The following is a 54,869-nucleotide window of genomic DNA, read 5'->3' as shown; positions in this document are numbered from 1 at the left end:
GGCATTGCGGGCCGCCTGGCGGCGGAGCGACGTCACCCGGCGGCGCCAGATCTCGTTGCGCATCGCGGCGATGTGCAGCGTGAAGAACAGAAGCGTGAAGCCCGCCGCCATCACTATCAGCGGCCAGAGGAATTCCGGATCGATGGTCGGCCCGTCGAGGCGCATCACGCTGGCCGGCTGGTGCAGCGTGTTCCACCATTCGACCGAGAATTTGATGATCGGGATATTGACGAAACCGACGAGCACCAGCACGGCCGAGACCCGGGCCGAACGGGCCGGATCGTCCATGGCCCGGTTCAGCGCCATCAGTCCGAGATACATGAGGAAGAGCACGAAGACCGAGGTCAGCCGCGCATCCCACACCCACCAGGTGCCCCACATCGGCTTGCCCCAGAGCGAGCCGGTGACGAGCGCCAGGAAGGTGAAGCAGGCGCCGATCGGTGCAGCCGCCTTGGCCGAGACATCCGCCAGCGGATGCCGCCAGACGAGCGTGCCGAGTGCGGATATCGCCATCACCGTGTAGCACATCATCGACAGCCAGGCGGACGGCACGTGCACATACATGATGCGCACCGTCTCGCCCTGCTGGTAATCGCCCTCGGTGGTGAAGGAGAGCCAGAGCCCGGCGGCGAAGGTGAGCACCGTGAGTGCGGCAAACCACGGCAGCACGCGATCGGCGAGCGCCAGGAACCGGGTCGGGTTGGCGAGATCGCTGAATTTGCGGATGGCCAGGCTGTTATCGCTCATGACGGCTCTTTAACGCGGAAGGCCTGCTTCCGCAATTGACCCTGGTCAATCACGATTGCGTCAGTCGGCCGAATGCCGCAGCGCCGCGGCCGCCGCAACCGGTCCGATGACCGCGAAGAACAGGGTTATCGCCATCAATATCATGAAAGACGGCAGGAAGGGGGCGGGATCTTCGACCGCGGCATAGACGGCGCTCACCCCGAAAATCAGCACGGGAATGGCGAGCGGCAGCACGAGGATCGAGACGAGCAGCCCGCCGCGCGGCAGCGCGACAGCGACGGCCGCGCCGACCGCCCCGATGAAGGTGATCGCCGGCGTCCCGGCAAGGAGGGTGAGCACCGTCGCGCCGATGGCGAGCTCGTCCATGTTCATGAACAGGCCGAGAAAGGGTGAGGCGACGACCAGCGGCAGGCCGGTGGCGGCCCAGTGGGCGGCGCATTTGACGAAAACGGTGAGGATCAGCGGCGTCTCGTGCATCAGCATGAGATCGAGCGAGCCGTCTTCGCGCTCCGCCTGGAAAAGCCGGTCCAGACCGAGGAGCGAGGCGAGCAGCGCGCCGATCCAGAGGATTGCCGGGCCGATACGGGAGAGCAGATTGAGATCCGGCCCGACGCCGAAGGGAATCACCGAGACGACCGTCATGAAGAAGAGCACGCCGATCATCGCACCGCCGCCGGCGCGAACCGAAAGCTTCAGGTCCCGGAAGAAGAGAGACATCAATGCGAAAACCCCGTCATCTGCAACGTCTTCGACTGCCCGATCCCCAGCGCCTGGTGGGTGGCGGCGATGACGATGCCGCCGCGCTCCAGATGGCTCGTGACCAAGCCGGCAAACAGCCTGTCCGCCCCGGCATCGAGTGCAGCGGTCGGTTCGTCGAGAATCCAGATCGGCCGATAGGCGACGAGAAGCTTCGCCATGGCCATGCGCCGCTGCTGCCCGGCGGAAAGATAGCCGAAGGGCAGGTGGGTGATGCCGGCGAGGCCGATGGCGGCTGCCGCCGCGGCAGGATCGAGGCCGGAGCCGCCCGGCGAATTGCCGAGAAAACGCTGCCAGAAGGAAAGATTTTCCTCGACCGTCAATTCCCGCTTCATCGCATTGCGGTGGCCGAGATAGTGGCTGAGCTCGTGCGGATGTTCGAAACCGGCAGGTCCGTCCTTGAGTGATATCCTCCCAGTTTCAGCATGGAGAAGACCCGCAAGAACGCGCAGCAAGGTCGACTTTCCAGAGCCGTTCGGCCCCGTCACCACGAGCGCCTCAGCGGCTGCTAGCGAAAAGGAAATACCGTTGAAAATCAAGTCCTCGCCTCGCCTCGCACTCAAACCCTCAACCAGCAGGCGCATCGATCTTAAGCTTTCCTTGACGCTCTTTTTCGCAGAGCAAAAAAAGTTCCGATTGGACCTTGGTTGGTCTGGCACGAATTGGAGAAATTATCTATAAGGCGGCCAACACGCCAGCGGTCGGCGTGAATTTCATCCAAGCGCCGAACATGGAATGACATTCCACGTACGGACAGCGGAAATGGCCGCACCCGCATCCCATTTCGCGCTTCACAGGCGCTCGGGCGTTCGTACGTCAGCTTTTGGCGATCAGACGGAACGGGGTATTTCCAGTGTCCAAATCCCTAGACAGCTTCAATTGTCGCTCCACGCTCACGGTCAACGGCGTGGATTATGTCTATTACAGCCTGCCGAAAGCGGAAGCGAACGGCCTCGCCGGCGTGTCCAAGCTTCCCTATTCGATGAAGGTGCTGCTGGAAAACCTGCTGCGCAATGAGGACGACCGCTCGGTCACCAAGAAGGACATTGAGAACGTCGCCGCATGGCTCAGCGACAAGGGCACGGCGGAAAACGAAATCGCCTACCGTCCGGCCCGTGTGCTGATGCAGGACTTCACCGGCGTTCCGGCCGTCGTCGACCTCGCGGCGATGCGCGATGCCATGGTGTCGCTCGGCGGCGACCCGGAGAAGATCAACCCGCTCGTGCCGGTCGACCTCGTCATCGACCACTCGGTCATCGTCGACGAATTCGGCACCCCGAATGCGTTTGCCCGCAACGTCGAACTCGAATACCAGCGCAACGGCGAGCGCTACCGCTTCCTGAAATGGGGCCAGCAGGCGTTCAAGAACTTCCGCGTCGTGCCGCCCGGCACCGGCATCTGTCACCAGGTCAATCTGGAATATCTCGGCCAGACGGTCTGGACCCGCGAAGAGAACGGCGAAATCACCGCCTATCCGGATACCTGCGTCGGCACCGACAGCCACACGACGATGATCAATGGCCTCGGCGTGCTCGGCTGGGGCGTCGGCGGCATCGAAGCCGAAGCCGCGATGCTCGGTCAGCCGGTCTCGATGCTGCTGCCGGAAGTCATCGGCTTCAAGCTGACCGGCAAGCTCAAGGAAGGCGTTACGGCGACCGACCTGGTGCTGACCGTCGTGCAGATGCTGCGCAAGAAGGGCGTCGTCTCGAAATTCGTCGAGTTCTTCGGCCCCGGCCTCGACAACATGACGCTGGCCGACCGCGCCACGATCGGCAATATGGGTCCGGAATACGGCGCCACCTGCGGCTTCTTCCCGGTCGACGCCGAAACGATCAACTATCTCACCATGTCGGGCCGTGAAGAACAGCGCATCGCGCTCGTCGAGGCCTATTCCAAGGCTCAAGGCATGTGGCGCGGGGGCGACGGTTCGGACCTCGTCTTCACCGACACGCTGGAACTCGACCTCGGCGACGTCGTGCCGTCGATGGCAGGCCCGAAGCGTCCGGAGGGCCGCATCGCGCTCGAAAACATCGCCTCCGGCTTTGCCGTAGCGCTCGAAAACGACTACAAGAAGCCGGGCCAGCTTTCGAACCGCTATGCCGTCGAAGGCACGGATTTCGACATCGGCCATGGCGATGTCGCGATCGCGGCAATCACCTCCTGCACCAACACCTCGAACCCGTCGGTGCTGATCGCGGCCGGCCTGCTGGCCCGCAACGCCGTTGCCAAGGGCCTGAAGACCAAGCCTTGGGTGAAGACATCGTTGGCGCCCGGATCGCAGGTCGTCGGCGAATATCTGGCGAAGTCCGGCCTGCAGAAGGACCTCGATGCACTGGGCTTCAATCTCGTCGGTTTCGGCTGCACCACCTGCATCGGCAACTCCGGCCCGCTGCCGGCGCCGATCTCGAAGACGATCAACGACAAGGGCCTGATTGCCGCCGGCGTTCTTTCCGGCAACCGCAACTTCGAAGGCCGCATTTCGCCGGACGTCCAGGCAAACTATCTCGCCTCGCCGCCGCTGGTGGTCGCCTACGCGCTCGCCGGCTCGGTCCAGAAGGACCTGACCAAGGAGCCGATCGGCGAAGACAAGGACGGCAAGCCGGTTTACCTGAAGGACATCTGGCCGACCTCCCTGGAAATCCAGGAGTTCATCTTCAAATACGTGACCCGCGAGCTCTACGCGACCAAGTATGCGGACGTCTTCAAGGGCGACGAAAACTGGCAGGCGGTGCAGGTTCCGGCTGGGCAGACCTATGCCTGGGACGAGGGCTCGACCTACGTGCAGAACCCGCCCTATTTCGTCGGCATGGGCAAGTCCGGTTCGGGCATTTCCGACATCAAGGGCGCGCGCGTCCTCGGCCTCTTCGGCGACAAGATCACCACCGACCACATTTCTCCGGCCGGTTCGATCAAGGCCGCGTCGCCGGCGGGCTCCTACCTGCTCGGCCATGGCGTGACCGTTGCCGACTTCAACCAGTACGGCACGCGCCGCGGAAACCATGAGGTGATGATGCGCGGCACCTTCGCCAACATCCGCATTCGCAACCACATGCTCGGCCCGAACGGCAAGGAAGGTGGCTACACGATCCACTATCCGTCCAAGGAAGAGATGTCGATCTACGATGCGGCCATGCAGTACAAGGAAGAGGGCATTCCGCTGGTCATCTTCGCCGGCGTCGAATACGGCAACGGTTCGTCGCGCGACTGGGCGGCCAAAGGCACCAATCTGCTCGGCGTCAAGGCGGTGATCGCCCAGTCCTTCGAGCGCATCCACCGCTCGAACCTCGTCGGCATGGGCGTCATTCCCTTCGTCTTCGAAGAGGGCACGAGCTGGGATTCGCTCGGCCTGAAGGGCGATGAGGTCGTGACGATCGACAACCTCGCCAAGGTCCAGCCGCGCGAAAAGCGCGTCGCCAGAATCACCTATGGCGACGGTTCGGTGAAGGAAGTGCCACTCATCTGCCGCATCGACACGCTAGACGAGGTTACCTACGTCAACAATGGCGGCATCCTGCAGACGGTTCTGCGCGATCTCGCGGCCTGAACCGGTCGTCCGGATTCTGCTTCAACGATCTGGCCGGGGCATCAGCCGATGCCCCGGCTCTTCTTTGTGAATCTCCGGCAGGACGCCTCCGTTTGGGTCGTCCGTCGACGTTTTCCCCAGCCTGCCGGCAGGTCACTCCAACGTGACTTTCTGTTGAAACCGGGCCGTCGTATGTAATGTACTCCCCTGATGGAAGCGCCCGCCCGACAAACACAAGTGACGCTATGACTTTTGCCTCGATGCCAATGCTCCGCCGCCTGGCCCTGACCATGGGGCTGCTCGGTGCCATCGGCGGTACGGCAGCGGCCGACGACGGCAAGGCGTTCAAGGGTGTGGTCGAGCTCTTTACCAGCCAGGGCTGTTCGTCCTGCCCGCCCGCCGACGCCGCCTTGAAGGCGCTTATCGACGAGGGCGAGGTCGTGGCACTCGCCTATCACGTCGATTACTGGAACTATCTCGGCTGGGCCGACACGCTTGCCACCAAGGAAAACACCGAGCGGCAATATGCCTATGCCCGGATGCTCGGTCGCAGCGGCGTCTACACGCCCCAGGTGGTTCTCAACGGCCGCGACCACGTGAACGGTTCCGACCTCCAGGCGATCAAGTCCCGGCTGGCGACGATGAGCGCCAGCGGCGGCGGGCTCCCCGTGCCGGTCGATGCCTCGATCGGCGGCGAGGAAATCTCCATCAAGGTCGGCGCCGGCGAGGGCAAGGCGAATGTCGTCGTCGTCTATTTCGACCGGGCCCGGCAGGTCAAAGTCGAACGGGGCGAAAACAAAGGCAAAGAGATCGCCTATTGGCACGCGGTCAAGGATATCCAGACCATCGGCATGTGGGACGGCAAGCCCGCCCAATTCACGCTGCCCGCCTCGGTGCTGATCGAGGGCCGCGGCAACAGCGGCTGCGCCGTTCTGCTGCAGTCGATGAAAGATGCGGAAACGCCAGGCCCGATCATCGGCGCGGCAACCCTTCTCGCCGGTGCGCAGGGCAAGCTTTAGCGAAGTGGCTGCGGAGTTTGCTCGAGTGGCCGGCAGGCCGGATGCGGGACAGATGCGAAGAGACCGCGACGCGGGGAATTCGAAGCGGAGGAATGGTTCGGCCCGGCAGCATCGAGGGGCTGGGGCTGAGGGTTCGAAGTTACCGGACCGAACCGGTCATGTCTGCGTTTGGAAACCTCCCGCAGCATGACAACCTGTCCGGACATACGGTGGCAACGACTCGTCCGGCAGCGGTCGGAGTTTTGCGGTGAATTGGGGCGGTGATTTGACTGAATTGCGGCAAGGGCAAGAATTGCCCGCCCTACCAACAGCTTCCGGCTTGCTTTTCGTCTCTCGTCAGGCACACTGTCATGGTCCTGTCACATCAGAGGGCCGAATTGCCGATGACCGATCAATCGGATTTGCCGGAGGGCGAAGCGCGTCACCAGGGCCAGACCACATCAAATGTGGTCGTCGATTTTCACGAATACAAGCAAGCCAAAAATCCCCCGCCCGTCACCTTCCACCGCCGTGAGTTGGACCTCGTTCTGAGACTCTACGGCCGCATGGTCGGCGAGGGCGAATGGCGCGACTACGCGATCGACCATTTGAAGGACCGTGCCGTGTTCTCGGTGTTCAAGCGTGCCGGGGAAGTGCCGCTCTACCGCATCGAGAAGAACCCCAAGCTCGCCGCCAAGCAGGGTGCCTACAGCGTGCTGAACGCCCACGGCACGATCCTGAAGCGCGGCCACGAGCTGGCGCAGGTCCTCAAAGTCTTCGACAAGGTGCTGAAGCTCGTCGAGACGTGAGCGACGATTTTGCCGCGAGAGTTGCACCTCACCCTAGCCCTCCCCCCGCAAGCAGGGAGAGGGGACTTAGGAGGGCGCCGCGAGTCTCCTTCGCCCCGCTTGCGGGGAGAAGGTGCCGGCAGGCGGATGAGGGGCAGCGGACCGGACCACCCGCTCAACTGCGATAGAGCGTATCCGGATAGGCGCCCTCGGCGGGCAGGGTGTCCGTTCCCTCGCCGAGCGGAAGCTGCATGATCGCGGTATCCAGCCAGCGCCCATGCTTGAGGCCGGTTGCCTTCATCGTCCCCTGATGCTCGAAGCCGACGGCGCGATGAACGGCTATCGAGGAGGGGTGGGCACCGCCGATCACCGCCACCATCTGGCGGAAACCGAGCGCCGTGCACCGCCTGACGAGCTCCTCGAGCAGCGCCCTGCCGATGCCCTGGCCGCGCGATTCCGGCGCCAGGTAGATCGAATCCTCGACCAGGAAGCGATAGGCGGTTCGCGTGCGGAAAGCGGAAGCATAGGCGTAGCCGAGCACGCTGCCCCGCTCGTCCGCGGCGACGATATAGGGATAGCCGTTGCCGGTGATCGTCGAGAAGCGCAGTGCCATCTCCGCCTCGGAGGGCGGCGCCACCTCATAGGTCGCCACACCGTTCAGGACGGACTCGCGGTAGATCTCGGTGATTGCGGGAAGATCGGTGGCGACGGCGTCGCGAAGCGTGAAGGTCATGAGAGATTTTTCGTCGTTGGGACTGCCGCAGCATTCGCATGAAGCGGCCGGACCAATCAAGATTCGGCGCAACAAAAAAGGCGGCCGGAGCCGCCTTCTTCGTCAAAGTCCGTCTCGACTACTCGTTCTTGTTGCCCAGGAACTGCAGCAGGAACATGAACAGGTTGATGAAGTCGAGGTAGAGCGTCAGCGCGCCCATGATGGCCTTGCGGCCGGCAACCGCGACGTCATCGGCCTCGAAATACATTTCCTTGATCTTCTGCGTGTCGTAGGCGGTCAGGCCGGCGAAGACCAGAACACCGATCACGGAGATCGCGAAGCCGAGGGCCGACGAGGCAAGGAAGATGTTGACGATCGACGCGATGATCAGGCCGAACAGGCCCATGATCAGGAACGTGCCGAAGCCCGACAGGTCCTTCTTCGTCGTGTAGCCGTAAAGCGACAGGGCGCCGAACGAGGCGGCCGTCACGAAGAACGTCTGCACGATGCTCTGCCCGGTGAAGACCAGGAAGATCGAGGACAACGAAAGGCCCATCAGCGCCGCGTAGATCCAGAACGTCGTCTGGGCGGCGGAAACGCTCATGGAGTTGATGCGGAAGCTCATGAAGAAGACCAGCGCGAGCGGTGCCAGCATCACGACCCACTTCAGCGGCGAGGCGTAGATGAGCTGGGCGAATGCCGGATTGGATGCGGCAAGCGCATAGGTCCCGTAAGCTGCCACGCCGGTGATCGTCAGCCCCAGGGCCATCAGGTTGTAGACCTTCAGCATATAAGCGCGAAGGCCTTCATCGATCACGGCACCCGCCTGAGCGCCGGCGGGCGACATTCGGGTTTGGTAGTTTCTCAGATCAGCCATTGTTTCCTCTTTAAGCCCCGATTGGAATTACGGTGTCGGGCGGCAGGTCTGTGCCAACTCACGCCCAGGCGCCGCTGCGGGGCTCCAGCATGCCTGTGGATAAATATGATGGTGAAAGCCGCGCCGCACAAGACCCGGCCGGCCCGGAATCGAGCAAAGCCGGGCTTTTGAGCGATCAAACAAGGGTGATTTACGGTTAACCGCCTCCGCTACAGTTCGCGCAGGACCGGGGCGGCCTTCTGCCCGAGGATGCGCCAGGTGCCGGCAAGGCCGATGCCGACCGTCACCACGAGGGCGACGGCGATCGTGCCGACGGCGACGTCCGGCAGGAAATTCGAGGGCAGCGTCATGATGCGGCTGACGACGAACCAGGCCGCAACGCCGCCCGCCAGCAGCGCGAAGACGGCGGTGGCCAGGCCGAGAATGAAATATTCATAGCTTAAGGCGCGGATCAGCGTTCCCCGGGTGGCGCCGAGGGTCTTCAGCACCACCGCGTCGTGGATGCGCGCCCGGTTTCCGGCGGCAAGCGCGCCGGCGAGCACCAGCACGGATGCGATCAGCGCCACGGCGGCGGCGGCGCGGATTGCCGTCGCGAGCTGCCCGAGCAGCGTATTCACGATATCGAGCGCGTCCTTGACGCGGACGCTGGTGATCGTCGGATAGGTGTTGGTGACGGATTTCAGCACTGCCGTTTCTTCCGCCGCCGTGGCATCCGGGTCGATGATCGTCGCCAGCCAGGCATGCGGCGCCCCGGCAAAGGTGTTGGGCGAAAAGACCATGACGAAATTGATCGACAGCGATTCCCATTCGACATTGCGGAAATTGGCGATCCGGGCGGTGACGTTGCGGCCGAGCACGTTGACCGTGACTGTGTCGCCGAGCTTCAGGCCAAGCTCGCCGGCCTCTTCCGCGGAGAAGGAGACGAGCGGTTCGCCGTTGTAGTCGGCGGGCCACCAGGCACCCGCCGTGAGCGTCGAATTCTCCGGCTTGTTCTTCGCATAGGTAATGCCGCGGTCGCCGCGCAAGACCCATTGTCCGCCGGGCGGCACGGTGCGGCTGTTCACGTCCTCTCCGTTGAGCGCGACGATGCGGCCGCGCAGCATCGGCACCTCGACGATCTTGCCCTTCGGCATGGCGCCGCCGAGCAGCGATCGGAAGCCGTCGATCTCGTGACCCTGGATGTCGACGAAGAAGAAATTCGGCGCGCGCTCCGACATGCTGCCGGTCAGCTCGCGCCGCAGATTGCCGTCGATGAGTGCGAGCGTGACCAGAAGCGCCAGGCCCAGGCCGAGCGACAGGACCACCGAGGGCGTCAGTGCGCCGGGCCGGTGTATATTGCCGATCGCCAGCCGGAGGGCCGGCGAGTGGACGCGCGGGCTGCGCCGCGCCAGCCAGCCGATAAGGAAGGCAACGGCACGCAGGACGACGAAGGCAAAGGCGATCGCGCCGAGAAAGATCAGCGAGATGTAGCGGTCATAGGCGGTCCAGACGGCGAGGCCGGCGAGCGCCGCAAGGCAGACGAGCGCGCCCGTGAGATAGGGCCAGGCGGGAAAACCGCTTGGTTCGAAACCCTGCTGACGGAAAAGGGCGGTGGCCGGCACCCGACGCGCCCGGCCGAGCGGCAGAACCGCAAAGGCCAGCGCCGTCAGCACGCCGAAGAGCGCCGCAAGGCCAAGCGCCGAGGGATAGAGCTCGAAGGATGTCGACACGGGCAAGACGTCCGCGAGGAACTGTGCCGCCACGAAGGGGATCAAGGCGCCGAGCGCGAGGCCGATGGCGATGCCGATCGAGGCGATCATCAGGATCTGCATGAGGTAGATCATCGCTACCAGCGAAGCCGGCGCGCCGAGGCATTTGAAGGTGGCGATGACGCCGCGCTTGCCGTCGAGGTAGGAGCGCACCGCATTGCCGACCCCGACGCCGCCGACGATCAGCGCCGTCAGCCCGACAAGCGTCAGGAACTGCGAGAAGCGAGTGATGTTGGCGTTGAGTGAGGGGGCGGCATTGCTGCTGGTGCGGATCGACCAGCCGGCCGTGGGAAACCGCGCCTGCGCTTCCGTGCGGATCGATGCGACACGCGAGGGTTCGGCGAGCCTGATCTTGTAAGTGTGCTCGACGAGGCTGCCGGTCTGGACCAGGCCCGAAGCGGCGAGCGCCTCGGCCGATACCATCAGCCGCGGCGCGAAGCCGAAACCGTCGGACAGCGCGTCCGGCTCGCGGATCAGCGTGGCATTGACGCGGATCCGCGCATTGCCGAGCAGTATCTCGGCGCCCGGGGCGATGCCGAGCCGCTCGAGGAGCAGCGGCGCGGCAACGGCACCGTAGACGTCGCCATCCTTCGCAAGGAGTTCGGCAAGCGGCTTTGCCGGATCGCTTTCAAGCGCACCATAGAGCGGATAGGCGCCGTCGACGGCTTTCAACTCCACCAGCGCCTGGTTCGACCCGTCCGGAAGGCGGGCCATCGAGCGCAAGCTGGCGGATGCCGAAACATCACCGAAACCGCCGAGAAAGGCGCGCTCCTTTGGTGTTGCGATACGATTGTTGAGTTCGAAGCGGATATCGCCGGCAAGGATTTCCTGGCCCCGCGAGGCGATCGTCGCGCTGATCGACTGCGACAGCGAATTGACGCCGGTGATCGCCGCCGTACCGAGCGCGATGCAGGCAAGGAAGATATAAAAGCCCTTGAGACCACCGCGCATCTCCCGGAGCGCCAGGCGAAAGGCGAGGAACGGGCGAAGACGGCGGATGACCGTGGCTGCGCTCATGCCGATGCGGCCTCCGGACGGGCCGGTTCGGTCAGGGGCGCTGCCTCGCCGCCGGAGACGATCTCGCCCGAACGGACCCGCACCTGGCGCGAGCAGCGGCCGGCGAGCGCCGCATCATGGGTGACGAGTATGAGGGTCATGCCACGCTCGCGCTGCTCGGCAAAGAGCAGATCGGCGATCTGCCGGCCCGTTTCGGCATCGAGATTTCCGGTCGGCTCGTCGGCGATCAGCAGTTTCGGCGACGGTGCCAGCGCCCGGGCGATCGCCACGCGTTGCTGCTCGCCGCCGGAAAGTTGCCCCGGATAATGCGTCAGCCGCTCGCCGAGTCCGACGGCGACGAGCTCCCGGCGGGCGATGTCGAAAGCGTCGCGCACATTGGCAAGCTCCAGCGGCACCGCGACGTTTTCGAGCGCGGTCATGTTGGGGATGAGATGAAAGGACTGGAAGACGATACCGATACTGCGGCCGCGGAAATCGGCGATCTCGTCCTCGCTCATGCGGTGCAGAGCCGTGCCATCGATGACGATCTCGCCGCCATCGAGGCGCTCGAGGCCGGCCATGACCATCAACAGGGTCGATTTTCCCGAGCCGGACGGCCCGACGATGCCGACGGATTCGCCGGCATTGATGGTAAGGCTCATGCCTTTCAGCACATGCACCGAGGCGGCCGCCTCGCCGAGGGTCAGGTCCGCATTTTTCAGTTCAATGATGGTTTTTGCCACGCGGAACGACCCTATATGAAAGAGAGATGGAATAACGAAAAGATTGCCCGCCGATTTAGGAACGGAAGCATGCGATTGAAAGATTTTCTCCCGTTTTTCTTGAGCCTTGCAATGACAATCGCGTTATCGGCGACAGCCCGGGCAGAAAGCCTGAGTCTCGTCGGCTTCGGCGACAGCCTGATGGCCGGCTACCAGCTTCCGCCGGAGGATGCCTTTCCCGCCCGGCTTGAGAAGGCGCTCAAGGACAAGGGCCTCGATGTCACGATCGCCAATGCGGGCGTCTCCGGCGACACGACCTCGGGCGGCCTTGCCCGCGTAGACTGGTCGGTGCCTGACGGCACGAAGGGCGTGATCCTCGAGCTCGGCGCCAACGATGCACTGCGCGGCATCCCGCCCGAGGAGACCCGCAAGAACCTGGTCGCCATGATCACGCGGCTTCAGGAGCGCGGTATTGCGGTTCTGCTCGTCGGCATGCTGGCTCCGCCGAACATGGGTGGCGACTACGGCGCGCGCTTCAATTTGATTTATTCCGACCTCGCTAGGGAACACAATCTCGCCTTCTACCCTTTCTTCCTCGATGGAGTCGTAACCAAAGCAGGACTGCAACTCGACGACGGCATGCATCCGAACAGCGATGGCATTGCCGTAATGGTGGAGCGTTTTCTTCCAACGGCCGAGCAATTCGTCAGATCACTGCAGAAAGGAGAATGACGACATCCACAATTAAGCAGATGTTAAATTCTCAACTCTCCAAATAACAGTTGCGTGCAGAGTCGATGCGTGATTCGCTAAGACATCTGCAAGAGATTCGGGGAACTCGCCATGCCGAGACTATTCACCGCCCTCGAAATTCCGCGCAATGCAGCAATGAGTCTTTCATTGCTGCGCGGAGGTCTTCCCGGAGCTCGATGGATCGATGTGGAAAACTACCATATCACCCTGCGTTTCATCGGCGACGTCGACTGGCGCACCGCCAACGAAATCATCGACAGCCTCGACCGCATCGAACGCCCAGAATTCCAGCTGCAGTTGACGGGCACCGGTGCCTTCGGCTCGAAGAAGCCGCATTCGGTCTGGGCCGGCGTCAGCAACAATCCGGACATGTATGCACTGCAGGCGGAAATCGAACGCATCTGCCAGCGTCTCGGCCTGCCGCCGGACCCGCGCAAGTTCACGCCGCACGTGACGCTGGCGCGACTACGCGCCTCACGTGTCGACGACGTCGTCGAGTATCTATCAGGGCGCGGCAATTTCATGACCGCGCCCTTTATCGTTCCGCGCTTCGTGCTCCTGTCCTCGCGCGACTCGGTGGGCGGCGGGCCCTATCTGACGGAAGAGGTGTTCCCGCTTCATGAAGGCCGCACGAGCTTCGCAAGCAGCGAGGAGCAGCCGGCCTCGAGCATCTGGTAGAGCGCCTCGAAGGCATCCGCCGTTTCGTAATAGGGATCCGGGACGTCGTCGCTCCGGCCCGTGGCGAACGCCATGAACAGATGCACCTTGCGGGCCGTCTCGGGCGAGGCAAGCCCCCGGAGCTCGGCGACATTGCGGCTGTCCATGCCGAGGATCAGATCGAAGGCCGCAAGATCGGCCGCGTCGATCTGCCTGCCGCGCAGAGGCGAAATGTCGATGCCGTGGGCCTTGGCCACCGCGATCGAACGCCGGTCGGGCGAATGGCCGATATGCCATGCCCCGATGCCGGCTGAATCGACCGAGACCACATCGCCATAGCCGTTTCGGCTCGCAAGCTCGCGCATCACGCCCTCTGCCAATGGCGATCGGCAGATATTGCCGAGACAAACGAAGAGAATTCTGACGGGTTTCATGGTATCCATGGAGCATTCGACCGCACGTCCACGCGGCATGGTTAGCCTGAAAACGGCAGGGAGAAAACCGCATGAGGCCTGAAAAGCTCGATGCCGTAGCCATCGCCGAACATCTGCACGGGATGGAAGGCTGGGTTCTCGCCGAGGATGGGGCCTCGATTTGGAAGGCGTTTCGCTTCCGCAATTTCGCCGAAGCCTTCAGCTTCATGACGCAATGCGCTCTCGCGGCGGAGAAGCTCAACCACCATCCGGAATGGTTCAATGTCTACAACAGGGTCGATGTCACGCTTTCGACGCATGATGCCAGCGGTCTGACGGAGCTTGACTTCAAGCTGGCGGCGAAGATGGACCAGGCGGCCGCCGGCCGGATGCCGGATCATCTGAAATAGCGCCATTTGAAATAGCGCCTGCCATGCCCATATCTGGCTGGTGACAAGCGGAACGGACGCGATGGACGACGTGAAGATCGGTGAAATTCTCCTTCCGGGCGAGGAATCCGAGCAGGAGCGCCGCGAGCGCAAGGTGCGCCGCCGCTTCTGGCCGACCTTCCGCAGGGCGGTCCGCCAGATTCCCTTCAGCCGCGATCTCGTCGCCGCCTATTATTGCGCCGTGGACCCTCATACGCCGACGCGCACCCGCGGGATCCTGCTTGCCGCACTGGCCTATTTCGTCCTGCCGCTCGATTTCGTGCCCGACGTGCTCGCCGCCGTCGGCTTCTCCGACGACGTTGCCGTGCTGACTGCCGCCTTCGCGGCGATCAGCGGCCAGATCAAGGAGACACATTATCGCAAGGCCGACGAGACGTTCGGCGAGCGGCCCGACGACTAGCTGCGTCACCCCCGCCGCATTGCCGCCCCCAAACGACAAACTCTTGCCCGATTCTTTGTGACATAGATTCCGTAAACGTGACGGCTGTGGGCGTGAGGCAGCAGAACGGCGCGTCCGACGAGATTTGAAACAGGAAGACCACCGACCACGGCCCGCCACGTCCGACCGGACGGGCAAATCCGCACAGGGACGAACCGCATGCCCGCAAAATGGCCGGAGGCCGTGGGCGGACCGTTCTCGGCGGGGCGAGACGCGACGATTGCGGCGATCGTTGACGGTTTGGTAACCTGAATTAAGTCAAAATAAATTCAAATCGTGACTATGCGTTGCCCGTGTAAGCCTGGTTCGGGCGACCGCAAGCTAGGAAATCGGCAGGAACTCATGTTTGCAAGAAAGATCGCAACTGCAATCGTACTCGTAATGGCGGCAGCCGGCACGGCTTCCGCGCAATCGCCGACACGAATCCAGCAGTTCAATGCCTGGGGCGCCTACTCCTACCAGTCGGGTGGCGGCAAGGTCTGCTATGTCCTGTCCGTGCCGAAGGAAAAGAGCCCTGCCGGTGTCGACCACGGTGACATCTTCTTCCTCGTCTCGCAGCGCCCGGGGCAGAACATCAGCTACGAGCCGCAGGTGATGGTGGGCTATCAACTGCAGGACAATTCAAAGGTCAACGTGGTCATCGACGGACGCACCTTCATCATGTTCACCAAAGGCAACTCTGCCTGGGTGGAGAACGCCGCGGAAGAGCCGGCGCTGGTCGCGGCAATGAAATCGGGCAAGGACATGTCGGTCAACGCCAAGTCCCGCAAGGGCACGGCGACCTCCTACTCCTATTCGCTTTCCGGCATCTCCGCCGCCTTGAAGCAGATCGAGGCCTGCAAGTAGGCCGAAACGGTGCTTTGTTGATCGCGAAGGCCGGCCGCTCAGCCGGCCTTTTTGCTTTCGGCTTAAGCGCTCATGGTGACTCGCGGCCGAAAGAATGGTAAAGCGCCCGGAAATTCGGAGCCCCGCGCCCCATCGAGCGCGCGTCGCGGCTCACCATTTCAATTCGAGCACTGGGAAATCGTCCGGAAGCGTTCTCCGGGCACCTCGTTTGCTGTACGACAGGACATCGAGAGCATGGCAGCCACCGACATCTTGAACAGGGCGGATATCGTCAAGGCGCCGCAGGTGCGCGTTGTGCCGCAGACGGAGAAGCCGTCGCTGATCGGCCTGTTGCGCGAGGACATGGCCAAGCTGCTCGTCGAAAAAGGCGTGCCGGAGCGGCAGGTGAAGATGCGCGTCAGCCAGCTCTGGCATTGGCTCTATGTGCGCGGCGTCTCGGACTTCGACCAGATGTCGAATGTCTCTAAGGACATGCGCGAAATGCTCAAGCAGCATTTTACCGTTGCCCGGCCCGAAATCGTCGAAGAGCAGGTTTCGGGCGACGGCACGCGCAAATGGCTGTTGCGCTTTCCGCCGCGCGGTGCCGGCCGGCCGGTGGAGATCGAAACGGTCTATATTCCCGAGGAAGGCCGCGGCACGCTCTGCATTTCGAGCCAGGTCGGCTGTACGCTCACCTGTTCCTTCTGCCACACCGGCACGCAGAAGCTGGTGCGCAACCTGACGGCCGAGGAAATCCTCTCACAGCTTCTGCTCGCCCGCGACCGGCTCGGCGACTTTCCGGAGCGCGACACGCCGCAGGGCGCCATCGTCCCGGCCGAGGGCCGCAAGATCACCAATATCGTGATGATGGGCATGGGCGAGCCGCTCTATAATTTCGAGAACGTCAAGACGGCGCTGCTGATCGCCTCGGACGGCGACGGCCTCTCCCTGTCGAAGCGGCGCATCACGCTGTCGACCTCCGGGATCGTTCCGGAGATCTATCGCACCGGCGAGGAGATCGGCGTCATGCTGGCAATCTCGCTGCACGCCGTCAACGACGAACTGCGCGACATGCTCGTGCCGATCAACAAGAAATACCCGCTGAAGGAGCTGATGGAGGCCTGCCGCGCCTATCCGGGCCTTTCCAACGCGCGCCGCATCACCTTCGAATATGTGATGCTGAAGGACGTCAACGACAGCCTGGAGGACGCCAAGGAGCTGGTGAAGCTCCTGAAGGGCATCCCGGCGAAGATCAACCTGATCCCCTTCAATCCCTGGCCGGGGACCAACTACCAGTGTTCGGACTGGGAGCAGATTGAGGCTTTCGCGGATTTCATCAACCAGGCCGGCTACGCCTCGCCGATCCGCACCCCGCGCGGCCGCGACATCCTCGCCGCCTGCGGCCAGCTCAAGTCGGAGTCGGAGCGCATGCGCAAGGTCGACCGGCTCGCCTTCGAGGCGATGATGATCGCCAATCACGGCGAGGATTGAGGGGCGAGAAACGCCGTCGCGGGTCGAACCGCTTACCGCGCCTGCGTCAAAAAAATCTTCACCGCAAACACCGAAAACACCCCGGCGAAGCTGTAATCGAGCGCTCGCATCACCCGCCTGTTGCGCTGCAGCCAGGCCGCCAGCCAGTCGGCGGCGAGCACCACCAGCGCGTTGACCGGCATGCCGATGGCGATGAAGAAGAAGCCGAGGAACAGGAGCTTGCCGGTCACGGCCGGATCGTCGGCGCTGACGAATTGCGGCAGGAAGGTCATGAAGAAGATCACGACCTTAGGGTTCAGGATGTTGACCGAGAAGCCGGTCGCAATGTTTGAAAGCGCCGAGCCCTTCGCCTCCGTGACCTTCGTCACTGACAGGCTCGACCCGTAGCGGATCGCCTGGATCGCCAGCCACAGGAGATAGGCGGCGCCGCCCGTCTTCAAAACCAGGAAAGCTGTCGGCGAGGCGGTGATCAGCGCCGAGATGCCGAAGGCGACGAGCAGCGTGTGAACGACGATGCCGAGCCCGGTGCCGACCACGACGAAGAGCGCGGCCTTCTTGCCCTGGGCCAGTGCCCGGCTGATCGACAGCGTCATGTCGGGTCCCGGCGTCGCGGCCAAAAGCAGGCTCGCAGCGGCAAAGGCGAGGAGGGTCGGCAGGCTGGGCAGGAAGTCCATGGCTATTCCTCAGGCGCAGGTCTTTGCTGATACCGAAGCTTACGCGCTTTCGCCAGCAGATTCGTCCGAATGCCGCTGGTACCGCTTGTATCGCTTCGAGTTCTGGCTAAAGTGCCGCAGATTTTTTCACGGCGGCACTTCCGCCCTCGAAGCACGGACAGACATCATGGCATCGCACAAAGACGTGAAGAAGGTCGTTCTCGCCTATTCCGGCGGTCTCGACACCTCGATCATCCTCAAATGGCTGGAGACGGAGCTGGGCGCCGAAGTGGTGACCTTCACCGCCGATCTCGGCCAGGGCGAGGAGCTGGAACCGGCGCGCAAGAAGGCCGAGATGCTCGGCATCAAGGAAATCTACATCGAAGACGTGCGCGAGGAATTCGTACGCGACTTCGTCTTCCCGATGTTCCGCGCCAATGCAGTCTATGAAGGTGTCTATCTGCTCGGCACTTCGATCGCCCGTCCGCTGATCTCCAAGCACCTGATCGACATCGCCAAAAAGACCGGCGCCGACGCCATCGCCCACGGCGCGACCGGCAAGGGCAACGACCAGGTCCGCTTCGAACTATCGGCCTATGCGCTGAACCCCGACATCAAGATCATCGCCCCCTGGCGTGACTGGTCGTTCAAGAGCCGCACCGAGCTGCTCGAATTCGCCGAAAAGCACCAGATTCCCGTCGCCAAAGACAAGAAGGGCGAGGCGCCCTTCTCCGTCGACGCCAACCTGCTGCATTCCTCATCGGAAGGCAAGGTGCTGGAAGACCCGGCGCAGGAGGCGCCGGAATATGTGCACATGCGCACGATCTCGCCGGAAGCGGCTCCCGATCAGGCGACCGTCATCAAGATCGGCTTCGAGCGGGGCGACGCCGTTTCGATCGACGGCGTGCGCCTGTCGCCGGCGACGCTGCTTGCCAAGCTCAATGACTACGGCCGTGACAACGGCATCGGCCGCCTCGACCTCGTCGAGAACCGTTTCGTCGGCATGAAGTCGCGCGGCGTCTACGAAACCCCCGGCGGCACGATCCTGCTCGCCGCCCATCGGGCGATTGAAAGCATCACGCTCGACCGCGGCGCTGCACATCTGAAGGATGAGCTGATGCCGCGCTATGCCGAGCTCATCTATTATGGCTTCTGGTTCTCGCCGGAGCGCGAGATGCTGCAGGCGGCGATCGACAAGAGCCAGGAGCATGTCGAAGGCGAAGTGACGCTGAAGCTCTACAAGGGCAATGTCATGGTCATCGGCCGTGAAAGCCCGAAATCGCTCTATTCCGACAAGCTGGTCACCTTCGAGGACGACCAGGGCGCCTACGACCAGAAGGACGCCGCCGGCTTCATCAAGCTGAACGCCCTGCGCCTGCGCACGCTCGCCGCGCGTAACCGATAAGGCAAGGAATATTCGAGGCATGGCCGCGGCGGAGCGATCCGCCGTGGCTTTTTCGTATTTGATCTGCTTGGGACGCGAGGGCGGGGCAAAAATGCGGACGCTCTCTCCAGCGCTATTCCGCCGCGTCGCGCAGGGGCTCCTCGGAGGAGGCCGGCACGGTCAAGGGGCGCTGACGGACGGTCCGGCGATACCAAAAATAGCTTGCTATGGAGATCAGGCCGAAGCCGGGGATGATCGTCCCGAGCGCCAGGGCGGGTGCACCGACAAGGGCGGCGAGCGCGCCGCCGAGAAGGCCCGAGCCCATCTGGATGAAGCCCATCATCGCCGATGCCGTGCCAGCGATATGCGGGAAGGGAGCCATTGCCGCGGTCATCATATAGGGCATAACGAAGGCGATGCCGAAGGCGTAGATGCCGACCGGGCCCATGACCGAGAGAAAGGTCGGCTCCATCGCATGCATTGTAAAGGCAAGGATGAGGCTCGATGCGCCGATGAATGAGAGGCCGGCGGGCACCAGCGCCTGCGGCGTGAAGCGCCGCATCAGCAGCCGCACCGTCACCGTGCCGGAAAAGAACAGGCCCGATTGCATCAACATGCCGACGCCGAACTCGGTCGGCGTCAGCCCGACCTCACTGATCAGCACGAAGGGCAGCATCGTCGCCCAGGCATAGAGCGCACCGACCGCGCCGGCGATCACCAGCGTCGAGGAGACGAAGCGGCTGTCGGCCAGCAGCTCGCGATAGGCCGCAAGGATCGGCCGCAGATGTCCCTTGCTGCGGTCGGGCACCACCGTCTCGGCCATGAAGAACTGCACGGTGAGGCAGGCCATCAGCGCGAAGCCGACCATCAGCAGGAAGATCGACTGCCAGCCGAAAAGACCAAGCGCAACGCCGCCGAGCGTCGGCGAGACGGCCGGCCCGAGCGCCAGCATCATGCCGATCATGTTCATGATGCGGGCTGCCGTGGTGCCGGTGAACTGGTCGCGGACGATGGCGCGGGCGACCGTCATGCCGACTGAGGCGCCGATCCCCTGCACCAGCCGCCCGGCGAGCAGCACGGCGATCGACGGCGCAAAGGCGGCCATCAGACTGCCGGCGAGATAGATCGCCATGAAGATCAGCGTCGCCGGCCGGCGGCCGATGACGTCGGAAAGTGTGCCGGAAACGAGCTGCGCGAAGGCGAAGCCGCCGAAATAGAGCGACAGCGTCATCTTGATCGCCGCTTCGCTGGAGGCGAAGGCGCGGACGAGTTCCGGCATGGCCGGCGTATAGAGCGCCATCGAAACAGGGCCGAGCGCCACCAGGAAGGCGCCGATGATGCTCGTGCGCCGTTCGCTCATCCTGAGCGTCATTGCGTCTTCTCCTTGCCGGCAAGGCAGGGATCCAGACGGCGAAGATTGTCGCGGAGGATCCTGAGGCTGCCGCGCAGCTGCTCGCGGCCCTCGTCGCCGAGGCTCTCGGTATAGGCGTTCATCATCTCCCGCAGCCCGTTCATCAGCTCGGAAAGCAGCGGGTCGGCCTTCTCGGTGATGACGACATTCTTGGCGCGCCGGTCGGCCGGATCAGGCACCCGCGCCACCAGTTCCAGCGCCTCGAGGCGATCGAGATAGGCCGAGAGCGTCATCGGCTCGATCCCCATGCGGGTGGCGATCTCCGCCTGCTTAATGCCCTCGGTCACGGCGACCTGGATCAGCGTACGCGCTTCACCGGGGGTGATGCCGAGCGCCATCGCGTTGACCTTGCGGTCGAAGGCACCGCGCAGCAGGCGCGAGACATCGGTGAGCAGCAATCCGATCGTGTCGGATTCGAGTTTTCGGGGCATCGGTCCGTTCACAAGGGAAAATAATAAGTTTTCCTTATCATGCCTCGGCCGCTCGTACAATCGGCGCGTCCGACACTCCCGAATTCGCCCTCCTCTCGATCGAGAAAATCTACGATCGGGGATGACAAGCGGCCTCGTTTGGTGTAAGTGCCGCCCCGGTTCGGGTTCTTGCCCATCGACCACCAAGAAAGAATGGCGAATCCGCTCCTGTCCTTAAAGAGGACAAGGCCTGAAGGAAATCCGACAGGGCCGGCCGAGAGCGCTCTGGCTGTTTCAGAAGAAAGCAAAGGTTAGACCGATGAACATCATCCAGCAGCTGGAAGCCGAACAGGCCGCCAAGATCGCCGCCAAGCGCACCCTTCCCGATTTCTCCGCCGGCGACACCCTCCGCGTCAATGTCCGCGTCGTCGAAGGCAACCGTACCCGCGTTCAGGCCTATGAAGGCGTCTGCATCGCCCGTTCCGGCGGCGGCCTCAACGAGAGCTTCACGGTTCGCAAGATTTCCTACGGCGAAGGCGTCGAGCGCGTATTCCCGGTCTACTCGCCGCTCGTCGAGAGCGTCGAAGTGGTCCGCCGCGGTAAGGTCCGCCGCGCCAAGCTCTACTACCTGCGCGATCGTCGCGGCAAGTCGGCTCGCATCGTCGAGAACACCGGCACGCGCGCCCGCAAGCTGAACGAAGCCGAACGCCAGGCCGTTGCCGAGGAGAAGGCACGCATCGAGGCTGAGAAGATTGCAGCCGCCCAGGCGCTCGCCGCCGAGAAGGCAGCCGCCGAAGCCGCCGAAGCAAAGGCAGCCGAAGAGGCAAAGGCTGCGGAAGCGGCAGCAGAATAAGATTTCGACTCTCCGGAGTTGTGCGGAAAGGCGGCCTTCGAGCCGCCTTTCTTTTTGGTACTATCCGCTTGTCTTCCCGACGAAATTCGTGACATTTTCGGGCGCCACAATTTTCGGGAGTTTCTCCAATGACAATCCGCCGCCACGTGCTCACGGGCATCGCCGCTGCCCTCGCCGTTCCCTTCGCATTTTCCGCGCCCGCCGTCGCGAGCGACCTGCCCGACCTTGGTGGCAAGACGGTCATCGTCGTCACCGAGAACGCCTACCCCCCGCTGCAATTCGTCGATCCGAAGTCCGGCCAGGCGGTCGGCTGGGAATATGACGCGATGAACGAGATCGCCAAGCGGCTGAACTTCAAGGTCGAGTATCAGAACACCAGCTGGGACGCGATGATCCAGTCGGTGTCCGACGGCCAGTATCAGATCGGCATGACCGGCATCACCATCAAGGACGACCGCAAGGAGAAGGTCGACTTCTCCGATCCCTATATGCGCTCGCAGCAGTTCATGCTGGTGCGCGCCGACGAGGCGCGCTTCAAGGACGCCAAGAGCTTCGCGGCGGTCGAGGACGCGCTGATCGGTGCCCAGCCGGGGACCTCGCCCTTCTACACGGCGGTCTACGAAATCCTCGACGGTAATGAGCAGAACCCGCGCATCAAGCTGTTCGAAACCTTCGGTGCGACGGTGCAGGCGCTGAAGGCCGGCGACGTCGATCTGGTGCTGACCGACAGCGTCGCGGCGAAAGGCTATGTCGATTCCTCCGAAGGTACGCTCAAGGTGGTCGGCGAACCGCTCGGCACCGAGGATTTCGGCTTCATCTTCCCGAAGGGATCCGATCTCGTTCAGCCGGTCAACGCCGCCATCAAGGCGCTGAAAGAGGACGGCACCTTCGACGCGCTCAACAAGAAGTGGTTCCTCGACTACAAGATGGGCGGCTGATCGCTCACGATGGCGCCGGTCAATTCATCCGCTTCCGAGAAGGGCGACTATCCCTGGTGGCTGGTCGCCCTCCTTGTAATCGCCGTGGCGCTCGCCGCGGTGATCGCCGCCAATGACATCTTCGCTCAGGTCTTCGCGGTCGTCCTGAAAGGTCTCGGCGTCACCGTCTTCGTGACCCTGGTCGGCTTCGCGCTCGCGACCATGCTCGGCCTCGGCGTGGCGCTGATGGCGCTTTCCGAGCATGCCGCACTGCGCCAGGTGGCGCGCTTCTACACCGAAGTCATTCGCGGCGTGCCGATCCTCGTCCTGCTCTTCTATATCGCCTTCGTCGGTGCGCCGGCGCTGGTGACAGCCGTCAACTTCCTGGCGGTGCCGCTCGTCAAAGCGGGCGTCATGGAGCCGCTCGTCGTGCGTGACGTTTCGCTGATGTGGCGGGCGATCATCGCGCTGATGATCGGCTATTCGGCCTTTATCGCCGAGGTCTTCCGCGCCGGCATCCTGTCGGTCGACAAGGGGCAGGTGGAGGCGGCCAAGGCGCTCGGCCTGACGCGCTACCAGCGCTTCCGGCTCGTCGTCTTCCCCCAGGCGATCCGCGTCATCCTGCCGCCGCTCGGCAACGACTTCGTGGCGATGGTCAAGGATTCCTCGCTCGTTTCGGTGCTCGGCGTCGCCGACATCACCCAGATGGGCAAGGTTTACGCCTCGGGCTCGTTCCGCTTCTTCGAGACCTATTCGATCGTCGCCTATGTCTATCTCATCCTGACGATCAGCCTGTCGCTAGCGCTGCGAGGCTTCGAGCGGCGGCTGAGAAGGGCAGAGGCACGATAGTAGGGAAGGGGTGGCGATGCTCCCCATCGTCGCCGATTGCCGAACAGTCAAAAAATTGATATGAGCACCGGCCATGGAATCCAAGTTCGGATGTCGCGCCCAGAAAATCGTCGTGCTGCAGGACCACAAGCGTCTGCCGGCGCGTTTTTTCGCGCGTGTCTGCGGCGCTCTGACGAGCCGCCTATCCTGATCGCCCGATCAGCGTTGTTTCCGGCAGCATCGCCGCCGGCTTTCCGTATTTTGAAAATTCGATGGATATCTCGCCATGAGCGCACCGCGTACCCTCTATGACAAGATCTGGGACGATCATCTGGTCAATCAACAGGATGACGGCACCTGTCTGCTCTACATCGACCGTCACCTCGTGCACGAGGTGACGAGTCCGCAGGCCTTCGAAGGCCTGCGCATGGCCGGCCGCAAGGTCCGGGCGCCGGAAAAGACGCTGGCCGTCGTCGACCATAACGTGCCGACCTCGCCGGACCGCCACCTCGGCATCAAGAACGAGGAGAGCCGCATCCAGGTCGAGGCGCTTGCCAAGAACGCCGCCGATTTCGGCGTCGAATATTATTCCGAGAACGACAAGCGCCAGGGCATCGTCCACATCGTCGGTCCCGAGCAGGGCTTCACGCTGCCGGGCATGACGATCGTCTGCGGCGACAGCCACACCTCGACGCACGGCGCCTTCGGAGCGCTGGCGCACGGCATCGGTACGTCGGAAGTGGAGCATGTTCTGGCGACCCAGACGCTGATCCAGAAGAAAGCGAAGAACATGCTGGTGCGCGTCGACGGGCAGTTGCCGCCCGGCGTCACCGCCAAGGACATCATCCTCGCCATCATCGGCGAGATCGGTACGGCCGGCGGCACCGGCCACGTCATCGAGTTTGCCGGCGAGGCGATCCGCTCACTGTCGATGGAAGGCCGCATGACTGTCTGCAACATGACGATCGAAGGCGGCGCCCGCGCCGGCCTGATCGCGCCGGACGAGACGACCTTCGCCTATATCAAGGACAAGCCGCGCGCGCCGAAGGGCAAGGCCTGGGAGATGGCGCTCGACTACTGGAAGACGCTCCACACGGACGAGGGCGCCCATTACGACCGCGTCGTCGTGCTCGATGCCGCCAACCTGCCGCCGATCGTCTCCTGGGGCTCCTCTCCGGAAGACGTCATCTCGGTCCAGGGCGCCGTTCCGAACCCGGACGATATCCAGGACGAGACGAAGCGCGCTTCCAAATGGCGGGCGCTCGACTATATGGGCCTGAAGCCGGGCACGAAGATCACCGATATCGCCATCGACCGGGTGTTCATCGGCTCCTGCACCAACGGCCGCATCGAGGATCTGCGCGCCGTCGCCAAGGTGGTCGAGGGCCGCAAGGTCGCCCAGACGGTTTCGGCGATGATCGTTCCGGGCTCCGGCCTCGTCAAGGAACAGGCGGAGGCCGAGGGTCTCGACAGGATCTTCAAGGAAGCCGGTTTCGACTGGCGCGAACCGGGCTGCTCGATGTGCCTGGCGATGAACGACGACCGGCTGAAGCCGGGCGAACGCTGCGCCTCGACCTCGAACCGCAACTTCGAAGGCCGCCAGGGCTTCAAGGGACGCACCCATCTGGTCTCGCCGGCAATGGCCGCCGCCGCCGCCGTGGCGGGACATTTCGTCGATATCCGCGAGTGGAAGTAGGCCGGTTTCGAGCTTTTCCGGCACATCTGGCCGCCCTCTCGGGCGGCCTTTTTCATTGAGCGTCACAAGAAGCTTCCGCGGGCAGACAAGTGGCGTCAACGGTGCCACAATGGCCGCGTTCCACCTGACCCGCGAAGAACCTCATGGCCGACCACGACAAGACCGCCGCACGCCGCCTGATGCTGCTCCGCCATGCGAAATCCGCCTGGCCAGAAGGGGTGGCCGACCATCGCCGGCCGCTCGCCGGGCGCGGGCGAAAGGCTGCCCCGGTGATCGGCGCCTATATGGCCGAGCACGGCCTCGTGCCGGATCTGGCGCTTGTTTCCACGGCGCGGCGCGCCCAGGAGACCTGGGAACTGGTGGCCGAGGCATTGCCGGCCAGCGTCGACTCCCGTGACGCCGTCGGGATCTACGAGGTCGCGGCCAAAGCCATTCTCGGTGTGATACGTGGCGTGGAGCCGTCGGTGCGCAGCCTCCTCCTCGTCGGGCACAATCCAGGCATGGAGGAGCTTGCACTGCTCCTTGCCGGGGAGGGTGAGGCGCTGCCGCGCCTGCGTGAAAAATTCCCCACGGCCGCCCTCGCGGTCATCGATTTCGATGCCCGGCAATGGTCGGAGATCGAGCCCGGCAGCGGCCGCCTCGTCCGGTTCGTGACGCCGCGCATGCTCAAGCAGAAGCAATGACGGTCTTCGCGGCTATGCCACCCGGACAGCCGTTCCCCGGCGCATATGCCTCAGCAGCCGCTTCATCGCCGGCAAGCTGACGGCGATGCAGCCTTGCGTCGGCTCATAACCGGGGCGAATGAGATGAAAGAAGATCGCCGAGCCGGCTTGTCGCCGCCTGGACGAGATGTTCCAGTCCATGACGAGGCAGATGTCGTATAGTCCGTCATCGCGCATCATCGCCTCGTGGCTAGCGGCAAACGGCGCCCTGACCGGGCGGTTGTACGAAGCGTGGTGCGGTGCGTCGCACCAGAGCATGTCGCGACGGATCCCGCGGATCGGCAGCCGCGTCGGCGGCAGCGACACGCGGTCGCGGCGTGTGAACCCGCCGATCAGCCTCATCGTCGCCCGCGGGGTTGCGCCATCGCCTTCACGCTTCATGGCGGTGATGCCGCTTCGCCCGATCGCCGCCTGCTCGGTTTTGCCGTCGAAGCTCAGAAGCGCGCGCCGGCGGTCAAGCGGCGCAGTGCGCACCACAATCGTGGATTTCCGCGATCTTACTCCCGACGTTTTCTTGCGCATTATTCTCACAAATTCTTGCTTTGCCCGTGATCTCGCGGCCACCCTAAGCACGGTTTCAAGCCGACAAGATTGCGCGGTCGCCGCGCTTTGCCAAGGGCGGCAATTGAGCTAGTTTGAAATTCAGGAAGCAACAGGAACTGTCCCATGGCGACGCGCACTATCCTACTTGTCGACGATGACAATGATCTGCGTGAGACGTTGATAGAGCAGCTCTCTCTCTACGAGGAGTTCGATCTCCTGCAGGAAGCGACCGCCGGCAAGGGCATCCAGACGGCGCGCGCCCGCCAGGTGGACCTGTTGATCATGGATGTCGGCCTGCCGGACATGGACGGCCGCGAGGCGGTGAAGCTGTTGCGCAAGAGCGGATTCAAGGCGCCGATCATCATGCTGACCGGTCACGATACCGATTCGGACACGATCCTAGGGCTCGAGGCCGGCGCGAACGACTATGTCACCAAGCCCTTCCGTTTCGCCGTGCTGCTGGCCCGTATCCGCGCCCAGCTGCGCCAGCATGAGCAGAGCGAGGACGCTACCTTCAGTGTCGGTCCCTACACGTTCAAGCCGAGCCAGAAATTGCTGACGTTGGATAACGGCCAGAAGATCCGGCTGACCGAGAAGGAGGCGGCGATCATCCGCTACCTCTACCGGGCCGACCAGAAGGTGGTGACCCGCGACGTCCTGCTCGAGGAGGTTTGGGGCTATAATTCCGGCGTGACGACCCACACGCTCGAGACGCATGTCTACCGGCTGCGCCAGAAAATCGAACGCGACCCTTCCAATGCCGAGATTTTGGTGACAGAGAACGGCGGCTACAAGATCGTTCCGTAAGGCGGGATTTGCGGGTTTTCCCTCCCCATCTTGCTCGTAGCTGAGTCAGGAGAATTGCTGCGTGACGCTCAATGACGACATCGCGCTTCTGTCCAACGTCTCGCTCTTCGCCGACATCGGCGATGACAAGCTTCGGCTGATCGCCTTCGGCGCCGAGCGCCGCCGCGTGGCGAAGGGTCACGAGCTTTTTCGCGAGGGAGCGCCGGCGGACTGCGCCTATGCGGTCGCCGCGGGGAGCTTTTCGCTCTCAAAGCTCAATGCCGAGGGGCGCGCGCAGCAGGTCGACAGCGTCGGCCGCGGCGCTCTGTTATCGGAACTGGCGCTGATCTCGATGGTCGAGCGCAAGTTCACAGCGACCGCGGACGAGGACAGCGAGGTGATCCGCATCAACCGGCCGCTTTTCCGCCGCATGCTGGAAGAATATCCGGAAGTGACGGCAATGGTCGAAGCCCGGATCCGCGACAATCTGCAGGCGATGATCCGCCGCGTCGAGGCGCTCGCCGGGCGTTTTGCATAGTCGAAGGCGCTTCTGCCCAAGAAAGCCCCTCCCACCTGTGGGGAGGGATAATCCCAAGTGCGCGGCGATCAAAGCTCGAAATGCGCAATCACCGGCACATGGTCCGAGGGGCGCTCCCAGCCACGTGCTTCCCTGAGAATGTCGACGCGGACGAGCTTCGAGGCGAGGTCGGCGGAGGACCAGATGTGGTCGAGACGGCGGCCGCGGTCGGCGGCGGCCCAGTCCTTCGCCCGATAGCTCCACCAGGTGTAGAGCCTCTCGGGCGGCGGGGTGTGCTGGCGCATCAGGTCGACCCAGGCGCCGCCTGTCATCACCGTGGTGAGCCCGTCGGTTTCGACGGGCGTGTGGCTGACGATCTTCAGGAGCTGCTTGTGCGACCAGACATCGTGCTCGAGCGGAGCGATGTTGAGGTCGCCGACCAGGATCGAGGAAATGCCCGCCTCCGCCTCGGCGTGCAGCAGCTTCATCTCGTCGACGAAATCGAGCTTGTGGCCGAATTTCGGGTTGATCATGCGATCCGGCTCGTCGCCGCCGGCCGGCACATAGAAATTGTGCAGGCGGATGGTCTTGCCGCCGGCCGCGAAGACGACGGAGAGATGGCGCGCATCGCCGACGCCGCAATAGTCGCGGCGGTCGGTCAGTTCGGTCAGCGGCAGGCGAGAGACGGTCGCGACGCCGTGGTAGCCCTTCTGCCCATGCATTTCGATGTAGTTGTAGCCGAGCTTCTTCAAAGGTGCCGACGGAAACTGATCGTCCGGGCACTTGGTCTCCTGCAGGCAGAGGATGTCAGGCTGCCAATTTACGAGAAGATGCTCCACCAGCGGCATGCGCAGGCGGACGGAGTTGATGTTCCACGTGGCGATGGAAAGGGGCATTCTCATTCCTCTGGATATGCGGGTGTCCGGCAATACGGGGCGGTTTAAGCAGGTCCGGCGCCACTCGACAAGCATGAAAAAGGCCGCCCGAAGGCGACCCTAGAGTCCTGTCGCGGCTATGCGCCAATGGCTATTTGCCGCCCTTGTTGCGGACCTCGTCATAGGGAATGCGGAACACCTTGTCGTCCAGTTCGATGCCGGTCTGTACGTTGAAGATCATCACCGAGGTGTCCTTCTTCTGCGCGTCGGTGATCGTCCATTGCCTGAGATTGTAGGTCCTCGGGTCGAACATCATGGTGATGGTCGAATCGCCGAAGATCGAGCGGTCGCCGAGCACGATGGTGATGAGATCGGGTTCGACCCGGACGTCGCGCACCATGCGGCTGCGGAGATCGATCCGCTCGCTCAGGAGCAAATTGAGCGGCGTCTTCGACAAGGGATAGATGTCCCAGGTCTTGAGCTTCATGTTGCCGATGACCACCGATCGTCCGTCGGCGATGACGCGCATCGGCGAGGGCGCCTCGTAGTTGAAGCGGATGCGGCCGGGGCGGCGGATGTAGAACTTGCCGCCGGTCTGTTCGCCGCGCGGGCCGAACTGCACGAATTCGCCCGCCATCGTCTTCACCGAAGAAAAATGATCGGCGATCTTCTGGGCGACGGCGGGGGCCTGCGCCGAAGCCGGGGCCGCGTCCAGCGTCGTGCCGGCGATGCCTGCGAGCGCTGCCAGGCCGCAAACGAAGACACGCCGCGAGATCGCCCGAGTGTCGCCGCCGCCGTTTCTTGTCTCTGTCATCGCAGTCTCCTTCATATCAGCGTCATTTGGAGCGCAAGTGGGGCGCCTTCAAGGCGTTATCTGCTGCCGCGGCGGCGGCCTTCTCAAATGACCGTTACCGGCCGGTCTTCCAGTCTTACCGGCCCGTGATCTCCGCCTCGGTCGGCACCAGGATCTCGCGCTTGCCGGCGTGGTTCGCCGGGCCGATGATGCCCTCCTGTTCCATCCGCTCGATCAGCGATGCGGCCCTATTATAGCCGATGCCGAGGCGCCGCTGCACATAGGAGGTCGAGGCCTTGCCGTCTCTCAGCACGATCGCCACCGCCTGGTCGTAGGGGTCCTCGGAATCGGCCAGATTCGAGGTGCCGGCCGGTCCGCCGCCGTCGTTCTCCTCGTCGTCATCCTCGGTGATGGCGTCGAGATATTGCGGCACCCCTTGCGTCTTCAGATAGGCGACCACCTCTTCCACTTCGGTGTCGGAGACGAAGGGGCCGTGGACGCGCTGGATACGCCCGCCTCCGGCCATGTAGAGCATGTCGCCCTGGCCGAGGAGCTGCTCGGCACCCTGTTCGCCGAGAATGGTGCGGCTGTCGATCTTCGACGTCACCTGGAAGGAGATGCGGGTCGGGAAATTGGCCTTGATCGTGCCGGTGATGACGTCGACCGATGGGCGCTGGGTCGCCATGATGACGTGGATGCCGGCAGCGCGCGCCATCTGGGCGAGCCGCTGCACCGCACCTTCGATATCCTTGCCCGCGACCATCATCAGGTCGGCCATCTCATCGATGATGACGACGATATAGGGCATCGGCGAAAGATCGAATTCCTCGGTCTCGTAGACGGCCTCGCCGGTCTGGCGGTCGAAACCGGTCTGGACGGTGCGGGTGATCGCCTCGCCCTTCAACAGCGCCTGTTCGACGCGGGTGTTGAAGCCGTCGATGTTGCGGACACCGATCTTCGACATCTTCTTGTAGCGCTCTTCCATCTCGCGCACGGTCCATTTCAGCGCAACGACGGCCTTCTTCGGGTCGGTGACCACCGGCGAGAGCAGATGCGGAATGCCGTCATAGACGGAAAGCTCGAGCATCTTAGGATCGATCATGATCAGCCGGCACTGGTCGGGGGTGAGGCGGTAGAGCAGCGACAGGATCATCGTGTTGATCGCCACCGACTTGCCCGAGCCGGTCGTGCCGGCGACGAGCAAATGCGGCATCTTGGCGAGATCGGCGACGACCGGTTCGCCGCCGATCGTCTTGCCGAGCGCCATGGCGAGCTTCGTCTTGGTGGTCTCGAAGTCGCGCGAGCCGATCAGCTCGCGCAGATAGACCATTTCGCGCCGCTGGTTCGGCAGTTCGATGCCGATGGCGTTGCGGCCCGGCACGACGGCGACGCGGGCAGCAATGGCGCTCATCGAGCGGGCGATGTCGTCGGCAAGGCCGATGACGCGCGACGACTTGATCCCCGGCGCCGGCTCGAGTTCATAGAGTGTCACGACGGGCCCGGGGCGGACATGGATGATCTCGCCCTTGACGCCGAAATCCTCGAGCACGCCTTCGAGCATGCGGGCATTCTGTTCGAGCGCATCGGCCGAAAGCGAGGCGTCGCGCGCGACATTCTTCGGCTCGGCGAGGAAATGGATCGGTGGCAGTGCGAAGTCGCCGTCGTCCTCGACAAAGGAGCGCTGGGCTTCGCGATCGATGCGCTGGCCGCTTTTGGGTCGTGCCGGCGGCGGGGCGACCCGCGAGCCGCCCAGCGCGACCATCGGCTTTGCAGGGGCGGGCCTCGGCGCCCAGTCGGCGGCAATGTCGTCCTCGTCGTCCGGCAGGATGCCGGCGGGGCGGGGCTCGTCGATGTCGAAGGGCGGCTCGTCCTCGTCGGCGACGATCGGCGGCGGCGTGACGATGCGGCGTTCGGCACGATCGAGCGACGGTTCGATGCGTGTGCCGCCGGCCTGCGCCTTCGGCCGGACAGGTTCGTTCAGCGTGCCGAATTCGTCATTGTTGAAGTCATAGGGTTCGTCGTACTGGCGCTTGGCGCGGCTGGCGCTCAGGCCGAAGGCCCGCCGCAGCCGGGCCTGTGCCGTGAAGCGCATATGGGCGAGCGAACCCATCAGCAAGGTCAGCGGACCTTCGTCGTCCTCGTCCTCGAGTTCTTCGCGGATGGTGCGCGCCTTGCTCGGAACGGGTTCCGGTGCCGGCTCCTCTTCCGCCTCGTCGCTGACGCCGATGAGGCCGGCGCTGAAGATCAGCGCCCAGGCCGCCGGCCCGGCGAAGAGGCAGGCGAGCACGGTCGCGAAGGTGCCGGTCGGGAAGGTGCCGGTGAAGAGCGCGGGGAAACGCAGGATCATGTCGCCGAAGACGCCGCCGAGGCCGTTCGGCAACGGCCAGGTGATCGGCGCCGGAACACAGCTCAAGGCGGCGCTTGCCAGCACCGAGCCGACGAACCACAGGCAAAACCGCTTCACAACCTTGTCGAAGGGCTTGTTGCCGATGAGCACGAGTGCCCAGGCGACCGCCGGCAGCAGCGCCACGACGCTCGCCAGGCCGAAGAATTGCATGAAGATGTCGGCAAAGGCGGCGCCAGCATAGCCGAGCAGGTTGGTCGGCTCCTCCGAGGTGGCATAGGAGAAGCTCGGATCGGCAACGTTCCAGGTCGAAAGCGCGGCAACGGCGATCGCCAGGGTGCCGAACAGCGCAAAACCCGCCAGCGACGCGGTCTGGCGCCAGAGGAAGGTGGTCAGCACGAACCGGTTGGAACGGCTGTCAAGCGTTGCGGGGTTGCTTCTGCTCATATTGCCTGCTGCCCGTTTCGATCCGCCGGAGCGCCACGCATTTGCCAAGTGAACGGTGGGAGCCTTCCAGCCATTGATTGCAGAACATCCTTGCCCGCCCGAACCGGTTCCGGCGCAGAATGCTCCAGGCACATTGCGTGCCATGGAATCAACCTAAGCGGAGTAGGGTTAATGCGACATTAACCATGCGCGTGTGGCGCCGATTTACCCGTGGATAGGCCGGTCAGGGACAAAAAAAGCCCGGATCGCGAGGATCCGGGCGAAGGGCGATCCGCGAAATATGCGGATCGCGACGGGACTGATGGCGGCGCCGGTCTGCCCGCGCCGCAATCCGCTTAGCTGGCGTGATAGGCGGCTTCGCCGTGCGAGGAGAGGTCGAGACCTTCGCGCTCCGCTTCGACCGAGACACGCAGACCGACGATCGCATCGACCACCTTGAACAGGATGAACGAGCCGATACCGGACCAGACGACGGTGACGAGGACGCCCTTCAGCTGCGCCCAGACCTGCGTTGCCGTGCCGGCGTAGCCGGCGGCGAAGTCGGCGGTCGAATAGTCGACGATACCTGCACCGCCGAGGGCCGGGTTGACGAGGATGCCGGTTGCGATGGCGCCGAGGATGCCGCCGACGCCGTGGATGCCGAACACGTCGAGGCTGTCGTCATAGTGGAACTTGTTCTTCACCACGTCGACGAAGAAGTAGCAGACCGGCGAGACGGCGAGGCCGAGGACGATCGCGCCCATCGGGCCGGCAAAGCCGGCGGCCGGGGTTACCGCGACGAGACCGGCAACGGCACCCGAGGCGGCACCGAGCATCGAAGCCTTGCCGCGGACGAGCGTTTCGACGACGGCCCAGGAGATGATCGCGGCTGCGGTCGCCAGGAAGGTGTTGATCATGGCGAGGGCTGCATAAGCATTGGCTTCGAGGTTCGAGCCGGCATTGAAGCCGAACCAGCCGACCCACAGCAGCGAGGCGCCGACCATGGTGAGCGTCATCGAATGCGGAGCCATGATCTCTTTCTTGTAGCCCGTGCGCTTGCCGAGCATGATCGCGCCGACGAGGCCCGCGATGCCCGCATTGATGTGGACGACGGTACCGCCGGCGAAATCGATCGCGCCGAAGGAGAAGATCAGGCCGGTCGGGGCCGTATAGGCGCTCGGACCGCCCCAGAACCACACCATGTGGGCGACCGGGAAGTAGACGAAGGTGACCCACAGGATGACGAACAGCATGACGGCCGAGAACTTGATGCGCTCGGCGAAGGCGCCGACGATCAGCGCCGGCGTGATGCAGGCGAAGGTCATCTGGAAGACGACGAAGACGTATTCGGGGATGAAGACGCCCTTCGAGAAGCTTTCCGCAAGCGTCGTCGTGTCAACGCCGGCCAGGAACATTTTCGAGAAGCCGCCGATGAAGGAGTTGAGCGAGCCGCCATCGGTGAAGGCCAGCGAATAGCCATAGGTCACCCATATGATCATCACCACGGCGGTGATCATCAGAACCTGCATCAGTACCGACAGCATGTTCTTGGCGCGCACAAGACCGCCATAGAAGAGCGCGAGGCCGGGAACGGTCATCAAGAGGACGAGGATGGTCGACAGCAGCATCCAGGTGGTGTCGCCCTTGTCCGGAACCGGCGTTGCGGCAACGGCCTCGGCGGCGGCGGGCGCCGCCTCCTGGGCGAAGGCAACGACCGGCGCGAGCAAGGCGGCAGCAGCGGCGCCCACGCGTCGAAGAGAGGAGGAAAGGTAGAATGACATTGAGAAATGCTCCCTGATCGGCGCTGCTTACAACGCTTCTGAATCGGTTTCGCCGGTGCGGATGCGCACGGCGTGGTCAATCGAATAGACGAAGATCTTGCCGTCGCCGATCTGGCCGGTCTTGGCGGCCGAGGCGATCGCGTCGACGGCCTTGTCGACGATCTCCGACGGAACCGCGATCTCGATCTTCAGCTTCGGCAGGAAGCTCACCGCGTATTCGGTGCCACGGTAAATTTCGGTGTGCCCCTTCTGGCGGCCGTAACCCTTCACTTCGGTCACGGTCAAACCCTGGATGCCTACGGCGGTCAGGGCTTCGCGAACCTCATCGAGCTTGAACGGCTTGATAATGGCCATCACAATTTTCATCGGCTTCCCATCCTTGTCTGCCTCCGCGCGGGAGGCCGTCTCTCCTTGCTGCTTAAGCGCGTGAAGCGCTGGGCAACCGAAAAGTCACATTCAAGGGGCGTGCCAGATTCAATTCAGAGGCCGCAAATTCCGGAAAAGACACGAAAAAACCACGATTGATGCGCCGACGATCGCGGAATGCTAAAAAAGCAGCCAATTGAAAAGCTGATAAAATAGGCAAAAGCCAAAAAATGGCTCAGAACTGGCTATTTTTTACTCAACTGCCTTTTTACGGATCAGGCCTTCCTGTGCCACCGAGGCGATCAGCACGCCGGAACGATCGAACAGGCTGCCGCGCGTCATGCCGCGTGCGCCGTGCGCGCTCGGGCTGTCCTGGGTATAGAGCAGCCAGTCGTCCATTTTGGAGGGCCGATGGAACCACATGGCATGGTCGAGGCTCGCGACCTGCAGCGTCCGGTCGAAGACCGAAGTGCCGTGCGCATAGAGCGAGGTATCGAGCAGCGTCATGTCGGAGAGATAGGCAAGCACGGCCGCCTGCAGATGCCGTTCGTCCGGCACCTGGCCGACGGCCTTCACCCAGACGTCCTGCCGCGGCGCGGCCTTGTCGCGCGAGAAGTAGTGCTCGAGCGAGGTCGGCCGGATCTCGATCGGCCGTGGCCGTTCCCAATAACGGCGGATCGCCTCCGGTGCGTGGACCAGGAATTTCTCCCGCAGCTCCTTTTCGCCCGGCAAGGCTTCCGGCATCGGCACGTCGGGGATGTCGAACTGATGGTCGAATCCGCCCTCGTCGAATTGGAAGGAGGCCGACATGGAGAAGATCGCCTTGCCGTGCTGGATCGCCACGACGCGGCGCGTCGCGAAGCTCGACCCGTCGCGGATGCGGTCCACCTCGTAGATGATCGGGACGGTGGGATCGCCGGGCCGCAGGAAATAGGCGTGCAGCGAATGCACGTAGCGGCTTGCATCCACGGTGCGTTGTGCGGCGACGAGCGCCTGGCCGATCACCTGTCCGCCGAACACTCGCTGCCAGCCAACCTGGGGGCTCAAGCCGCGGAACAGATTCACCTCGAGCTTCTCGAGATCGAGAATGGCGAGAAGCGCATCCATGGGGGTTTCGGTGGGGCGCGACATTTCGGCGGTCTCCTCTACAGCGCCGCGCGCCTTTCAGACGCGCAAAGGCCGCTGTACACTTTGAGTTGCTGCGTGTCTCCTTAAATCGCCCCCGATTCAAGGAGACATGCGGCAGTAGGAACGGCGATGGCATTGATCTATATAGGCACGGATCGATGCTCAAGTGCGACGGGAGAAGGCGGGATGATCGATGTACTGATTGCCGGAGGCGGTTATGTCGGCCTGTCGCTTGCCGTATCGTTCAAGAAAGCGGCTCCCCATCTTGAAGTGACGGTTGTCGACGGCGCGCCGGAAGGTGCTTGGAAAAGGGACGAGCGAGCCTCCGCGGTGGCGCTTGCTGCCGAGCGCATGCTCGACGTGCTCGGGGTCTGGAGCGCGATCGCGCCGGAGGCCGAGCCGATCCTCAGGATGGTGATCACCGATTCGAAGGCCGCCGATCCCGTTCGCCCCGTATTTCTGACCTTCGAGGGCGATGGCGGCGAGGGCCGTCCCTTTGCGCATATGGTGCCGAACACCGCGCTGGTCGGCGCCTTGCGCGACGCGTGCCGGGAGCTCGGCGTGGCCATCCGCCAGGCGGCGATGGTCGAGAGCTTCAAGAGCGGCGATCACGCCGTTGCCGTGACGCTTGCCGGCGGCGAGGCGCTCGAGGCGCGGCTGCTGGTCGCCTGCGACGGCGTGCGTTCGAAATTGCGCGAGGCGGCCGGCATCAAGGTCGTCGAGTTCGATTACGGCCAGTCCGGCATCGTGACGACGGTCGAGCACGAGCGGCCGCATGGCGGCACGGCGGAGGAGCATTTCCTGCCGGCCGGCCCCTTCGCCACCCTGCCGCTCAAGAACAACCGCTCCTCGCTCGTCTGGACGGAGAGCAGCTACGATGCCGAAAGGCTGCTGAAAGAGGATGACTTCATTTTCGAAGAGGAACTGGAGCGCCGCTTCGGCCATAAGCTCGGCCATCTCAAGGTGGTCGGCGGCCGCAGGGCCTTTCCGCTGGGCCTGACGCTGGCGCGCGATTTCGTGGCCCCGCGCTTCGCGCTGGCGGGCGATGCCGCCCACGGCATTCACCCGATCTCCGGCCAGGGCCTTAATCTCGGCTTCAAGGACGTGGCCGCCCTTGCCGAAACGATCGTCGAGGCGGACCGGCTCGGCCTCGACATCGGCTCGCTCGCCGTCCTTGAGCGCTACCAGATCTGGCGACGCTTCGACACGTTCCGCATGGGCGTGACGACGGATGTGCTGAACCGGCTGTTCTCCAACGACATCACGCCGGTGAGGGTGCTGCGCGACGTCGGCCTCGGCCTCGTCGATCGCCTGCCGTCGCTCAAGAATTTCTTCATCCGCCAGGCGGCCGGCATTGCCGGCGAAGCGGACCCGCGATTGCTTTCGGGGCAGCCTATCTGAGGAAGCGCCCGGTATTCGGCCTTACTGCTCCGACAGCTTCATATCCGGCTGGTAATCCTTGCCCTCCACGTCCTTCACCACCGCCTGGCCGCATTGCATGTGCTGGGTATCGGCGTTGAAGGCATAGGTGGGCGAGCCGTGCAGGCTCCAACCCTGGTTCAAAGCCGCCGTCACCTTGTGGCAAAACGAAGCGTCGTCGGGACCGGTCAGAAATCGGTAGAGTTTCAAGGTTTCACCTTTCGCTTTTCGATGATGTCCGCTTTCGCGGCGAGTTTCAGCGCCTCGTCGAGATGGAGGCGCTCGACCATGCGGCCGTTTAGATTGATCACGCCCCTGCCTGCATGTTCCGGCCGGGCGAAGGCGCCGATGATCGCGTGCGCCTCGTCGAGTGCCGCCTGGTCGATGCCGAAGCAGCGATTGGCTTCGTCGATCTGGGCGGGGTGGATCAGCATCTTGCCGTCGTAACCCATGTCGCGCCCCTGCCGGCACTCGGCCGCAAAACCCTCCGAATCGCGAAAATCGTTGAAGACGGCATCGATGGCGTCGAGACCGCTGCCGCGGGCGGCAAGCAGCACCTGCATCAGCCAGGGCACGAGATAGGTGCGGCCGGGAAGGGCGGGCACACCCGTCGCCTTGCGCAGGTCGTTGAGGCCGACGACGAAGCAATCGAGCCGACCGCCGAGGGTGCGCCCCATCTCGGCGATTGCCGGCGCGTTGATGACGCCGCGCGGCGTCTCGATCATCGCCCAAAGCCGCAGGCTTTCAGGCGCGTCGTTTTCGGAAAACCAATCGAGCACGGCTTGGATGTTGGCAGGGCTTTCGACCTTCGGCAGAAGAACGGCGTCGGGGCGTGCCGCAAGCGCAGCGACAAGATCCACTTCGCTGAAACCCGATTCCGCCACATTGATGCGGATGATCGCTTCGCCGGAAGGACGGTTCGCGGACAGATGGCGGACAAGGGCGTCGCGGGCTTGTGTCTTTTGCTCGGGCGCCACGGCATCCTCGAGGTCGAAGATCACCGCGTCCGCGGCAAGATCCTTGATCTTGGCAAGCGCGCGGGGATTGTCGGCCGGAACGCTGAGCACGGAGCGGCGGAGCCGCACGGGATGATGATCGGTCGCTCGTGTCATGCAACCCGTTGTGCCCGCCTTTGTTGCCTTGCGCAAGGTCGAAGGGCCCTCTTGCAAGCGGTGCCGCGAGCTACCACATGGCCTAATAGAAAGGTGACGAACATGCAAAGCATCCGCTCTGTTCTTTTCACGGCCGCCGCCATTGCCATCACGGTTGCGGCCTTCGTGCTGACCGCCTCGCTGGCCCTGGCGCTCGCCGGCATCGCCGCCGTCGTTGCGATCGGCAGCGCAATCGCCGCGCGGTTCAATGCGAAGCCGATGCCGGCGCGGACCCGGGCAGCTGCCGGCCAGCAGCGTGAAATGCGGATCTGGAACGACGGACGCGGCACGATCATCGATCTCTAGGACGCTGCGCGCTCAACTGAACGCGCAAAGGACGCTCCCGAATCGACCCGCCAAGGCCCGCAGACGCAGATTCTCCTTCATTTCGGCGCGAAACTGATCTAAACGCTCTCCCAACACTTCCGCTGAAATCGAAGGCTAGACCATGGACAAGTTCGTCAAGCTCACCGGCGTTGCTGCGCCCCTGCCCGTCGTCAACATCGACACGGACATGATCATCCCGAAGGATTACCTGAAGACGATCAAGCGCACCGGGCTCGGCACGGGACTCTTCGCCGAGGCGCGCTACAACGAGGACGGCACGCCAAACCCCGATTTCGTGCTCAACAAGCCGGCCTACCAGAACGCCAAGATCCTGGTTGCCGGCGACAATTTCGGCTGCGGTTCCTCGCGCGAGCATGCGCCGTGGGCGCTCCTCGATTTCGGCATCCGCTGCGTCATCTCGACCTCGTTCGCCGACATCTTCTACAACAACTGTTTCAAGAACGGCATCCTGCCGATCGTCGTCAGCCAGGCCGACCTCGACAAGCTGATGGACGATGCCAACCGCGGCTCCAACGCGGTGTTGTCTGTCGATCTGGAAGCCCAGGAAATCACCGGCCCCGACGGCGGCTCGATCAAGTTCGAGATCGATGCCTTCAAGCGCCACTGCCTGCTGAACGGCCTGGACGACATCGGCCTGACGCTCGAAAAGGCAGGCGCCATCGACAGCTTCGAGAAGAAGAACGCCGCATCGCATCCGTGGGCCTGAGCGGCTCGCGAATGACGCGCAGGCTGATTTCGACTGGTTCGCCCTTTGAGAAGACGGCAGGCTATTCGCGTGCCGTCGTCAAGAGCGACTGGTGCTTCGTCTCCGGCACGACCGGCTACGACTATGCCACCATGACCATGCCGGAGACGGTCGAGGAGCAGGCGCGCAACTGCCTGAAGACGATCGATGCCGCGCTGAAGGAAGCCGGCTTCTTGCTTTCGGACGTCGTGCGCAACCACTACTACGTCACCGATGCCAGCTTCGCCGACCGGGTCTTCCCGATCTTCGGCGAGGTTTTTGGCGAGATCCGCCCGGCTGCGACGATGATCGTCTGCGACCTCATCCGCCCGGAAATGCTGATCGAAATCGAGGTCACGGCGTTTCGCGGGTGAGGCGGGGTCGTTCTTGCCCATATAGCGGATTTCTCAAAGCGCGAGAGTAGCAGGCCCATGCAGTTTGAAGGCACCGCCGACTATATCGCCGACAAGGACCTGATGGTCGCCATCAATGCGGCGATAGGGCTGGAGCGGCCGCTGCTCGTCAAGGGCGAGCCCGGCACCGGCAAGACCGAGCTTGCCCGCCAGATTGCCGCGGCCCTCGGCCTCGACCTCATCGAGTGGAGCGTCAAATCGACCACCAAGGCGCAGCAGGGGCTCTACGAATACGACGCCGTCTCGCGGCTGCGCGACAGCCAACTCGGCGACGCTCGCGTCAACGACGTGAAAAACTATATCCGCAAGGGCAAGCTCTGGCAGGCCTTCGAGGCGTCGGAGAAGGTGGTGCTGCTGATCGACGAGATCGACAAGGCGGATATCGAGTTTCCGAACGACCTGTTGCAGGAACTCGACCGGATGGAGTTCCACGTCTACGAGACCGGAGAGATGATCCGTGCTCGGCATCGGCCGATCGTCATCATCACCTCCAACAATGAGAAGGAGCTGCCGGACGCCTTCCTGCGCCGCTGCTTCTTCCACTATATCCGCTTCCCCGATGCCGACACGCTCGCCCGCATCGTCGAGGTCCATTATCCGGGCATCCGCAAGACCCTGCTGTCGGCAGCCCTTGCCGCCTTCTACGGCATCCGCGAGGTGCCGGGGCTGAAGAAGAAGCCCTCGACGTCGGAGGCGCTCGACTGGATTCGCCTGCTGGTCGCCGACGGGATCGATCCGGCCGACTTGCGCGCCGGTCCGAAATCGATGTTGCCGAAGCTGCACGGTGCGCTTTTGAAGAACGAGCAGGACGTGCATCTTTTCGAGCGGCTTGCCTTCATGGCGCGCCGCGACGCATGAGGCCGGACGCACATAAGGTCCTGATCTACGCTACTTGGCAGGACACGCTGCTGGTCTTCGATGAGCCGGACTTTCCCGAGGTGGAGTTGCAGGTGCCGGGCGGCACGATGGAGCCGGGCGAGAGCCCCGAAGCGGCCGCCCGCCGGGAGTTTGCCGAGGAAACCGGGATGACACCGCCGGACAAATTCGTCCACCTCGCCACGCAAGACTACCACTTCGTCAAGAGCGGCAGGGAGATCTGTCACCGGCGACACTATTTTCATGTGGCGCTTGCCGGCGAGCAGCGGCGAGGCTGGTTGCACTGCGAAATGACGCCGGACAGCGGCGGCCCGCCGATCCGATTTCGGTTTTTCTGGCTCGCAATGGCTGAAGCGCGCGGCCGCCTCGGCTATGGAATGCAGGAGGCTTTGGAGCCGTTGCAGGTCCGAGGCCGGCTAAAGAGCCCGATTTGATCGCCTCCAGTGGCGGCTCCGTGTTTTTCATTGACCGCGTGGCCTCCGCCACGCTATCAAACGATCCTGTGGTGATTTGGCCGGCCGGCTTGCAGCCACGTTAAAGAAATCGCTAAAGGGCCGAGGAAAGAACGGATTTCCGAGGACCGGTCGCGATCATCTCGCCGCCGGTTTTTTTGTATTGATCGAGTGGAACCATGCCCATCAAGATTCCCGATACGCTGCCCGCCTTCGAAACGCTCGTCAACGAGGGCGTGCGGGTGATGACCGAGACGGCGGCGGTCCGCCAGGACATCCGGCCGCTGCAGATCGGGCTCTTGAACCTGATGCCGAACAAGATCAAGACGGAAATCCAGATCGCCCGGCTGATCGGCGCGACGCCGCTGCAGGTGGAGCTGACGCTGGTGCGCATCGGCGGCTACCGGCCGAAGAACACGCCCGAGGAGCATCTCTTCGCCTTCTACGAAACCTGGGAGGAGGTCAAGGGCCGCAAGTTCGACGGCTTCATCATCACCGGCGCCCCGGTCGAGACGCTCGACTATGAAGAGGTCACCTATTGGGACGAGCTCAAGCGCATCTTCGACTGGACGGAAACGCATGTGCACTCGACGCTGAACGTCTGTTGGGGCGCGATGGCGGGGATCTACCACTTTCACGGTGTTCCGAAATATCCGCTCAAGGAAAAGGCCTTCGGCGTCTATCGCCACCAGAACCTCAAGCCCTCGTCGGTCTATCTGAACGGCTTTTCCGATGACTTCGCCGTCCCCGTGTCGCGCTGGACCGAGGTGCGCCGCGCCGATATCGACCGGGTTCCGAGCCTCGAGATCCTGATGGAATCGAAGGAGATGGGCGTTTGCCTGGTGCACGAGAAGAAGGGCAACCGGCTCTACATGTTCAATCATGTCGAATATGATTCAACTTCGCTTTCGGACGAATATTTCCGCGACGTCGATGCCGGCGTGCCGATCAAGCTGCCGCACGACTACTTTCCGCACAATGATTCGACCCTGCCGCCGCAGAACCGCTGGCGCAGCCATGCGCACCTCTTCTTCGGAAACTGGATCAACGAGATGTACCAGACGACACCCTACGAGCTCGAAAAGATCGGAAGTGGAGACTGATGTTCATCCCCTTCTTCCTCGAACTGAAGGCCGAGAAGATCCCGGTGACGCTCCGGGAGTTCCTGTCGCTGATCGAAGGAATGGAGAAGGGGATCGCCGCCTTCGACGTGGAAGCCTTCTATTTTCTGGCGCGGACGGCGCTGATCAAGGACGAACGCTACATCGATCGTTTCGACCGGGTGTTCCGGCGCGCCTTTGCCGGGCTCGAAGCGGTCTCGCCGCCGGAGGAGCTTGCCGAGACCACTATCCCCGAGGAGTGGCTGAGGAAGGTCGCCGAGAAATATCTGACCGAGGAGGAGAAGAAGCTCGTCGAGGCGCTCGGCGGTTTCGATAGGTTGATGGAGACGCTGCGCCAGCGGCTTGCCGAGCAGACCGGCCGGCACCAGGGCGGCTCGAAATGGATTGGCACGGCCGGCACCTCGCCCTTCGGCGCCTATGGCTACAATCCCGAAGGCGTCAGGATCGGCCAGGAAGGCTCGCGGCACCGGCGTGCGGTCAAGGTCTGGGACCGGCGCGAGTTCAGGGACTACGACGACACGGTCGAGCTCGGCACCCGGAACATCAAGGTGGCGCTGAAGCGGCTCAGGCGTTGGGTGCGCCAGGGGGCGGCCGACGAACTCGACCTCTCCGGCACGATCCGTTCCACCGCCGAGCACGGCTATCTCGACGTGGTGACCCGGCCGGAGCGCCGCAATGCCGTCAAGCTCCTGATGTTCTTCGACGTCGGCGGATCGATGGACGACCACATCCGCATCGTCGAGGAGCTGTTCTCGGCGGCGCGCGCCGAGTTCCGCCACATGGACTATTTCTATTTCCACAATTGCATCTATGAGGGCCTGTGGAAGGACAATCGCCGCCGCCGCGCCGACGTCATTCGCACCGCGGAGGTCCTGCGCACCTATGGCAGCGACTACCGCGCCATCTTCGTCGGCGACGCTGCGATGAGCCCCTACGAGATCAGCCATCCGGGCGGCTCGGTCGAGCACTGGAACGACGAGGCCGGGGCGCTCTGGCTCGAGCGCCTGACGACGCATTTCCCGCGGTCGATCTGGCTCAACCCGGTGCCGGAGGGTCACTGGCGCCATACCCATTCGATCGGCATGATCCGCGCGCTCTTTCACGGGCGGATGTTCCCGCTGACGCTTGCCGGTCTGCAGGCGGCGACGAAGGACTTGTCGCGCTGAAAAGTGTGACTTTCTGGTTGCCGCCCCGCCGGAAATGACGCAGTTTGTCGCCCGATGTCGCGAGGGGAGAAAAGATGAGCACCGACACGGAAATCTTCGGCCACCTGCCGTCCGGCGAACCGGTGCATCGGCTGACGCTCACGGGCGGCGGGCTGACCGCCAAGGTGCTGACCTGGGGCTCGGTCATCCAGGACCTGCGGCTCGACGGCCATCAGGCGCCGCTCGTGCTCGGCTTCGAGGATTTCGACAGCTACCCCGCCCACTCCTCCTATTTCGGCGCCACACCCGGCCGCAACGCCAACCGCATCGGCGACGGGCGCTTCACGCTCGACGGCAAGGCGTTTGAGCTCGACCTCAACGAGAAGGGCGTCACGCATCTGCACGGCGGCAGCGACAATATCGGCAAGCGCAACTGGACGATCGTCGAGCGGGCGGAGGATAGCGTGACGCTCAGGATCACCGATCCCGATGGCCGCGCCGGCTATCCCGGCAACTGCACGGTGACCTGCACCTATGCGCTGAAGCCGGGCGGCACGCTGAACGTCCTTTACGAAACCGAGACCGACGCGCCGACGCTCGCCAATGTCTGCCAGCACAGCTATTTCAACCTCGACGGCGGCGAGGACGCGCGCGGCCATGACATCATGATCGCCGCCGACCATTACCTGCCGACGGACGAGCGGCTGATCCCGACCGGCGAAATCCGGCCCGTCGCCGGCACCGCCTTCGACCTCCGCGAGATGACCTCGCTCAAGCGCCAGATGCAAGGCGACAGGATCGCCTATGACCATAATTTCTGCCTCTCGCCGGAGCGCATGCGGAAGCGCTCGGTGGCGCTGGTGCGCAGCATCAATTCCGGCGTCTCGCTGGAGGTGCGGACGACCGAGCCCGGCGTCCAGCTTTACACCGGCTCCAAACTGAACGTGCCTGTCCCTGGCCTCGAAGGCCGCCGCTACGGCCCCTACGCCGGCTTCTGCCTCGAGACGCAAGTCTGGCCCGATGCGGTGAACCACCGAGGTTTTCCGAAGGGTGTGCTGAGGCCGGGTGAGGTGCTCCGGCAAGAGACGGACTACGTTTTCGCCAAGAGCTGACGGGGGCGATTCGAATTCGACGTGCCACTCTGAAAGAGTGCGGGCAGTGCACGCCGCCTAAAGCAAGCGCACCTACGATCAGTACATCCGCATTAAGGCTATGATTTCTTTGAAAAAACTGGAGCGGGCGAAGGGATTCGAACCCTCGACCCCAACCTTGGCAAGGTTGTGCTCTACCCCTGAGCTACACCCGCTCATCAGACCCAGGTCCGGGGTAGTCTGTGGACCGTGGGTTGCCGCCCCGTCTTGCGGCGACCGGCGCTATATGGCCTATCGATTTTTCAAATGCAACAGGGAAATGGCGCGGAAGGCAAGAATTTTTTCGGGCTATTCCCAAAAGGCCGCCATGCCGCGATCCCCGCCGTTGGCCGCCCTTGAGATTGCGTAAGCCGGCCCTTCCTCGTAAAGCAGGACAAAATCTAAAGCCGTCGGAAGGATCAAGATGATGAGCGAGGCACAGCCGAAATCCGCGGAAGACCTGTTCCGCTTTCTCGACGAACTCGGTATCGAGCACAGGACGAAGCGGCATCAGCCGGTCTTCACCGTTGCCGAATCGGTGGCGCTGCGCGATGAAATTCCCGGTGGACATACAAAAAACCTGTTCCTGAAGGACAAAAAGGACAACTATTTCCTGCTGACCGTCGAGGAGAATGCGACGGTGGACCTGAAGACCATTCATCAGACCATCGGCGCGGCCAGCAAGGTCTCCTTCGGCAAGCCGGAGAAGCTGATGGAATATCTGGGGGTGATCCCCGGCGCCGTGACCGCCTTCGGCGCGATCAACGACACTTCGGGCAAGGTGAAAATCATTCTCGACGAGGGGCTGATGGAATTCGACACGATCAACTGCCACCCGCTCTCGAACGACCAGACGACCTCGATCGCCGCCACGGATATGCTGCGCTTCATGGAGGCGACCGGACACGAGCCGCTTGTCTTGAAAGTGACGGCCTGACATACGATCTTTGGCGCGGAAAGCATCAAGTCGGGCGGCAAGCCCGCGAGGAGAGAGAAGAATGGGCGGTAGCGACAATCCCTATGCAGGTTCCTTCGGCAACCAGATGACGGCCTCGGCCTCGTTCGGCGGGCAGCCGGCACCGAATGCCGCGGCCGCCGGCGACCTGATTAAGGAGACGACCACCGCCGCCTTCGCCCGCGACGTGCTCGAGGCTTCGCGCCAGCAGCCCGTGCTCGTCGACTTCTGGGCACCCTGGTGCGGCCCGTGCAAACAGCTGACGCCGGTCATCGAGAAGGTGGTCAAGGAAGCCGCCGGCCGCGTCAAGCTCGTCAAGATGAACATCGACGACCATCCATCGATAGCCGGCCAGCTCGGCATCCAGTCGATCCCGGCGGTCATCGCCTTTGTCGGCGGGCGTCCGGTCGACGGCTTCATGGGCGCCATCCCCGAGAGCCAGATCAAGCAGTTCATCGACCGCATCGCCGGCCCGGCCGTCGATGATTCCAAGGCCGAGGTCGAGGCCGTTCTTGCCGATGCCAAGGCGCTGCTCGAATCCGGTGACGCGCAAAACGCCGCCGGCCTCTACGGTGCCGTGCTGCAGGCGGAACCGGAAAATGCCGAGGCGATCGCCGGCATGGTCGAATGCATGATCGCGCTCGGCCAGCTTGCCGAGGCGCGCCAGGCGCTCTCGCAACTGCCGGAAGAACTGGCGAAGGCTGCGGTAATCGGTGCCGTTTCGAAGAAGCTCGACCAGATCGAGGAGGCCCGCAAGCTCGGCGATCCGGTGGCTCTGGAGCAGCAACTGGCGCATAACCCCGACGACCACGCGGCACGGCTGAAGCTTGCCAAGATCCGCAACGTCGAGGGCGACAGGACCGGCGCCGCCGAGCATCTCCTGACGATCATGAAGCGCGACCGCAGCTTCGAGGACGACGCCGCCCGGCGCGAGCTGCTGTCCTTCTTCGAAGTCTGGGGGCCGAAGGATCCGGCGACGATTGCCGCCCGGCGCAAGCTTTCCGCGCTGCTGTTCTCCTGAGCCCCGGCAGCAGCAAAACGGAACTGCTTTTTGCGTCGCGGATTGCAGCTTTTTCCTTGAGATTTTTGAGGGATGCACCATCTCTTGAGCGTGCGACCCGCGTTTATGAAACGGGGGACGCCGCGATCTTCAGGGGCAATCGGAAATGCATGTCGGAAATGCGCGTTATCTCAGTCCGAAGGATCTGCCGGAGATCATTCCGGTCTTCCCCCTGACGGGCGCGCTGCTGCTTCCGGGTGCCCAGCTTCCTCTCAACATCTTTGAACCCCGCTACCTCGCAATGTTCGATGACGCGCTCTCCGGTGACCGGCTGATCGGCATCGTCCAGCCCTCCTTTGCCGAAGGCCGCAGCGACATCGATTCCTCGCCGGTGCCGGCACTCTGCCAGGTCGGCTGCATCGGCCGCATCACCTCCTTCGCCGAAACCGGCGACGGCCGCTACATCACCTCGCTCACCGGCGTCTGCCGCTACAGGCTGTTTGCCGAAATTTCCGGCGTGCGCGGCTATCGCCGCTTCCGCATCGGCCCCTTCGCGGCCGATCTCGAAGGGCCGGACGACGAGGCCCTCGTCGACCGCGAGGCGCTGCTCGCCGCCTTCCGCGCCTATCTCGACGCCAACAAGCTGGAGGCCGACTGGGAAAGCGTCGAGCGGGCGAGCAACCGTACGCTCGTCAATTCGATGGCGATGATGTCGCCCTATGGCCCGGCGGAGAAGCAGGCGCTGCTCGAAGCGCCCGATCTCAAGACGCGGGCCGAAACGCTGATCGCGATTACCGAGATCGTACTCGCCCGCAATTTCGGCGATCTCGACAACATTCTGCAGTGAAGACGATGGACGCAAACGCCAGCCGGGTCGATCCGAAACTCCTCGAATTGCTCGTCTGCCCGCTGACCAAGGGGCGGCTCAGCTACGATGCCGAGGCCCACGAACTGGTCTCGGAAAGGGCCCGCCTTGCCTATCCGATCCGCGACGGCGTGCCGATCATGCTGGTCTCGGAGGCGCGCAAAATCGAGGATTAGGCAACGGTTGCTTGCCCCTCATCCCGTTGCCGCGGCCTTCTCCCCGCAAGCGGGGCGAAGGGGCATGCCGCGCCGCCTCGCCCCCCTTCGTCAGCGGACTGGATGGGAGCTTGCCGCGAATCTCTTCGCCCCGCTTGCGGGGAGAATGTGCCGGCAGGCGGATGAGGGGCAAATCGCTGGAAGGTCGTTTGTGCCTTAACCGCCGACGTGCTCGACGCTCGCCTCGATCCGCTCCATGTCGTCGTCGGAAAGGCCGAAATGGTGGCCGATCTCGTGGATCAGCACATGGGTGATGATATCGCCGAGCGTTTCCTCGTTTTCCGCCCAGTAGTCGAGGATCGGGCGGCGGTAAAGGGTGATGCGGTTCGGGAACTGGCCGGTCTCCATGGTGAAGCGCTCGCCGATGCCGCGGCCTTCGAAGAGGCCGAGCAGGTCGAAAGGCGTCTCGAGCGCCATGTCTTCGAAGACATCGTCGCTTGGGAAATCGGCAACTTCGATGATGAGGTCCGTCGTCAGCTTGCGGAATTCGTCCGGCAGGTGGCTATAGGCTTCAAAAGCAAGCTGTTCGAATGTGGTAAGCGTCGGTGCGTGGCGTTCCCGCCAATCATCGGTCTGGTCAATGCGGGCCATAGGCACTCCTTGTTGCCCTCATATAGCGATTTCCCGTTTGTTTTTCGAGTGTTGAATTCTGCCCGGGCAGGATAGAGGAATAAATTCTTATTCTTTGCTGTTGACTCTTCCCGCCAGCTCTGGAATCCATAAGAACATAACATGAACATTTGATGGGAGCTGACCGTCATGGCCGAGAACGCCGTGCAACGGCAAACCATTCTTTCCCTTCGTGACACCATAGCACGGATTGAAAATTGCAGCTTGCCTGGAATTGTGCGGGCCGCCAAGGCGGCCGATGCAGCCGGCTTTCGGCGCGGCAGCGAAGGGACCTTCCATCGCAAGGTGCTGCCGCTCGGGATCGGGCCGCTCGACGATCTCCTCAAAGGCGGGTTGCCGCTTGAAGGGATGATGGAAATTCGCAATGCCGAAACCCGCGATGCAGGCGCGGCCGCCGGCTTCGTGGCGGCGCTTGCGGTGCTCTATCAGCAGGAGAGGAGGGAGAAAGGCCATCTCGCTCCGGTGCTCTGGATCAGCCAGGCGCTCGCTTGCCGTGAGGCGGGGCAACTCTATGCGCCCGGCCTCAAGTCCTACGGGCTCGATCCGGAGCGCTTCCTCTTCGTCGCGGCGCGCACCGTCAAGGATGCGCTCTGGATCGCCGAGACGGCGCTTGCGGTGCCGGTCTTCGCCGCGGTCGTTCTGGAAATCCGCGGCAATCCCGCCTGTCTCGCCTTGAGCGAGAGCCGGCGTCTCAATGTCCGGGCCCGGGCCGGTCATGTGCCTCTGCTTCTCTTCCGCCAGGCGGGCGAGGAGGAGGCGAGCAGCGCCTTCTTCCGCTTCCAGATCAAGCCGGCACCAGCCGGCGGACGTCCTCTCCCCGATGGCTCGGTGCTTTGCGGCAGCATCGATCATCCCGCCTTTCACCTCCTTGTCGAAAAAAGCAGGGCTTATGCCGCTGCCGACATCTTTCTGGAATGGAACGCCCATGACCGCCGCTTCTACCCCCTCGACGAGCGCCGGAGCGCCGCTCTTCAGGTCAACGGACAGCCAGAGAATCCTGTCGATCCACTTTCCGCACCTGCCGGCCGATCGCGTCGCGCGCAGCCGCTGGGGCGCCTCCTGGCTTTCGCGCGGGCGTCCTGATCATCCGCCGGTCGTTTTTGCCGCCAAGATCGATAATGCCATGCGCCTCGTCGCGCTCGACACGCTTGCCGAGAAGATCGGCCTGAAGCTCGGCCAGGGGGCGGCGGAGGCCCGCGCCATGTGCCCGGCGCTCGACGTGATCGCCGCCGATCCGGCGGCCGACCAGGCCTTCCTGGAGGGGCTTGCCGACTGGTGCGACCGCTATACGCCGCTGGTCGCGCTCGACGGAAAGGACGGCCTGTTTCTCGACATCACCGGCTGCGCGCATCTGCATGGCGGCGAGAAGGGGCTTGTCAGCGACCTCCTGTCCCGGCTTTTTTCGCTCGGCGTCGAGGCGCGGGCGACCGTCTCCTCCGCAGCCGGCCTTTCCTGGGCCGCCGCCCGCTACGGCAATATGGCCGTCATCGAAGCGGGAGAGGCGGGCCGGGTTCTTGCACCCTTGCCGGTCGCTGCACTCCGCCTGCCGGAGGAAACCGCCGCAGCCCTCGAGCGCGTCGGGCTGAAACAGATCGGCGACCTGCTCGAAGCGCCGCGCGCGCCGCTCGCCCGCCGCTTCGGATCCCTCCTTCTCCTTAGGCTCGACCAGGCGAGAGGCGCGGCGGACGAACCTTTATCGCCCCGCCTGCCGGTGCCGAGCTTTGCCGCCGAGCGCCGGCTCGCCGAACCGCTGATGGACGAGGAATACATTCTCGAACTCACCCGTCACCTTGCCAAGGACGTCCGCGCCTCGCTGGAGCGGCATGGCGAAGGCGGGCGGCTGTTCGAGCTCCTCCTGTTTCGCGTCGACGGGCGGGTGTTCCGTGTGCGGGCGCATGCGGCCATGCCGTTGAATGACGCCGACCGCATCGCGGCGCTCTTTCGCGAACGGCTGCAGGCAGTCCATGACGATCTCGATGCCGGCTACGGTTTCGAAATCCTCAGGCTGGCCGTGTTGCGCAGCGAAAGGCTTGATCCGGCGCAGCAGGATTTTTCCGGCGTGCCCGAGGAAAGCCAGCCGCTTGCCGCCTTCATCGACAAGGTTGCCGCCCGTTTCGGCCCCGATTGCCTGATGCAGGCGAGCCTTGCCGAAAGCCACCTGCCGGAGCGGGCGGGCGGGTTTGCCGCGGTCAGGAATGTGGCGGCGGTGATGGCGCCGCCTGGCTCTAACGACAGGGTCTTTCCGGAAAACCGCCCGCTTCGGGTTTTCGCCCATCCCGAACTGGTGGAGGCGACGGCCGAGGTGCCGGACGGCGCCCCGCGTAGCTTCAACTGGCGCAAGACCCAGTATCGCGTCGCCCGTGCCGAAGGTCCCGAGCGGATCGCCGCCGAATGGTGGATCGACGGGGAGGACCATCCGACGCGCGACTATTTCCGGGTCGAGGATCAGGAGGGCCGCCGATTCTGGCTGTTTCGCGAAGGGCTTTACGGAAGGGAAGTCGCGGCAGCCCGCTGGTTCATGCACGGAGTTTTCGCATGAGCGAGGCGCCTATCTTCTGCGAGCTTGGGGCGCGCACGAATTTCTCCTTTTTGGAGGGGGCGGCGCCGGCCGAGGAGATGATCGTCTTTGCCAGGAAGATCGGGCTTTCAGGCCTCGGCGTCGCCGACCGCAACAGCGTGGCCGGTGTCGTCAGGGCCCATGCCAAGGCAAAAGTGGAGAATTACCCTTTCCAGCCAGGCGCCCGCCTGGTCTTTGCCGACGGCACGCCGGATATTCTCGCCTATCCCCGGAACAGGCAGGGCTGGGGGCATCTTTGCCGGCTGCTCAGCGCCGGCAACCTGCGCTCCAAGAAGGGCGAATGCACGCTTTATCTCGCCGATCTCCTCGAGTGGCAGGAGGAGCTTCTGCTGATCGTCATGCCGGGCGAAGGCCGGCCGCAGCCGGAAATCCTGAACACGCTTCTCGAAACATTGCGAGAGCATGCCGGCAACCGGCTCTATCTCGGCCTGGCGCCCCGTTATGACGGCTTCGACCGGCATGACTTTGCCGTTCTCGCCGCGGTCGCCAGGAGCCTCGATGTTCGGCTTCTGGCTACCAATGACGCGCTCTATCACGATCCGCATTACCGGCCGCTTGCGGATGTGGTCACCGCCATTCGCGAGCATGTGTCGGTCGCCAGCGCCGGCTTCCTCCTCCAGAAGAATGCCGAAAGGCACCTGAAGGGCCCGCAGGAGATGGTCCGGCTTTTCCGCGACTATCCCGAAGCGATCGTCAATGCGGGCAAATTCTTCAAGCGGCTATCCTTCAGCCTCGACGAGCTCAGCCACCAATATCCGGACGAAAACGCCGCGGGCGAAACGCCGGCCGAAAGCCTGCGAAGGCTCGTCGCCGAAGGCGCGCGCGAGCGGTATCCTTCCGGCGTGCCGGAAAAGGTCCAGCGGCAGATCGAATACGAGCTCGAACTCATCCACGACAAGAAATACGAGCCCTATTTCCTGACCGTCCACAAGCTGGTGAAATTTGCCCGCAGCGTCGGCATTCTCTGCCAGGGGCGGGGATCTGCCGCCAATTCCTCGGTCTGTTTCTGCCTCGGCATCACCGACGTCGATCCGCAGAAGTTCACGCTGCTGTTCGACCGCTTCCTGTCGCGCGACCGTGACGAGCCACCCGATATCGATGTCGACTTCGAACACGAGCGGCGCGAAGAGGTCATCCAATACATCTACCGGACCTACGGCAAGGAGCATGCCGGGCTCACTGCTGCGGTGATCAGCTACCGCTCGCGTTCGGCCGGCCGGGAGGTCGCCAAGGCCTTCGGCCTGTCGGAGGACGTGCAATCGGCTCTCGTCAGTTCGGTCTGGGGCTGGGGGACCTCGCCCTTCACCGAGGAGCAGGCGAAAGGGGCGGGGCTCGACATGGCGGATCCGCTGACCCGGCGCGTGCTTGCCTATGCCAGCCTGCTCATGAACTTCCCGCGGCACCTCTCCCAGCATGTCGGCGGCTTCGTCATCACCCGCGACAGGCTCGACGAGGTCGTGCCGATCATGAACACGGCCATGCCCGACCGCTACATGATCGAATGGGACAAGGACGACCTCGACCAGTTGAAGATCCTCAAGGTCGACGTGCTGGCGCTCGGCATGCTGACCTGCCTCGCCAGGGCCTTCAGGTTCCTGGAGGCTCATTACGGAGAAAAGAAGATCCTGGCCCAACTCTACCAGGATCAGCAGCCGGCCGTTTACGACATGATCTGCCGCGCCGATACGGTCGGGGTGTTCCAGATCGAAAGCCGGGCGCAGATGAGCATGCTGCCGCGGCTCAGACCACGCGAAATGTACGATCTAGTGATCGAGGTGGCGATCGTCCGCCCCGGTCCCATCCAGGGCAATATGGTGCACCCCTATCTGAAGCGGCGCGAGGCGCAGAGGAACGGAGAAGCGGTCGACTATCCGAGCGAGGAATTGAAGGCGGTCCTGGAAAGGACGCTGGGCGTGCCGCTGTTCCAGGAACAGGCGATGCAGATCGCCATCACCGCCGCCGGCTTCTCGCCGAGCGAGGCCGATCGCCTGCGCCGCGCCATGGCGACCTTCAAGCGGACCGGCACGATCCACACTTTCGAGCGGAAGATGATCGATGGCATGGTCAAGAACGGCTATGAGAGGGAGTTCGCCGAACGCTGCTTCAACCAGATCAAGGGCTTCGGCGAATACGGCTTTCCCGAAAGCCATGCCGCCTCCTTCGCCTCTCTCGTCTATGCCTCCTCCTGGTTCAAGGCCTATTATCCGGATGTCTTCTGCGCCGCGCTTCTGAACTCGCAGCCGATGGGCTTCTATGCGCCCGCGCAGCTCGTGCGCGATGCCCGCGAACACGGGGTGAAAATCCTGCCGGTCGACGTCAACCACTCGGACTGGGATGCCCTGCTCGAAGGCGAGAGGATGTTCAGCAAGGCTGCGATCGACCCGCGCCACGCCGACATGCGGAACGTCATTCTTTCCAGCAAGGCGGTCCGGCTCGGGTTTCGGCTGGTCAAGGGCGTAAAGCAAGCGGATATGGAGGTGCTCGTTGCCCGCCGCGGCGAGGGATACCGGTCCGTGCACGATCTCTGGGTCCGCTCCGGCCTGAGCCGGGCCGTGCTGGAGCGCCTTGCGGATGCGGATGCCTTCCGCTCCATCGGCCTCGACCGGCGAAGAGCACTCTGGGCGGTCAAGGCGCTCAACGAGCAGTCGGCGGTCGAGCGCCTGCCGCTTTTCGATAGGGCCGGTTCCACGGACCTGCAGGTCGAGCCGGCCATCGCCCTGCCGGACATGCCCGCCGGCGAACATGTCATCAATGACTATCGCACCCTGACGCTGTCGCTGAAGGCCCATCCGGTCTCCTTCATGCGGGAGGATTTCGCGCGCATGGGCATTCTTGCCAGCCGGGATCTGGCGAGGACCCCGGCAGGAAGACGGGTGACGGTGGCAGGCCTCGTGCTCGTTCGCCAGCGGCCGGGTTCGGCCAATGGCGTCATCTTCATGACGATCGAGGACGAAACCGGTGTCGCCAACATCATCGTCTGGGAGAAGACCTTTCAGAAATACCGGCGGCAGGTCATGGGATCGCGGCTCGTGAAGATACGCGGCCGGTTACAGAGCGAAAGCGGCGTCATCCATGTGGTTGCCGAACATATGGAAGACATGACGCCGATGCTCGGGCTCCTGCGCAACGAGGCCAAGCGTTTCGGAGCCAATGATCGGGCCGACGAGGCGCTCAGGCCGACCGCGGATGCCCGCGACAAGAAAGCGCTCCGCCAGTTGCGCCTGATGCCTTCTCAACAAGAGGGACGGAAAACGTCGGAGTCGGGGAGCGAGGTGGCCGAGGTCATGCCGAAGGGACGCAACTTTCATTGATCCTTTGGTCGGCTTGCCAACTGCAGATCGCTGCATTGCCCAATTGTCCCCGGCTTTGGCTGCGGGCAAGCCTGTGTAAAAATGTCGCAGCCTTTCCCGCCCAATTTGCAAGCCATGAGAGAAAAATCGGTGCCTTAGAATCCCCTAATCCAATGAAAACACGAAATTTTTCCTCAAGATTAGAACGGCTCTAATATACCCTTCAACTTTATGGAGAGGAGTTTTTAGTTGACGGCAAATGTCCTCTTTTGCTTTATCGCAAATTCAGGATGTTGCGTTTGACGGGCAAGACGAAATGCTGGTTTGCAGCTGCAATTTCATCACCGAAAAAGAGATCGAGGATACGATCATAGGCCTGCTCGATGAGGACTGTTGGCAGCTGATCGTGCCGGCGAAAGTCTATCACGCGATGGAAAAGCGCGGCCGTTGCTGCGGCTGTTTCCCCAATGTCGTCGACATTATCATCCGCACCACCGAGCAATATCACGCCCGTCGCGACTCGACGGAGACCGAGATATTTGATTTCATGACCCGCCTAAAACAATTCCACGAAGAAAACCGGAGGGCGGATCTTGAAAGGCGACGCAAAGGTCATCGAGCAGCTTAACGAAGCGCTCTTTCTCGAACTCGGTGCCGTAAACCAGTACTGGGTGCATTACCGCTTTCTCGAAGACTGGGGCTACACGCTTCTTGCAAAGAAGGAGCGTGAGGAATCCATCGAGGAGATGCACCACGCCGACAAACTCATCGCACGCATCATCTTCCTCGAAGGCCATCCCAACCTGCAGACGGTCGCACCGTTGCGCATCGGCCAGAATGTCAAGGAAGTGCTGAAGGCCGACCTCGCCGGCGAATACGACGCCCGCACGGCCTACAAGAACTCCCGCGATGTCTGTCACGCGGCCGGCGACTATGTCTCGATGAAACTTTTCGAGGAACTGCTCGCCGACGAGGAGGGCCACATCGACTTCCTCGAGTCGCAGCTGCAGCTGCTCGAAACGATCGGCGAGGAAAAATACGGGCAGCTCAACGCCGCCCCGGCCAACGAAGCCGAATAATATCTAATATGTTTTGATGGAGCGCCGCGCGTGCCGACGCGCGGCGCTTTTGTTTTGAGCTTATTGCAAGATAGCCAGCACGCAGGGACGTTGCGCAAACGTTCATGCGCAGACTCCAAGCGCGTCATGATGTTCGATGCGAGAATTGAAG

General features: G+C 63.3%; 56 protein-coding genes, 1 tRNA gene and 1 riboswitch (1 of these 58 cut by a window edge). Of the genes, 35 read left to right on the top strand and 22 right to left on the bottom strand.

All coding sequences use genetic code 11. From position 1 onward, the window contains the following. The 3 genes in view from ATC00_RS07010 to ccmA are tightly spaced (at most 60 nt apart) and all read right to left on the bottom strand, a layout consistent with a single transcriptional unit that may run on beyond the window. Positions 1–747, bottom strand: partial view of a heme ABC transporter permease gene (locus ATC00_RS07010; RefSeq protein WP_064252349.1) — the 5' portion only. Its footprint begins 24 nt before the window's first position; the window shows 747 of its 771 coding nt (coding positions 1–747); it begins with the start codon at positions 745–747; the stop codon falls past the left edge of the window. 60 nt (positions 748–807) lie between these two features. Further along, the gene (gene ccmB / locus ATC00_RS07005; protein WP_064252348.1) at positions 808–1,467 is read right to left on the bottom strand and encodes a heme exporter protein CcmB; all 660 of its coding nucleotides are present in this window, start codon (positions 1,465–1,467) and stop codon (positions 808–810) included. Then, the gene (gene ccmA / locus ATC00_RS07000; protein ID WP_037390354.1) at positions 1,464–2,087 is read right to left on the bottom strand and encodes a heme ABC exporter ATP-binding protein CcmA; all 624 of its coding nucleotides are present in this window, start codon (positions 2,085–2,087) and stop codon (positions 1,464–1,466) included. The genes ccmB and ccmA overlap by 4 nt, the downstream gene beginning before the upstream one ends. 269 nt (positions 2,088–2,356) lie before the next feature. Here ccmA and acnA point away from each other — a divergent pair, with 269 nt between their 5' ends. From acnA to ATC00_RS06985, 3 genes are all read left to right on the top strand, one after another. Beyond that, on the top strand, positions 2,357–5,047 hold the full coding sequence (gene acnA, locus ATC00_RS06995) for an aconitate hydratase AcnA (protein ID WP_064252347.1): 2,691 nt from the start codon (positions 2,357–2,359) through the stop codon (positions 5,045–5,047). A 224-nt stretch (positions 5,048–5,271) separates the two neighbouring features. Further along, entirely contained in the window at positions 5,272–6,045 is a 774-nt protein-coding gene (locus tag ATC00_RS06990; RefSeq protein ID WP_082912105.1) for a DUF1223 domain-containing protein, read from the top strand. A gap of 383 nt (positions 6,046–6,428) precedes the next feature. Continuing rightward, on the top strand, positions 6,429–6,833 hold the full coding sequence (locus tag ATC00_RS06985; protein ID WP_037390404.1) for a DUF2794 domain-containing protein: 405 nt from the start codon (positions 6,429–6,431) through the stop codon (positions 6,831–6,833). Between the two features lie 154 nt (positions 6,834–6,987). On the opposite strand, the gene ATC00_RS06980 is transcribed toward ATC00_RS06985, so the two are convergent. The 4 genes from ATC00_RS06980 to ATC00_RS06965 form a co-directional block, all read right to left on the bottom strand. Continuing rightward, complete coding sequence (locus ATC00_RS06980) at positions 6,988–7,545, bottom strand: GNAT family N-acetyltransferase (protein ID WP_064252346.1); 558 nt, start codon at positions 7,543–7,545, stop codon at positions 6,988–6,990. A 118-nt stretch (positions 7,546–7,663) separates the two neighbouring features. Further along, on the bottom strand, positions 7,664–8,401 hold the full coding sequence (locus tag ATC00_RS06975; protein WP_064252345.1) for a Bax inhibitor-1/YccA family protein: 738 nt from the start codon (positions 8,399–8,401) through the stop codon (positions 7,664–7,666). Between the two features lie 209 nt (positions 8,402–8,610). Then, positions 8,611–11,166 carry an ABC transporter permease gene (locus tag ATC00_RS06970; RefSeq protein WP_064252344.1) on the bottom strand — a complete coding sequence of 852 codons (2,556 nt, stop codon included), beginning with the start codon at positions 11,164–11,166 and terminating at the stop codon, positions 8,611–8,613. Next, entirely contained in the window at positions 11,163–11,888 is a 726-nt protein-coding gene (locus ATC00_RS06965; protein ID WP_037390360.1) for an ABC transporter ATP-binding protein, read from the bottom strand. The genes ATC00_RS06970 and ATC00_RS06965 overlap by 4 nt, the downstream gene beginning before the upstream one ends. 69 nt (positions 11,889–11,957) lie before the next feature. On the opposite strand from ATC00_RS06965, the gene ATC00_RS06960 reads away from it, so the two are divergent. Then, positions 11,958–12,599 (top strand): arylesterase, encoded by a 642-nt coding sequence (locus ATC00_RS06960; RefSeq protein ID WP_037390361.1) that lies wholly within the window; start codon positions 11,958–11,960, stop codon positions 12,597–12,599. 111 nt (positions 12,600–12,710) lie between these two features. Next, on the top strand, positions 12,711–13,298 hold the full coding sequence (thpR, locus tag ATC00_RS06955) for an RNA 2',3'-cyclic phosphodiesterase (RefSeq protein ID WP_037390362.1): 588 nt from the start codon (positions 12,711–12,713) through the stop codon (positions 13,296–13,298). Here thpR and ATC00_RS06950 read toward each other — a convergent pair. After that, entirely contained in the window at positions 13,238–13,720 is a 483-nt protein-coding gene (locus tag ATC00_RS06950) for a low molecular weight protein-tyrosine-phosphatase (protein WP_082912103.1), read from the bottom strand. The two genes, thpR and ATC00_RS06950, sit on opposite strands and share 61 nt — an antisense overlap. A 62-nt stretch (positions 13,721–13,782) precedes the next feature. Between ATC00_RS06950 and ATC00_RS06945 the strand changes: the two genes are divergently transcribed. From ATC00_RS06945 to rlmN, 4 genes are all read left to right on the top strand, one after another. Beyond that, positions 13,783–14,100: a 4a-hydroxytetrahydrobiopterin dehydratase gene (locus ATC00_RS06945; RefSeq protein WP_037390364.1), complete on the top strand. Its 318-nt coding sequence runs from the start codon at positions 13,783–13,785 to the stop codon at positions 14,098–14,100. Between the two features lie 61 nt (positions 14,101–14,161). Beyond that, positions 14,162–14,539 (top strand): YkvA family protein, encoded by a 378-nt coding sequence (locus ATC00_RS06940; RefSeq protein ID WP_037390365.1) that lies wholly within the window; start codon positions 14,162–14,164, stop codon positions 14,537–14,539. 381 nt (positions 14,540–14,920) lie between these two features. Continuing rightward, entirely contained in the window at positions 14,921–15,424 is a 504-nt protein-coding gene (locus ATC00_RS06935; protein ID WP_037390367.1) for an invasion associated locus B family protein, read from the top strand. 234 nt (positions 15,425–15,658) lie between these two features. Then, the gene (gene rlmN, locus ATC00_RS06930) at positions 15,659–16,894 is read left to right on the top strand and encodes a dual-specificity RNA methyltransferase RlmN (RefSeq protein WP_037390368.1); all 1,236 of its coding nucleotides are present in this window, start codon (positions 15,659–15,661) and stop codon (positions 16,892–16,894) included. Positions 16,895–16,926: 32 nt separating this feature from the next. Here rlmN and ATC00_RS06925 read toward each other — a convergent pair whose 3' ends face one another. Next, positions 16,927–17,568 (bottom strand): LysE family translocator, encoded by a 642-nt coding sequence (locus tag ATC00_RS06925; RefSeq protein ID WP_064252343.1) that lies wholly within the window; start codon positions 17,566–17,568, stop codon positions 16,927–16,929. A 166-nt stretch (positions 17,569–17,734) separates the two neighbouring features. On the opposite strand from ATC00_RS06925, the gene ATC00_RS06920 reads away from it, so the two are divergent. Further along, complete coding sequence (locus tag ATC00_RS06920) at positions 17,735–18,952, top strand: argininosuccinate synthase (protein WP_037390406.1); 1,218 nt, start codon at positions 17,735–17,737, stop codon at positions 18,950–18,952. Between the two features lie 112 nt (positions 18,953–19,064). Here the strand turns inward: ATC00_RS06920 and ATC00_RS06915 are convergent, their stop codons facing one another. Beyond that, the gene (locus ATC00_RS06915) at positions 19,065–20,303 is read right to left on the bottom strand and encodes a multidrug effflux MFS transporter (protein ID WP_037390370.1); all 1,239 of its coding nucleotides are present in this window, start codon (positions 20,301–20,303) and stop codon (positions 19,065–19,067) included. Next, positions 20,300–20,773: a MarR family winged helix-turn-helix transcriptional regulator gene (locus tag ATC00_RS06910; protein ID WP_037390371.1), complete on the bottom strand. Its 474-nt coding sequence runs from the start codon at positions 20,771–20,773 to the stop codon at positions 20,300–20,302. The genes ATC00_RS06915 and ATC00_RS06910 overlap by 4 nt, the downstream gene beginning before the upstream one ends. 298 nt (positions 20,774–21,071) lie before the next feature. On the opposite strand from ATC00_RS06910, the gene rplS reads away from it, so the two are divergent. The 5 genes from rplS to ATC00_RS06885 all read left to right on the top strand — a co-directional run bounded on the left by rplS (position 21,072) and on the right by ATC00_RS06885 (position 25,729). Beyond that, on the top strand, positions 21,072–21,605 hold the full coding sequence (gene rplS, locus ATC00_RS06905; protein WP_037390372.1) for a 50S ribosomal protein L19: 534 nt from the start codon (positions 21,072–21,074) through the stop codon (positions 21,603–21,605). A gap of 128 nt (positions 21,606–21,733) precedes the next feature. Next, positions 21,734–22,543, top strand: a complete 810-nt coding sequence (locus ATC00_RS06900; protein ID WP_037390373.1) for a basic amino acid ABC transporter substrate-binding protein — start codon at positions 21,734–21,736, stop codon at positions 22,541–22,543. A 9-nt stretch (positions 22,544–22,552) separates the two neighbouring features. Continuing rightward, on the top strand, positions 22,553–23,371 hold the full coding sequence (locus ATC00_RS06895) for an amino acid ABC transporter permease (RefSeq protein ID WP_037390375.1): 819 nt from the start codon (positions 22,553–22,555) through the stop codon (positions 23,369–23,371). A gap of 265 nt (positions 23,372–23,636) precedes the next feature. Then, positions 23,637–25,046 carry a 3-isopropylmalate dehydratase large subunit gene (leuC, locus tag ATC00_RS06890; protein ID WP_037390376.1) on the top strand — a complete coding sequence of 470 codons (1,410 nt, stop codon included), beginning with the start codon at positions 23,637–23,639 and terminating at the stop codon, positions 25,044–25,046. A 143-nt stretch (positions 25,047–25,189) separates the two neighbouring features. Then, the gene (locus ATC00_RS06885; protein ID WP_064252342.1) at positions 25,190–25,729 is read left to right on the top strand and encodes a SixA phosphatase family protein; all 540 of its coding nucleotides are present in this window, start codon (positions 25,190–25,192) and stop codon (positions 25,727–25,729) included. Between the two features lie 12 nt (positions 25,730–25,741). Here the strand turns inward: ATC00_RS06885 and ATC00_RS06880 are convergent, their stop codons facing one another. Further along, a complete protein-coding gene (locus ATC00_RS06880) occupies positions 25,742–26,290 on the bottom strand; it encodes a L,D-transpeptidase family protein (RefSeq protein ID WP_037390379.1) in 549 nt (182 codons plus the stop codon). A gap of 144 nt (positions 26,291–26,434) precedes the next feature. Here ATC00_RS06880 and ATC00_RS06875 point away from each other — a divergent pair, with 144 nt between their 5' ends. After that, positions 26,435–27,118 (top strand): response regulator transcription factor, encoded by a 684-nt coding sequence (locus ATC00_RS06875; RefSeq protein WP_037390380.1) that lies wholly within the window; start codon positions 26,435–26,437, stop codon positions 27,116–27,118. 61 nt (positions 27,119–27,179) lie between these two features. Continuing rightward, complete coding sequence (locus tag ATC00_RS06870) at positions 27,180–27,635, top strand: cyclic nucleotide-binding domain-containing protein (protein ID WP_037390381.1); 456 nt, start codon at positions 27,180–27,182, stop codon at positions 27,633–27,635. Positions 27,636–27,703: 68 nt separating this feature from the next. On the opposite strand, the gene ATC00_RS06865 is transcribed toward ATC00_RS06870, so the two are convergent. The 6 genes from ATC00_RS06865 to tesB all read right to left on the bottom strand — a co-directional run bounded on the left by ATC00_RS06865 (position 27,704) and on the right by tesB (position 35,330). Then, entirely contained in the window at positions 27,704–28,510 is an 807-nt protein-coding gene (locus ATC00_RS06865) for an exodeoxyribonuclease III (RefSeq protein WP_037390382.1), read from the bottom strand. Between the two features lie 130 nt (positions 28,511–28,640). Next, positions 28,641–29,303 (bottom strand): outer membrane lipoprotein carrier protein LolA, encoded by a 663-nt coding sequence (locus tag ATC00_RS06860; protein WP_037390383.1) that lies wholly within the window; start codon positions 29,301–29,303, stop codon positions 28,641–28,643. 115 nt (positions 29,304–29,418) lie between these two features. Continuing rightward, a complete protein-coding gene (locus ATC00_RS06855; RefSeq protein ID WP_064252341.1) occupies positions 29,419–32,073 on the bottom strand; it encodes a DNA translocase FtsK in 2,655 nt (884 codons plus the stop codon). Between the two features lie 335 nt (positions 32,074–32,408). Continuing rightward, complete coding sequence (locus ATC00_RS06850; protein WP_037390385.1) at positions 32,409–33,833, bottom strand: ammonium transporter; 1,425 nt, start codon at positions 33,831–33,833, stop codon at positions 32,409–32,411. Positions 33,834–33,860: 27 nt separating this feature from the next. Continuing rightward, complete coding sequence (locus tag ATC00_RS06845) at positions 33,861–34,199, bottom strand: P-II family nitrogen regulator (RefSeq protein ID WP_014766401.1); 339 nt, start codon at positions 34,197–34,199, stop codon at positions 33,861–33,863. A gap of 252 nt (positions 34,200–34,451) precedes the next feature. Then, positions 34,452–35,330: an acyl-CoA thioesterase II gene (tesB, locus tag ATC00_RS06840; RefSeq protein ID WP_064252340.1), complete on the bottom strand. Its 879-nt coding sequence runs from the start codon at positions 35,328–35,330 to the stop codon at positions 34,452–34,454. A 183-nt stretch (positions 35,331–35,513) separates the two neighbouring features. On the opposite strand from tesB, the gene ATC00_RS06835 reads away from it, so the two are divergent. Beyond that, entirely contained in the window at positions 35,514–36,728 is a 1,215-nt protein-coding gene (locus ATC00_RS06835; RefSeq protein ID WP_064252339.1) for a ubiquinone biosynthesis hydroxylase, read from the top strand. A 21-nt stretch (positions 36,729–36,749) separates the two neighbouring features. Here ATC00_RS06835 and ATC00_RS06830 read toward each other — a convergent pair whose 3' ends face one another. Both ATC00_RS06830 and ATC00_RS06825 read right to left on the bottom strand, forming a co-directional pair. Next, entirely contained in the window at positions 36,750–36,956 is a 207-nt protein-coding gene (locus tag ATC00_RS06830) for a DUF1737 domain-containing protein (RefSeq protein ID WP_064252338.1), read from the bottom strand. Further along, the gene (locus tag ATC00_RS06825; protein ID WP_064252337.1) at positions 36,953–37,858 is read right to left on the bottom strand and encodes an HpcH/HpaI aldolase/citrate lyase family protein; all 906 of its coding nucleotides are present in this window, start codon (positions 37,856–37,858) and stop codon (positions 36,953–36,955) included. Before ATC00_RS06825 ends, ATC00_RS06830 begins: the two co-directional genes overlap by 4 nt. 102 nt (positions 37,859–37,960) lie before the next feature. Here ATC00_RS06825 and ATC00_RS06820 point away from each other — a divergent pair, with 102 nt between their 5' ends. The 8 genes from ATC00_RS06820 (at position 37,961) to ATC00_RS06785 (ending at position 44,088) form a co-directional block, all read left to right on the top strand. After that, a complete protein-coding gene (locus tag ATC00_RS06820) occupies positions 37,961–38,203 on the top strand; it encodes a hypothetical protein (RefSeq protein ID WP_037390393.1) in 243 nt (80 codons plus the stop codon). Positions 38,204–38,345: 142 nt separating this feature from the next. After that, the gene (gene leuD, locus ATC00_RS06815; RefSeq protein WP_037390394.1) at positions 38,346–38,951 is read left to right on the top strand and encodes a 3-isopropylmalate dehydratase small subunit; all 606 of its coding nucleotides are present in this window, start codon (positions 38,346–38,348) and stop codon (positions 38,949–38,951) included. 11 nt (positions 38,952–38,962) lie between these two features. Next, a complete protein-coding gene (locus tag ATC00_RS06810; RefSeq protein WP_064252379.1) occupies positions 38,963–39,343 on the top strand; it encodes a RidA family protein in 381 nt (126 codons plus the stop codon). A gap of 57 nt (positions 39,344–39,400) precedes the next feature. Next, positions 39,401–40,240: an AAA family ATPase gene (locus ATC00_RS06805; RefSeq protein ID WP_064252336.1), complete on the top strand. Its 840-nt coding sequence runs from the start codon at positions 39,401–39,403 to the stop codon at positions 40,238–40,240. Then, a complete protein-coding gene (locus ATC00_RS06800) occupies positions 40,237–40,692 on the top strand; it encodes an NUDIX hydrolase (protein WP_064252335.1) in 456 nt (151 codons plus the stop codon). The genes ATC00_RS06805 and ATC00_RS06800 overlap by 4 nt, the downstream gene beginning before the upstream one ends. Positions 40,693–40,750: 58 nt before the next feature. Continuing rightward, positions 40,751–40,828: riboswitch (SAM riboswitch) on the top strand. A 61-nt stretch (positions 40,829–40,889) separates the two neighbouring features. Next, on the top strand, positions 40,890–41,813 hold the full coding sequence (metA, locus tag ATC00_RS06795; protein ID WP_064252334.1) for a homoserine O-acetyltransferase MetA: 924 nt from the start codon (positions 40,890–40,892) through the stop codon (positions 41,811–41,813). Continuing rightward, positions 41,813–42,997, top strand: a complete 1,185-nt coding sequence (locus ATC00_RS06790) for a vWA domain-containing protein (protein WP_037389946.1) — start codon at positions 41,813–41,815, stop codon at positions 42,995–42,997. The genes metA and ATC00_RS06790 overlap by 1 nt, the downstream gene beginning before the upstream one ends. Positions 42,998–43,071: 74 nt before the next feature. Next, complete coding sequence (locus ATC00_RS06785) at positions 43,072–44,088, top strand: aldose epimerase family protein (protein ID WP_064252333.1); 1,017 nt, start codon at positions 43,072–43,074, stop codon at positions 44,086–44,088. Between the two features lie 119 nt (positions 44,089–44,207). Here the strand turns inward: ATC00_RS06785 and ATC00_RS06780 are convergent. Next, positions 44,208–44,282: transfer RNA gene (locus ATC00_RS06780), tRNA-Gly, on the bottom strand. Positions 44,283–44,533: 251 nt separating this feature from the next. Between ATC00_RS06780 and ATC00_RS06775 the strand changes: the two genes are divergently transcribed. From ATC00_RS06775 to ATC00_RS06760, 4 genes are all read left to right on the top strand, one after another. Then, positions 44,534–45,043 (top strand): prolyl-tRNA synthetase associated domain-containing protein, encoded by a 510-nt coding sequence (locus ATC00_RS06775; RefSeq protein WP_037390059.1) that lies wholly within the window; start codon positions 44,534–44,536, stop codon positions 45,041–45,043. A 61-nt stretch (positions 45,044–45,104) separates the two neighbouring features. Next, the gene (trxA, locus tag ATC00_RS06770) at positions 45,105–46,082 is read left to right on the top strand and encodes a thioredoxin (RefSeq protein ID WP_064252331.1); all 978 of its coding nucleotides are present in this window, start codon (positions 45,105–45,107) and stop codon (positions 46,080–46,082) included. 145 nt (positions 46,083–46,227) lie between these two features. Then, a complete protein-coding gene (locus ATC00_RS06765; protein WP_037389940.1) occupies positions 46,228–46,908 on the top strand; it encodes an LON peptidase substrate-binding domain-containing protein in 681 nt (226 codons plus the stop codon). 5 nt (positions 46,909–46,913) lie between these two features. After that, entirely contained in the window at positions 46,914–47,102 is a 189-nt protein-coding gene (locus ATC00_RS06760) for a Trm112 family protein (protein ID WP_037390058.1), read from the top strand. A 195-nt stretch (positions 47,103–47,297) separates the two neighbouring features. Here the strand turns inward: ATC00_RS06760 and ATC00_RS06755 are convergent, their stop codons facing one another. Further along, entirely contained in the window at positions 47,298–47,732 is a 435-nt protein-coding gene (locus ATC00_RS06755) for a metallopeptidase family protein (protein ID WP_037389938.1), read from the bottom strand. A gap of 168 nt (positions 47,733–47,900) precedes the next feature. On the opposite strand from ATC00_RS06755, the gene ATC00_RS33345 reads away from it, so the two are divergent. From ATC00_RS33345 to bfr, 5 genes are all read left to right on the top strand, one after another. Then, on the top strand, positions 47,901–48,854 hold the full coding sequence (locus tag ATC00_RS33345; RefSeq protein ID WP_064252330.1) for an ImuA family protein: 954 nt from the start codon (positions 47,901–47,903) through the stop codon (positions 48,852–48,854). Continuing rightward, positions 48,766–50,310 (top strand): DUF6504 family protein, encoded by a 1,545-nt coding sequence (locus ATC00_RS06745; protein ID WP_268801620.1) that lies wholly within the window; start codon positions 48,766–48,768, stop codon positions 50,308–50,310. Before ATC00_RS33345 ends, ATC00_RS06745 begins: the two co-directional genes overlap by 89 nt. Then, positions 50,307–53,660 carry an error-prone DNA polymerase gene (locus ATC00_RS06740; protein WP_064252328.1) on the top strand — a complete coding sequence of 1,118 codons (3,354 nt, stop codon included), beginning with the start codon at positions 50,307–50,309 and terminating at the stop codon, positions 53,658–53,660. The genes ATC00_RS06745 and ATC00_RS06740 overlap by 4 nt, the downstream gene beginning before the upstream one ends. A 295-nt stretch (positions 53,661–53,955) precedes the next feature. Further along, positions 53,956–54,267: a (2Fe-2S)-binding protein gene (locus ATC00_RS06735; RefSeq protein WP_037390057.1), complete on the top strand. Its 312-nt coding sequence runs from the start codon at positions 53,956–53,958 to the stop codon at positions 54,265–54,267. Continuing rightward, positions 54,233–54,718 (top strand): bacterioferritin, encoded by a 486-nt coding sequence (gene bfr / locus ATC00_RS06730; RefSeq protein ID WP_037389933.1) that lies wholly within the window; start codon positions 54,233–54,235, stop codon positions 54,716–54,718. Before ATC00_RS06735 ends, bfr begins: the two co-directional genes overlap by 35 nt. Positions 54,719–54,869: the final 151 nt, after the last annotated feature.

The organism is Sinorhizobium americanum (assembly GCF_001651855.1).
GTDB classification, from domain to species: Bacteria; Pseudomonadota; Alphaproteobacteria; order Rhizobiales; family Rhizobiaceae; genus Sinorhizobium; species Sinorhizobium americanum.
This window is presented reverse-complemented; position numbering and strand designations above follow the sequence as displayed.

Excerpts from the sequence above, each read along its gene's own strand:
- ATC00_RS06990 (WP_082912105.1), top strand. The coding sequence starts at position 5,272 with ATGACTTTTGCCTCGATGCCAATGCTCCGCCGCCTGGCCCTGACCATG.
- ATC00_RS06850 (WP_037390385.1), bottom strand. The coding sequence starts at position 33,833 with ATGTCATTCTACCTTTCCTCCTCTCTTCGACGCGTGGGCGCCGCTGCT.
- ATC00_RS06765 (WP_037389940.1), top strand. The coding sequence starts at position 46,228 with ATGCATGTCGGAAATGCGCGTTATCTCAGTCCGAAGGATCTGCCGGAG.
- ATC00_RS06880 (WP_037390379.1), bottom strand. The coding sequence starts at position 26,290 with ATGCGCAAGAAAACGTCGGGAGTAAGATCGCGGAAATCCACGATTGTG.
- ATC00_RS06775 (WP_037390059.1), top strand. The coding sequence starts at position 44,534 with ATGAGCGAGGCACAGCCGAAATCCGCGGAAGACCTGTTCCGCTTTCTC.
- ATC00_RS06895 (WP_037390375.1), top strand. The coding sequence starts at position 22,553 with ATGGCGCCGGTCAATTCATCCGCTTCCGAGAAGGGCGACTATCCCTGG.
- ATC00_RS06950 (WP_082912103.1), bottom strand. The coding sequence starts at position 13,720 with ATGGATACCATGAAACCCGTCAGAATTCTCTTCGTTTGTCTCGGCAAT.
- ATC00_RS06760 (WP_037390058.1), top strand. The coding sequence starts at position 46,914 with ATGGACGCAAACGCCAGCCGGGTCGATCCGAAACTCCTCGAATTGCTC.
- tesB (WP_064252340.1), bottom strand. The coding sequence starts at position 35,330 with ATGTCGCGCCCCACCGAAACCCCCATGGATGCGCTTCTCGCCATTCTC.
- trxA (WP_064252331.1), top strand. The coding sequence starts at position 45,105 with ATGGGCGGTAGCGACAATCCCTATGCAGGTTCCTTCGGCAACCAGATG.
- ATC00_RS06740 (WP_064252328.1), top strand. The coding sequence starts at position 50,307 with ATGAGCGAGGCGCCTATCTTCTGCGAGCTTGGGGCGCGCACGAATTTC.
- ATC00_RS06970 (WP_064252344.1), bottom strand. The coding sequence starts at position 11,166 with ATGAGCGCAGCCACGGTCATCCGCCGTCTTCGCCCGTTCCTCGCCTTT.
- thpR (WP_037390362.1), top strand. The coding sequence starts at position 12,711 with ATGCCGAGACTATTCACCGCCCTCGAAATTCCGCGCAATGCAGCAATG.
- ATC00_RS06735 (WP_037390057.1), top strand. The coding sequence starts at position 53,956 with ATGCTGGTTTGCAGCTGCAATTTCATCACCGAAAAAGAGATCGAGGAT.
- ATC00_RS06915 (WP_037390370.1), bottom strand. The coding sequence starts at position 20,303 with ATGACGCTCAGGATGAGCGAACGGCGCACGAGCATCATCGGCGCCTTC.
- ATC00_RS06975 (WP_064252345.1), bottom strand. The coding sequence starts at position 8,401 with ATGGCTGATCTGAGAAACTACCAAACCCGAATGTCGCCCGCCGGCGCT.
- ATC00_RS06825 (WP_064252337.1), bottom strand. The coding sequence starts at position 37,858 with ATGACACGAGCGACCGATCATCATCCCGTGCGGCTCCGCCGCTCCGTG.
- ATC00_RS06755 (WP_037389938.1), bottom strand. The coding sequence starts at position 47,732 with ATGGCCCGCATTGACCAGACCGATGATTGGCGGGAACGCCACGCACCG.
- metA (WP_064252334.1), top strand. The coding sequence starts at position 40,890 with ATGCCCATCAAGATTCCCGATACGCTGCCCGCCTTCGAAACGCTCGTC.
- ATC00_RS06860 (WP_037390383.1), bottom strand. The coding sequence starts at position 29,303 with ATGACAGAGACAAGAAACGGCGGCGGCGACACTCGGGCGATCTCGCGG.
- rplS (WP_037390372.1), top strand. The coding sequence starts at position 21,072 with ATGAACATCATCCAGCAGCTGGAAGCCGAACAGGCCGCCAAGATCGCC.
- ATC00_RS06835 (WP_064252339.1), top strand. The coding sequence starts at position 35,514 with ATGATCGATGTACTGATTGCCGGAGGCGGTTATGTCGGCCTGTCGCTT.
- ATC00_RS06820 (WP_037390393.1), top strand. The coding sequence starts at position 37,961 with ATGCAAAGCATCCGCTCTGTTCTTTTCACGGCCGCCGCCATTGCCATC.
- ccmA (WP_037390354.1), bottom strand. The coding sequence starts at position 2,087 with ATGCGCCTGCTGGTTGAGGGTTTGAGTGCGAGGCGAGGCGAGGACTTG.
- ATC00_RS06980 (WP_064252346.1), bottom strand. The coding sequence starts at position 7,545 with ATGACCTTCACGCTTCGCGACGCCGTCGCCACCGATCTTCCCGCAATC.
- ATC00_RS06790 (WP_037389946.1), top strand. The coding sequence starts at position 41,813 with ATGTTCATCCCCTTCTTCCTCGAACTGAAGGCCGAGAAGATCCCGGTG.
- ATC00_RS06785 (WP_064252333.1), top strand. The coding sequence starts at position 43,072 with ATGAGCACCGACACGGAAATCTTCGGCCACCTGCCGTCCGGCGAACCG.
- ATC00_RS06845 (WP_014766401.1), bottom strand. The coding sequence starts at position 34,199 with ATGAAAATTGTGATGGCCATTATCAAGCCGTTCAAGCTCGATGAGGTT.
- ATC00_RS06910 (WP_037390371.1), bottom strand. The coding sequence starts at position 20,773 with ATGCCCCGAAAACTCGAATCCGACACGATCGGATTGCTGCTCACCGAT.
- ATC00_RS06855 (WP_064252341.1), bottom strand. The coding sequence starts at position 32,073 with ATGAGCAGAAGCAACCCCGCAACGCTTGACAGCCGTTCCAACCGGTTC.
- rlmN (WP_037390368.1), top strand. The coding sequence starts at position 15,659 with ATGGCAGCCACCGACATCTTGAACAGGGCGGATATCGTCAAGGCGCCG.
- ATC00_RS06885 (WP_064252342.1), top strand. The coding sequence starts at position 25,190 with ATGGCCGACCACGACAAGACCGCCGCACGCCGCCTGATGCTGCTCCGC.
- ATC00_RS06920 (WP_037390406.1), top strand. The coding sequence starts at position 17,735 with ATGGCATCGCACAAAGACGTGAAGAAGGTCGTTCTCGCCTATTCCGGC.
- ATC00_RS06865 (WP_037390382.1), bottom strand. The coding sequence starts at position 28,510 with ATGCCCCTTTCCATCGCCACGTGGAACATCAACTCCGTCCGCCTGCGC.
- ATC00_RS06935 (WP_037390367.1), top strand. The coding sequence starts at position 14,921 with ATGTTTGCAAGAAAGATCGCAACTGCAATCGTACTCGTAATGGCGGCA.
- leuD (WP_037390394.1), top strand. The coding sequence starts at position 38,346 with ATGGACAAGTTCGTCAAGCTCACCGGCGTTGCTGCGCCCCTGCCCGTC.
- ATC00_RS06810 (WP_064252379.1), top strand. The coding sequence starts at position 38,963 with ATGACGCGCAGGCTGATTTCGACTGGTTCGCCCTTTGAGAAGACGGCA.
- ATC00_RS06800 (WP_064252335.1), top strand. The coding sequence starts at position 40,237 with ATGAGGCCGGACGCACATAAGGTCCTGATCTACGCTACTTGGCAGGAC.
- ATC00_RS06875 (WP_037390380.1), top strand. The coding sequence starts at position 26,435 with ATGGCGACGCGCACTATCCTACTTGTCGACGATGACAATGATCTGCGT.
- leuC (WP_037390376.1), top strand. The coding sequence starts at position 23,637 with ATGAGCGCACCGCGTACCCTCTATGACAAGATCTGGGACGATCATCTG.
- ATC00_RS06945 (WP_037390364.1), top strand. The coding sequence starts at position 13,783 with ATGAGGCCTGAAAAGCTCGATGCCGTAGCCATCGCCGAACATCTGCAC.
- ATC00_RS06900 (WP_037390373.1), top strand. The coding sequence starts at position 21,734 with ATGACAATCCGCCGCCACGTGCTCACGGGCATCGCCGCTGCCCTCGCC.
- ATC00_RS33345 (WP_064252330.1), top strand. The coding sequence starts at position 47,901 with ATGGCCGAGAACGCCGTGCAACGGCAAACCATTCTTTCCCTTCGTGAC.
- ATC00_RS06940 (WP_037390365.1), top strand. The coding sequence starts at position 14,162 with ATGGACGACGTGAAGATCGGTGAAATTCTCCTTCCGGGCGAGGAATCC.
- ATC00_RS06985 (WP_037390404.1), top strand. The coding sequence starts at position 6,429 with ATGACCGATCAATCGGATTTGCCGGAGGGCGAAGCGCGTCACCAGGGC.
- ATC00_RS06925 (WP_064252343.1), bottom strand. The coding sequence starts at position 17,568 with ATGGACTTCCTGCCCAGCCTGCCGACCCTCCTCGCCTTTGCCGCTGCG.
- ATC00_RS06960 (WP_037390361.1), top strand. The coding sequence starts at position 11,958 with ATGCGATTGAAAGATTTTCTCCCGTTTTTCTTGAGCCTTGCAATGACA.
- ATC00_RS06805 (WP_064252336.1), top strand. The coding sequence starts at position 39,401 with ATGCAGTTTGAAGGCACCGCCGACTATATCGCCGACAAGGACCTGATG.